Source organism: Glycomyces endophyticus, from assembly GCF_039531525.1.
Taxonomy (GTDB): Bacteria; Actinomycetota; Actinomycetes; order Mycobacteriales; family Micromonosporaceae; genus Glycomyces; species Glycomyces endophyticus.
The window spans coordinates 1-57465 of sequence record NZ_BAAAQF010000023.1 but is presented as its reverse complement, the minus strand read 5'-3'; the positions used below and the strand labels follow the sequence as shown (position 1 = coordinate 57465).

General features: G+C 68.1%; 47 protein-coding genes, 2 tRNA genes and 1 pseudogene (1 of these 50 only partly in view). 28 read left to right on the top strand and 22 right to left on the bottom strand.

The window, feature by feature from the left end; genetic code table 11:
• From ABD419_RS21995 to ABD419_RS21955, 9 genes are all read left to right on the top strand, one after another.
• On the top strand, positions 1-1418 hold the 3' end of the coding sequence (locus ABD419_RS21995) for an Eco57I restriction-modification methylase domain-containing protein (protein WP_344491232.1). It extends 2743 nt beyond the left edge of the window; 1418 of the gene's 4161 nt are visible here — the last part of the coding sequence; its start codon lies beyond the left edge, outside the window; its stop codon occupies positions 1416-1418.
• 152 nt (positions 1419-1570) lie between these two features.
• On the top strand, positions 1571-2392 hold the full coding sequence (locus ABD419_RS21990; protein WP_344491229.1) for a helix-turn-helix domain-containing protein: 822 nt from the start codon (positions 1571-1573) through the stop codon (positions 2390-2392).
• The gene (locus ABD419_RS21985) at positions 2389-2574 is read left to right on the top strand and encodes a DUF397 domain-containing protein (protein WP_344491227.1); all 186 of its coding nucleotides are present in this window, start codon (positions 2389-2391) and stop codon (positions 2572-2574) included. Before ABD419_RS21990 ends, ABD419_RS21985 begins: the two co-directional genes overlap by 4 nt.
• A gap of 504 nt (positions 2575-3078) precedes the next feature.
• Positions 3079-3354: a hypothetical protein gene (locus tag ABD419_RS21980; RefSeq protein WP_344491225.1), complete on the top strand. Its 276-nt coding sequence runs from the start codon at positions 3079-3081 to the stop codon at positions 3352-3354.
• The gene (locus ABD419_RS21975) at positions 3351-3728 is read left to right on the top strand and encodes a hypothetical protein (protein WP_344491223.1); all 378 of its coding nucleotides are present in this window, start codon (positions 3351-3353) and stop codon (positions 3726-3728) included. The genes ABD419_RS21980 and ABD419_RS21975 overlap by 4 nt, the downstream gene beginning before the upstream one ends.
• Positions 3729-3912: 184 nt before the next feature.
• Positions 3913-7575, top strand: coding sequence for a DISARM system helicase DrmA (gene drmA, locus ABD419_RS21970; protein ID WP_344491220.1), 3663 nt, complete (start codon positions 3913-3915; stop codon positions 7573-7575).
• Between the two features lie 3 nt (positions 7576-7578).
• Positions 7579-9423: a DrmB family protein gene (drmB, locus tag ABD419_RS21965; RefSeq protein WP_344491217.1), complete on the top strand. Its 1845-nt coding sequence runs from the start codon at positions 7579-7581 to the stop codon at positions 9421-9423.
• The gene (drmC, locus tag ABD419_RS21960; RefSeq protein WP_344491214.1) at positions 9420-10166 is read left to right on the top strand and encodes a DISARM system phospholipase D-like protein DrmC; all 747 of its coding nucleotides are present in this window, start codon (positions 9420-9422) and stop codon (positions 10164-10166) included. The genes drmB and drmC overlap by 4 nt, the downstream gene beginning before the upstream one ends.
• A gap of 117 nt (positions 10167-10283) precedes the next feature.
• Complete coding sequence (locus ABD419_RS21955) at positions 10284-12443, top strand: UvrD-helicase domain-containing protein (RefSeq protein ID WP_344491212.1); 2160 nt, start codon at positions 10284-10286, stop codon at positions 12441-12443.
• A gap of 32 nt (positions 12444-12475) precedes the next feature.
• On the opposite strand, the gene ABD419_RS21950 is transcribed toward ABD419_RS21955, so the two are convergent.
• The 4 genes from ABD419_RS21950 to ABD419_RS21935 form a co-directional block, all read right to left on the bottom strand.
• Positions 12476-14536 (bottom strand): GmrSD restriction endonuclease domain-containing protein, encoded by a 2061-nt coding sequence (locus tag ABD419_RS21950; RefSeq protein ID WP_344491209.1) that lies wholly within the window; start codon positions 14534-14536, stop codon positions 12476-12478.
• Between the two features lie 100 nt (positions 14537-14636).
• Positions 14637-15536, bottom strand: coding sequence for a restriction endonuclease (locus ABD419_RS21945; RefSeq protein ID WP_344491206.1), 900 nt, complete (start codon positions 15534-15536; stop codon positions 14637-14639).
• Between the two features lie 435 nt (positions 15537-15971).
• Entirely contained in the window at positions 15972-19100 is a 3129-nt protein-coding gene (locus ABD419_RS21940) for an ATP-binding protein (RefSeq protein WP_344491203.1), read from the bottom strand.
• Positions 19097-19885 carry a hypothetical protein gene (locus tag ABD419_RS21935; RefSeq protein WP_344491200.1) on the bottom strand — a complete coding sequence of 263 codons (789 nt, stop codon included), beginning with the start codon at positions 19883-19885 and terminating at the stop codon, positions 19097-19099. The genes ABD419_RS21940 and ABD419_RS21935 overlap by 4 nt, the downstream gene beginning before the upstream one ends.
• A 49-nt stretch (positions 19886-19934) precedes the next feature.
• Between ABD419_RS21935 and ABD419_RS21930 the strand changes: the two genes are divergently transcribed.
• Genes ABD419_RS21930 through ABD419_RS21920 form a run of 3 tightly spaced genes read left to right on the top strand, consistent with a single transcriptional unit; the run spans position 19935 to position 23953 of the window.
• Complete coding sequence (locus ABD419_RS21930; RefSeq protein WP_344491197.1) at positions 19935-21023, top strand: CBS domain-containing protein; 1089 nt, start codon at positions 19935-19937, stop codon at positions 21021-21023.
• Between the two features lie 14 nt (positions 21024-21037).
• On the top strand, positions 21038-22486 hold the full coding sequence (locus ABD419_RS21925) for a TIGR02710 family CRISPR-associated CARF protein (RefSeq protein ID WP_344491194.1): 1449 nt from the start codon (positions 21038-21040) through the stop codon (positions 22484-22486).
• A gap of 24 nt (positions 22487-22510) precedes the next feature.
• Positions 22511-23953 carry a phospholipase D-like domain-containing protein gene (locus ABD419_RS21920; RefSeq protein ID WP_344491191.1) on the top strand — a complete coding sequence of 481 codons (1443 nt, stop codon included), beginning with the start codon at positions 22511-22513 and terminating at the stop codon, positions 23951-23953.
• Between the two features lie 149 nt (positions 23954-24102).
• Here ABD419_RS21920 and ABD419_RS21915 read toward each other — a convergent pair.
• From ABD419_RS21915 to ABD419_RS21900, 4 genes and pseudogenes are all read right to left on the bottom strand, one after another.
• Positions 24103-24175: transfer RNA gene (locus tag ABD419_RS21915), tRNA-Trp, on the bottom strand.
• A gap of 88 nt (positions 24176-24263) precedes the next feature.
• Positions 24264-25100 carry a MetQ/NlpA family ABC transporter substrate-binding protein gene (locus ABD419_RS21910; RefSeq protein ID WP_344491188.1) on the bottom strand — a complete coding sequence of 279 codons (837 nt, stop codon included), beginning with the start codon at positions 25098-25100 and terminating at the stop codon, positions 24264-24266.
• A gap of 35 nt (positions 25101-25135) precedes the next feature.
• A complete protein-coding gene (locus ABD419_RS21905; RefSeq protein WP_344491185.1) occupies positions 25136-25792 on the bottom strand; it encodes a methionine ABC transporter permease in 657 nt (218 codons plus the stop codon).
• Positions 25793-25839: 47 nt separating this feature from the next.
• Positions 25840-26556, bottom strand: a pseudogene (locus ABD419_RS21900) (methionine ABC transporter ATP-binding protein); the annotation flags it as partial.
• 238 nt (positions 26557-26794) lie between these two features.
• Between ABD419_RS21900 and ABD419_RS21895 the strand changes: the two are divergent.
• From ABD419_RS21895 to nudC, 3 genes are read left to right on the top strand one after another with little or no spacing between them, the layout of a single operon-like run.
• On the top strand, positions 26795-28096 hold the full coding sequence (locus ABD419_RS21895) for a M16 family metallopeptidase (RefSeq protein ID WP_344491183.1): 1302 nt from the start codon (positions 26795-26797) through the stop codon (positions 28094-28096).
• On the top strand, positions 28093-29406 hold the full coding sequence (locus tag ABD419_RS21890; protein ID WP_344491180.1) for a M16 family metallopeptidase: 1314 nt from the start codon (positions 28093-28095) through the stop codon (positions 29404-29406). Before ABD419_RS21895 ends, ABD419_RS21890 begins: the two co-directional genes overlap by 4 nt.
• On the top strand, positions 29403-30311 hold the full coding sequence (gene nudC / locus ABD419_RS21885; RefSeq protein ID WP_344491177.1) for an NAD(+) diphosphatase: 909 nt from the start codon (positions 29403-29405) through the stop codon (positions 30309-30311). Before ABD419_RS21890 ends, nudC begins: the two co-directional genes overlap by 4 nt.
• Here the strand turns inward: nudC and ABD419_RS21880 are convergent.
• Both ABD419_RS21880 and ABD419_RS21875 read right to left on the bottom strand, forming a co-directional pair.
• Entirely contained in the window at positions 30308-31264 is a 957-nt protein-coding gene (locus ABD419_RS21880) for an EamA family transporter (RefSeq protein WP_344491174.1), read from the bottom strand. The two genes, nudC and ABD419_RS21880, sit on opposite strands and share 4 nt — an antisense overlap.
• Before the next feature lie 287 nt (positions 31265-31551).
• On the bottom strand, positions 31552-31785 hold the full coding sequence (locus ABD419_RS21875) for a mycoredoxin (RefSeq protein WP_344491171.1): 234 nt from the start codon (positions 31783-31785) through the stop codon (positions 31552-31554).
• A gap of 135 nt (positions 31786-31920) precedes the next feature.
• Here ABD419_RS21875 and ABD419_RS21870 point away from each other — a divergent pair, with 135 nt between their 5' ends.
• From ABD419_RS21870 to ABD419_RS21855, 4 genes are all read left to right on the top strand, one after another.
• Positions 31921-34068, top strand: a complete 2148-nt coding sequence (locus ABD419_RS21870) for an ATP-dependent DNA helicase UvrD2 (protein WP_344491168.1) — start codon at positions 31921-31923, stop codon at positions 34066-34068.
• Between the two features lie 174 nt (positions 34069-34242).
• Positions 34243-34557 carry a hypothetical protein gene (locus ABD419_RS21865; protein ID WP_344491165.1) on the top strand — a complete coding sequence of 105 codons (315 nt, stop codon included), beginning with the start codon at positions 34243-34245 and terminating at the stop codon, positions 34555-34557.
• A gap of 202 nt (positions 34558-34759) precedes the next feature.
• The gene (locus ABD419_RS21860; protein ID WP_344491385.1) at positions 34760-35119 is read left to right on the top strand and encodes a WhiB family transcriptional regulator; all 360 of its coding nucleotides are present in this window, start codon (positions 34760-34762) and stop codon (positions 35117-35119) included.
• Positions 35116-35325, top strand: a complete 210-nt coding sequence (locus tag ABD419_RS21855) for a hypothetical protein (protein WP_344491162.1) — start codon at positions 35116-35118, stop codon at positions 35323-35325. The genes ABD419_RS21860 and ABD419_RS21855 overlap by 4 nt, the downstream gene beginning before the upstream one ends.
• Before the next feature lie 178 nt (positions 35326-35503).
• Here ABD419_RS21855 and ABD419_RS21850 read toward each other — a convergent pair whose 3' ends face one another.
• Positions 35504-36808 (bottom strand): ABC1 kinase family protein, encoded by a 1305-nt coding sequence (locus tag ABD419_RS21850; protein ID WP_344491160.1) that lies wholly within the window; start codon positions 36806-36808, stop codon positions 35504-35506.
• 258 nt (positions 36809-37066) lie between these two features.
• Here ABD419_RS21850 and ABD419_RS21845 point away from each other — a divergent pair, with 258 nt between their 5' ends.
• Positions 37067-37231 (top strand): DUF5679 domain-containing protein, encoded by a 165-nt coding sequence (locus ABD419_RS21845; RefSeq protein WP_181245930.1) that lies wholly within the window; start codon positions 37067-37069, stop codon positions 37229-37231.
• Between the two features lie 142 nt (positions 37232-37373).
• A complete protein-coding gene (locus ABD419_RS21840) occupies positions 37374-37904 on the top strand; it encodes a M48 metallopeptidase family protein (protein WP_344491152.1) in 531 nt (176 codons plus the stop codon).
• Between the two features lie 50 nt (positions 37905-37954).
• Here the strand turns inward: ABD419_RS21840 and ABD419_RS21835 are convergent, their stop codons facing one another.
• Positions 37955-39220: a zinc-dependent metalloprotease gene (locus ABD419_RS21835; protein ID WP_344491149.1), complete on the bottom strand. Its 1266-nt coding sequence runs from the start codon at positions 39218-39220 to the stop codon at positions 37955-37957.
• 113 nt (positions 39221-39333) lie between these two features.
• Between ABD419_RS21835 and ABD419_RS21830 the strand changes: the two genes are divergently transcribed.
• Both ABD419_RS21830 and ABD419_RS21825 read left to right on the top strand, forming a co-directional pair.
• Positions 39334-40305, top strand: coding sequence for a YlbL family protein (locus tag ABD419_RS21830; RefSeq protein WP_344491146.1), 972 nt, complete (start codon positions 39334-39336; stop codon positions 40303-40305).
• Between the two features lie 67 nt (positions 40306-40372).
• Positions 40373-43336 (top strand): UPF0182 family membrane protein, encoded by a 2964-nt coding sequence (locus ABD419_RS21825; RefSeq protein WP_344491143.1) that lies wholly within the window; start codon positions 40373-40375, stop codon positions 43334-43336.
• Between the two features lie 48 nt (positions 43337-43384).
• Here ABD419_RS21825 and ABD419_RS21820 read toward each other — a convergent pair whose 3' ends face one another.
• The 3 genes from ABD419_RS21820 to ABD419_RS21810 form a co-directional block, all read right to left on the bottom strand.
• Positions 43385-44224 carry an NAD(P)H-binding protein gene (locus ABD419_RS21820; protein WP_344491140.1) on the bottom strand — a complete coding sequence of 280 codons (840 nt, stop codon included), beginning with the start codon at positions 44222-44224 and terminating at the stop codon, positions 43385-43387.
• A gap of 99 nt (positions 44225-44323) precedes the next feature.
• Entirely contained in the window at positions 44324-46012 is a 1689-nt protein-coding gene (locus ABD419_RS21815; protein ID WP_344491137.1) for a protein kinase domain-containing protein, read from the bottom strand.
• Between the two features lie 208 nt (positions 46013-46220).
• On the bottom strand, positions 46221-46550 hold the full coding sequence (locus ABD419_RS21810; RefSeq protein WP_344491135.1) for a hypothetical protein: 330 nt from the start codon (positions 46548-46550) through the stop codon (positions 46221-46223).
• Between the two features lie 295 nt (positions 46551-46845).
• Here ABD419_RS21810 and ABD419_RS21805 point away from each other — a divergent pair, with 295 nt between their 5' ends.
• Positions 46846-47784: a helix-turn-helix domain-containing protein gene (locus ABD419_RS21805; protein WP_344491132.1), complete on the top strand. Its 939-nt coding sequence runs from the start codon at positions 46846-46848 to the stop codon at positions 47782-47784.
• Positions 47785-47843: 59 nt separating this feature from the next.
• Here the strand turns inward: ABD419_RS21805 and ABD419_RS21800 are convergent, their stop codons facing one another.
• A complete protein-coding gene (locus ABD419_RS21800) occupies positions 47844-48017 on the bottom strand; it encodes a DUF397 domain-containing protein (protein ID WP_344491129.1) in 174 nt (57 codons plus the stop codon).
• Between the two features lie 562 nt (positions 48018-48579).
• Here ABD419_RS21800 and ABD419_RS21795 point away from each other — a divergent pair.
• Entirely contained in the window at positions 48580-49047 is a 468-nt protein-coding gene (locus ABD419_RS21795) for a hypothetical protein (protein ID WP_344491126.1), read from the top strand.
• 49 nt (positions 49048-49096) lie between these two features.
• On the opposite strand, the gene ABD419_RS21790 is transcribed toward ABD419_RS21795, so the two are convergent.
• Complete coding sequence (locus tag ABD419_RS21790; RefSeq protein ID WP_344491123.1) at positions 49097-49483, bottom strand: phage holin family protein; 387 nt, start codon at positions 49481-49483, stop codon at positions 49097-49099.
• A 174-nt stretch (positions 49484-49657) separates the two neighbouring features.
• Between ABD419_RS21790 and pstB the strand changes: the two genes are divergently transcribed.
• Positions 49658-50542: a phosphate ABC transporter ATP-binding protein PstB gene (gene pstB, locus ABD419_RS21785; RefSeq protein WP_344491120.1), complete on the top strand. Its 885-nt coding sequence runs from the start codon at positions 49658-49660 to the stop codon at positions 50540-50542.
• A gap of 74 nt (positions 50543-50616) precedes the next feature.
• On the opposite strand, the gene pstA is transcribed toward pstB, so the two are convergent.
• The 4 genes from pstA to phoU form a co-directional block, all read right to left on the bottom strand.
• Positions 50617-51513, bottom strand: a complete 897-nt coding sequence (gene pstA, locus ABD419_RS21780) for a phosphate ABC transporter permease PstA (protein WP_344491117.1) — start codon at positions 51511-51513, stop codon at positions 50617-50619.
• Positions 51510-52493 (bottom strand): phosphate ABC transporter permease subunit PstC, encoded by a 984-nt coding sequence (pstC, locus tag ABD419_RS21775; RefSeq protein WP_344491114.1) that lies wholly within the window; start codon positions 52491-52493, stop codon positions 51510-51512. Before pstC ends, pstA begins: the two co-directional genes overlap by 4 nt.
• Before the next feature lie 81 nt (positions 52494-52574).
• Complete coding sequence (gene pstS, locus ABD419_RS21770) at positions 52575-53630, bottom strand: phosphate ABC transporter substrate-binding protein PstS (protein WP_344491382.1); 1056 nt, start codon at positions 53628-53630, stop codon at positions 52575-52577.
• 216 nt (positions 53631-53846) lie between these two features.
• The gene (gene phoU, locus ABD419_RS21765) at positions 53847-54494 is read right to left on the bottom strand and encodes a phosphate signaling complex protein PhoU (protein ID WP_344491111.1); all 648 of its coding nucleotides are present in this window, start codon (positions 54492-54494) and stop codon (positions 53847-53849) included.
• Between the two features lie 181 nt (positions 54495-54675).
• Here phoU and ABD419_RS21760 point away from each other — a divergent pair, with 181 nt between their 5' ends.
• Positions 54676-55407, top strand: a complete 732-nt coding sequence (locus tag ABD419_RS21760; protein WP_344491108.1) for a hypothetical protein — start codon at positions 54676-54678, stop codon at positions 55405-55407.
• 88 nt (positions 55408-55495) lie between these two features.
• On the opposite strand, the gene ABD419_RS21755 is transcribed toward ABD419_RS21760, so the two are convergent.
• A tRNA-Lys gene (locus ABD419_RS21755) sits at positions 55496-55571 on the bottom strand.
• A 114-nt stretch (positions 55572-55685) separates the two neighbouring features.
• Here ABD419_RS21755 and obgE point away from each other — a divergent pair.
• Positions 55686-57149 carry a GTPase ObgE gene (gene obgE / locus ABD419_RS21750; RefSeq protein WP_344491105.1) on the top strand — a complete coding sequence of 488 codons (1464 nt, stop codon included), beginning with the start codon at positions 55686-55688 and terminating at the stop codon, positions 57147-57149.
• The last annotated feature ends 316 nt before the right edge of the window (positions 57150-57465 follow it).

Genomic DNA, 57465 nt, shown 5'->3' with positions numbered 1-57465 from the left:
AGATTAGTGGTACCAATGGGTCTGCATACCGTGATTTTCTGGTAAGACATGTCGGTGGCGGTATTAAGGGTAACGCAGACCTAGTGGCTTATTTTCTCTTGCGCGCGGCGAAGATCGTCAGCCAGTTTGGGCAGGTTGCTCTAATTGCCACTAACACCCTTGCGCAAGGTGATACTAGGGAGGTTGGACTTGATCAAATTGCAGAGCATGGGTATGTAATTCGATCTGGTATAAAGAGCGAATCTTGGCCGTCGAAGAGTGCCGCCCTTGAGTACTGTGCGGTTTGGGCATCGAGGGCCGCTCTGGGCGACGCTGCCGAAAGAAGGCTAGACAGAGTTCAGGTATTTGGGATCAATTCATCACTTGACGAAATATCTCGCGTTCAGGGAAAAGCAGAGAGACTGTTCTCGAACAAGGATCGAGTTTTTCAGGGTTCGGTTGTGCTTGGCCTAGGTTTTACAATGGATCCTCAGAGCGCATCGAACTTGATTTCGAATGATGGCAGGAATTCTGAAATTCTGTTTCCATACCTGAATGGTCAAGATCTAAATCAGCGCCCGGACTGTTCGGCGAGTCGCTGGGTTATTAACTTTCATGAGTTTAGTGAAGAACGTGCTCGGTCGTACAAGGATTGCTTCGATCGCGTCTTGAAGCTTGTAAAACCCGAAAGAGAGCGCAGTAATAGAAAGGTATATCGGGACCGCTGGTGGCAGTTTGCTGAGAGACAGCCAAGGCTTCAGAGGGCGATCTTTGGCCTGAATGATGTTATTGTGCTAACCCTTGTTAGTAAAGTGGTGATGCCTGCAATTGTTCCTTGTGGTCAGGTATTTGCTCACAGGCTTGCCGTCTTTGCATCCGATGATCGGGGTCTATTTGCGTTTATTTCGAGCTCGGTCCACTATTTGTGGGCGATTGTTAGAAGCTCAACCTTGGAGACTCGAACTAATTATGCTCCGAGTGATGCGTTTGAAACTCTCCCTTCTCCGGTGTTGAGTGAGGCTCTTCGAGGGCTTGGGGAGCGGCTTGATTTTGAGCGGCGGGAGCTCATGCTTGCTCGGCAGGCTGGACTCACCGACACCTACAACATGGTTCACGATCCCTCTAACTCTGATCCCGACATCCTCAACCTTCGGGAGATTCATCGGCTCATCGATGAGGAGGTCTGCCGGTGCTACGGCTGGAAGGACCTCATTCCTCAACTGGCTCATGACCACTACGAGACCCGGCAAGGTACCCGCTACACCATCGCCCCTGGGCCTCGGCAGGAGATCCTTGACCGGTTGCTTGAGGAGAACCACCGGCGTTACGCCATCGAGGTCGAGCAGGGGTTGCACTCCAAGGGCAAGGCCGCCAAGAAGACGACCTCCAAGGCCACCAAGGTGAAGCCTGAGACTCCTGGGCAGGATTCTCTGTTCTGATCGCGCTTCCGATTGGCGCCCGGCGGTAGTCATGCTGACTGTCGGATTCTTGACAGAACAGTGGTTACGTAGGCGTGTTACGTCTCTCCGCGTGGAGGAAACGGCGACCCGAGGGTTGTGTCCGATGTAGTGCTCCTGCCACTATGCGTGTCATGAGCGCGAAGGCTTTCCTCACCATCATCCAGATTGCACGGTTGCTCGTGCAGTACCGCAAGCGGGCCGGGCTGACCCACAAGGCGGTCGCCGACAAGGTTCAGATGAGCGTCACCAAGATCCGCGACCTCGAACACGCTCGCTGCAATCAGGTTCGGTGGGGCGACATGCTGACCTTCGCCCACATCTACAAGCTCAGCCCGGAGGAGACCAGCAACCTTGTCCGCCTCGCCGAGGAGTCTGAGAAGCCGGACCTGTTCCATACCTTCGACATTCCCTCGGCCTTCTACACCTTCCTCCAGATGGAGATGGTCGCCTCGAAGATCATGATCTACGAGACGGAGCTGATCACGGGGCTCTTCCAGATCGAGGCGTACATGTTGGCTCTCCGAGACGGTGTCGAACCCGAGTACCGCGGCCCGTCTGATGGGTCTGGGTTCCGACTCGATCGTCAGCGACAGTTCATGGAGCGCGACTGGCTCCCTGAGGTCGTCTACGTGACTTCTGAAGCGGCCCTGCGCCAACATATTGGTGGGCCCGAGATCATGGCCGCGCAGCTTGAGCACCTGAAACGGCTGGACCGTGAATTCTCGCTGTTCACCTTCAAGGTGGTGCCGTTCGCGGCGGGGAAGCATCGATCGCTGGGTCGTTCGTATCGGATCTTCGAGTTCGAGGGAGGGGAGTTCCCGAAGACGGTCTATCTAGAATCGTTGGAAGGAGCGCGCTACATCGAGCGGCCCGAGCGGGTCGTCTCGTTCCAGCACGCCCACGACGATTCCGCGAAGAAGGCCGATCCGATCAAGGACTACATACTGCTATGACAACTTCGAAGTGGCGCAAGTCGAGTCGTTCAGGAGCTGACCAGACGAGCAGTGACTGCGTTGAGGCTCGCGCCGCTGGGTCAGGGTTCGAGGTTCGCGATTCCAAGCTGTCCGAGGACTCCCCGGTCTTCGGGCTTACCCAGGGCGACTTCACCGCCCTGCTTGGGACCGCTCAGCGCTGAGCCACAGCGCCAAGCATCCGCGTTCAACCTCATGGCCCGACACCTCCCCGTGCTGACAACCCGTGCAGGTGCCACAAGGCCAGCCCGAGCGATTCGGGTATCCAGCGGCAGAAGCCAACAGCGCCAAGACACAGCATCAACCGCTACGAAGCCGGGACCCGCAATCGCGAGTCCCGGCTTCCTCGTCGCAGACGTCCTCCGGCCGAGGGATATTCGGATCAGGTGTCGCTCATCGACACCTATCCCGGCCGTCGTTCAACGTCGTCTTCCACCGCCTTCCGTGGGGTTGCACTGCTGAGCTGCACCGGATTAAATACCAGGTCAGAGGCTTGGAAACACTGCCTGGCTCCCGTACGTTCAACGAGTCGGCGCGCGGTGGGGCGCACCGGCTCGGCGAGGGGAGGCGGCATTGGCGCTGCCGATTGGTGGGCCTCCTCTCGCCGGTCCTTCCAGGATCGAACGGAGGCGGCCATGCCGCAACATCAGACCCTGAACGAATCACTCGTGGAGTTCCTCGGCGAGATCGACATCGCCGGAAGCCTGGCCACGGTCAGCTGGCCCTTGGGCGGAGACGCGGTCGGCCTCGACTTCACCGGCCAACGCGTCCGCTTCGGCATCGTGATCGATCTCGACACCGATCCGAGCCTGCGGGTCGAACCCGCCCATGCCGGCCTGCTCGACGTCGAGGGCCGCCTGCTCGTGATCGAACAGGTCGCCGCGCTCTGGTACGGGGCGGCACTCGTGCCCGACACCGTGCGTCGAGGGAGGAACCGCCGATGAGCCGCTTCGCCAACGAGGGGTCGCGGTTGCGAGCCGTTTCCACCGGGAAGCCGGAAGTCCGGGGCAGGACCGAGGAAGACCGGTTCTGCCACCGCCTCGGCGAGTTCAGGTTCGCGAAGACGCTGACCTTCACCGTGTTCGGGGATGATGAGCGCAACCCGAAAGCCGCGCGAGTGGTCCTCGACGACGGCATCCAAGACCCGTACCCGATCCTCACGATCGAAGGACTCGGCCGCCTCAGCCCGTCGCCCGAGGTCGAATGGCGCAAAGGCTGGATCGACGCCCGCGACCCGTGGGCCCGCGTCATCTACGGCAACACCATCGGGGTGGTCAGACAGGCGCGGTCGGCCCAGGACACGCCGCCCGTCTCCTGACCGGGCGTCATTCCACACGCGGGGTGCCCGATGTCGGCCACGGGCGCCCCGCGTGTCGGTGGGGTCGGGCAGAATGTTCAGATCCGCTATTCGCGGGATCAGGGCAGAACGGAGCGTCATGGTCACACCGTCCAGCCGCACAGGCCGCGCCTCGGGGGCACCCGAAGGACCGACCCCGGCCCAGTTGCTGCACGACCCCCAGGACTTCGAGGAAGCCACCTCCTACGAAGTCCGCGACGGCATGATCGAGTACCTCACCCGCGACCTCCTCGGGCCCTGGGGCGGCGAGACCGAGCAGCTCTCGCCCTACAGTCCGCGCGACCGCTACCTGGTCGGCCAGCTCGGGCCGAAGACACTTCGGCCCGTCGGGGAGCCCCGCGACGCCGAGGACCCCGAGAACGACCCGTCCGAACTCGACGACGGCACCGGCCCGATCGCCTCCACCGAGGACACCGAACTTCCCGAGCAGACGCCCCCTGTCGATGCCGGGCGCCTGTGGGCCTCCAGCATGGGACTGTCGTTCAAACTCGCGCCCGAGACCCAGACCATCCACGTCACCGCAGCCTGGGGCCGCTACCAGAAGGTCGTCCAGGAGAACGAGGACGGCAAGTCGATGCGGGTGTGGCAGCGCGAACCCGTCTCCTACCCGAAAGAGGTCCGGCTGCAGGCCGGAACCGAGCGCATCGCGCTCACCGGCTCCTCTCCCGACGAGGCGTGCGTGATCCTCCAGGTCGAGACCAAGGTCAAGACCGACTGCACCGTGGTCGACGTCAGCCTCGTCAACGGCCAGCGCGAACCGCGCTCCAACGGCGACGAGGCCTGGCTGTTCCAGCCGCAGCTGACGATCCGGGCCCTCGACGGGGCCGCCCCGATCTTCCTGCCGCTCGACGACCCGCTCACCGACGACATTCCCTCGACCTGGGTCGAGGACGCCGAGGACATGCGCCTGCGGCTGCTCTACCGCAACAAGCTCCAGTATGTGATGGGCCGCAACGTGGCCGTCGCCGCCGAGGAGGTCGACGGGACCAGGCGCGCGAACGTGCTGCGCACCGAATGGCTGCCCGCGACCGACGTGCCGGGCACGTCCGCGCCCACCCCGGAGGAGTCGCCCCGCCTGGCCGGTCTCGAACTGTCGATGGCCGCGCTGGCCCGGGTCGAGACTCCGGCGCTGCGCGCCGGTCTCGCGCCGCTCGCGGAGGGCTACGTCGACTGGCTCGATGAGCAGGGCGGCCGCCTCGCAGGGCTTCCCGCGCAGCTTCGCCCGTACGCCGAGTCGTCGTTGCAGGACGCCCGCCGGATTGCCGCTCGCATCGGGGACGGCGTGCGGCTGCTCACCGACGAGAGCGTGGAGCACCACGCCGATGCGTTGCGGGCGTTCAGGTTCGCTCAGGCGGCGATGAAGGAGCAGCGGCTCCACACCCAGATCGCCGCCCGTCGCTCCGCCACCGGCGAGGACTATCCGACCGCGAAGGCCGCGATCGAGGCGAAGGGCCCGGGTGCGGCGTTGTGGCGTCCGTTCCAGCTGGCGTTCCTGCTGCTCAACATCTCGAGCCTGGCCGACCCGGGGCACGAGGAGCGCAAGGCCAACCATGACGGCCTGGTGGACCTCCTGTTCTTCCCGACCGGCGGCGGCAAGACCGAGGCCTACCTCGGGCTGGCGGCGTTCACGCTCGCGATGCGACGCCTCCAGGGCGTCACCGGCACGGGGGAGGAGGCCCGGGACGCCGCCGCCGGAGTCGCCGTGTTCATGCGGTACACGTTGCGGCTGTTGACCTCGCAGCAGTTCCAGCGGGCCTCGGCGCTGGTGTGCGCCGCCGAGCTGCTGCGCCGGGCCGAACCTGCGGTGTTCGGCGAGGAGCCGTACCGGATCGGCCTGTGGGTGGGCCTGAAGGTCACGCCCAACTCCTTCCAGGACGCCGAAGACGACATCGCGGACATGCGCGAGTCCGGCAGGATCGCCGGATCGAAGGTCCTCCAGCTCCAGGCGTGCCCGTGGTGCGGCGAACCGTTCGACCCCAATGCGGTCGAGATCGACGGCGACCGCCAACGCGTGCTCGTCTACTGCCCGCGCAGCAACAGCGCGGAGGACCGCTGCCCGTTCTCGCGGCGGGAGTCCCCCGACGAGGGCGTGCCGATCGTGAGCGTGGACGAGGAGATCTACCGGCTCCTGCCCGCGTTCGTCATCGCCACCGTCGACAAGCTGGCGCAGCTGCCGCTGAAAGGCGAAGCGGGAATGCTGTTCGGCCGGGTGAGCGGCCGCTGCCCCCGACACGGCTACAAGCACCCCGACCTGGACGGGAAGGTCGACTGCACGGGCCAGCACAAGGCCAAGGGGCGCTGGCCCGCGGTCAAGGCGGTGCCCGTGGTCCGGCCGCGCCCGTGGGACCTCATCATCCAAGACGAGCTGCACCTGATCTCGGGTGCGCTCGGCACCAGTGTGGCCTTGTTCGAGTCGGCCGTGGACTACCTGCTCCAGTGGGAGCTCGACGACGGCCGCACCGTCGGCCCGAAGATCGTCGCCTCAACGGCCACGACCAAGCGCTCCGCGTCGCAGGTGCGGGGCATCTACGACCGGGGGGTGGCGCTGTTCCCGCCGCCGGTGCTCGACATCGAGGACACGTTCTTCTCCAAGCAGGATGCGGTCACGCAGCAGACGCCCGGCCGCCGCTACCTGGGCCTGTGCGCGCACGGGGTGCGGCTCAAGCAGGCCGAGATCCGCCTGTGGGACACGATGCTCCTGGTGGGGCAGGCCCTGTTCGACAAGCACGGGACGGCCGCCGACCCGTACATGACCCCGGTCGGCTACTTCAACGCCACCCGGGAGCTCGCCGGGATGCGACGCTACCTCGACGACGACGTCTCGATCAGGATCAGCCGGCCCCGAGACGGCTTCCCGCGCAGGCTGGTCGGCGGTGAGACGCTCAAGATCACCGAGCTGACCTCCCGCATCGCCTCCCGCGAGGTCGCGGCCACCCTCGCGGACCTCGAAGTCGGCTTCGACCCCGACTGCGACACGACGCAGCGCAAACGCGGCTGGCGCGGCGAGTACTCGGTGGCCAGGAAGCAGCGGCGCGAGGTCGACCCCCGGGCGAAGGAGATGAGCGAGCGCGACCCCCGCACGGGCGCGGTCCTCGCCACGTCGATGCTCCAAGTGGGTGTGGACGTCTCCCGGTTCGGGCTGATGGTCGTCACCGGGCAGCCGAAGAACACCGCGGAGTACATCCAGGCGTCCTCACGAGTCGGCCGCGATGCGAACCGCCCCGGCCTGGTTGTGGCCCTGTACAACTGGACCCGGCCCCGCGACCTCGGCCACTTCGAGGACTTCTACCACTACCACGCGAACTTCTACCGGCAGGTCGAAGCGCTGTCGGTGACGCCGTTCACCAGGCGCGCGCTCGACCGGGGCGCGACCGGCGCGCTGGTGGCGGCGATCCGGCAAGGCGACATCGCCTCATCGGCGAACCCCGCGGCGGCGGCGTTCGAGCGGACTTCGAGCTCGGTCCGGGACGTGGTCGACAGCTTCGCCGAGCGGGCCCAGGACGTCGCCGGTCAGGCCGGCGGCTACCTCCGCGAACGGGCCGAGGCCCTGTTCGACGCTTGGGAGAACGAACGGGCCGTCGGGAACCTGGTCTACCGTGCCGGCCAGAGCCAGACGAACCGCAACGGCCTCCTGGAGACCGCGGACGGCTCGGAGTGGGGAACGCGCACCGTCGCCAACTCGATGCGCGAGACCGAAGGCGAGGCCAAGCTCCTGTTCCCGTTGCAGGACGAGGTCTACGCCCGAGTGCCGGGCACACCGGACTGGGGAGTCAAGAAGCGGCCCGGCGATGCGAAGGACGGTGCGTGAGCGATGGCCCCGAAACAACCCATCAGGGCGGTCGGCTCGGCCCGGCCCAGCCACCTCATGTTCACCGGCGGGATCGGCGCGATCGTCGACCTGCCGAACATGGCCGCGCTCATCGGCGGACTCGACGACTGGGAGCCCCACTACCGCAACGACACCCGCGTCGTCCTCGAACCGCGCCTGCTCGACGAGGTGCGCCGGAAGGTCGGCCGCAAGGTCGGCGAACTGCGGCTCATCCCCTTGTCCGAAGAAGACGACAAGACGAACATCGGGGTGCCGGCCCGGCCCTTCCCCGCCTGGCTGCGATGCACCAAATGCAACCGGCTCGACTCGATCGAGAGCAAGAACTTCACCTACGTCAACGACAAGCGCAAGCGCCCCGACCTCGCCAGATTCGAGCACCGCAACTGCGGCGGCAAGAAGGACTACAAGGCGGTGCCGGCGCGGTTCCTCCTGGCCTGCCGCGCCGGCCACCTCGACGAGTTCCCCTACGCATGGTTCGTCCACCGCGCCGCGCCGTGCCCGAAAGCCGAGAAGCCGCGCTTGACGATGCTCGACCGGGCCGGGAACCGGGCCGTCAACGTGCTCATCAAATGCGAGGACTGCGGCTCCGACCGGAACCTCCGCGACGCCATGGGGGAACTCGGGAAGGCGAACCTGCCGGGCTGCCGCGGACGCCACCCCCACCTGAACACCTTCGACGACTGCCTCGAAGACCTCTCACCGCTCATCGTGGGCGCCTCCAACCTCTGGTTCCCGCAGACGGCGTCGGTGCTCTCCGTCCCGCCCGACAGCGCCGACAAGCTCGCCGCACTCGTCGCCGACCACTGGGAGACCCTCCAGATGGTCGCCACGCTCAGCGCGGAGCAGATGGCGCCGCTCATGCGGTCGCTGCCGCAGCTCAAGCCGTTCGCGGAGTTCGAAGCCGCCGAACTGCGAGCCGCCATGGACGCGTACACGCCGGGCGCGCAGGACACCGAGCGGCGGGACCTCCTCGAACCCGAATGGAAGGCCCTCACCGCGAAGACCCTCCCCGACGACGGCCGCAACTTCACCGCCGTACGAGACCCCGAAGGGGTCCCGGAACGGCTCAAGCCCTTCTTCACCGATGTGGTCCGCGCCGAACGCCTCCGCGAAGTCCGGGCCTTCTACGGCTTCACCCGGCTCGACGCCCCCGACCCCGAACAACCCGACCTGGTGCCGACCGCGCCTGTCAGCCGCCACGAACCCACCTGGGTGCCCACCAGCGAAGTCTTCGGCGAAGGACTCTTCCTCCGCATCGACGCCGACGCGTTGCGGCAGTGGACGGCGAAGGTCGAATCCAGCAGTGCCGTGCAGCGCCTCCAAAGCGCCTGGCTGAAGTTCCGGGAGAACCGCCACTCCAACCGGCTCACCGGGGGCTTCGACCCCATGGCCGGCTGGCCAGGCACCGGATACGTCGTCCTCCACACGCTCTCACACCTGCTCATCCGCTCGATCGCCCTCGAATGCGGCTACAACTCGGCGAGCCTCGCAGAACGCATCTACAGCAAGGGGGACCAGGCCGGCATCCTCATCTACACCGCCGTCCCCGACGCCGAAGGCACCCTCGGCGGCCTGGTCAGCCTCGCCGAACCGAACCAGCTCACACGGATCGTCGGCAAGGCGCTCACCGGAGCCGAACGATGCTCCGGCGACCCGGTGTGCGCCGACCACCTCCCCGCCGATCCCGCAGACTCGCTGCACGGGGCCGCCTGCCACTCCTGCCTGTTCGTCTCCGAGACCACCTGCGAACGCGGAAATCGATTCCTCGACCGCCGCTTCGTCACCGACCTCGGCGACGACCTCGCCTTCTTCCCGTCATGGGCGTGAACGGCAACGAGGTCCGCACCGCGGCACTGCGGCTGCTCGACCTCATCGGACCGACCGCGCTGGCGGCCAGTGCTCAGGAGATCGCGGCAGGGGGAGAACCGGCGATCATCGCCGACCGGCTCGGCAGACCCGACGCCGTCGAGAGCATCGCCCATCTCGTCCACTCCTGCCGCGAATGGGGCGCCGACCGCGCCGAGTCCTACCTGATCGGCCTCGCCGACGGCCGGACCGGCGACCGGGAGTCCGCCGAACTCATCTGGACCGGTCCGTCCGTCCACGGCGTACCAGTCCGCGCCACCGGCCCCACCCTCCTCGCCGTGGTCGATGCCAGCAGGCACGACCTCTGGCTCACCACCTACTCGGCCAAACCCCACGAGCCGCTGCTCCAAGCGATCAGACGCGCGATCGGCCGCGGCGTGGCCGTCGCGATCGCCGTCGAGACGCTCGCAGGCGCCGGGTCGGCCATCAGCGGTTCCGAACCGGCCCATGCATTCGCCGGCGTCGACGGACTGAAGCTGTACGGCTGGCCGCCCGCCAAGCGACCCGCCGACGCCAAACTCCACGCCAAGCTCGCCCTCGCCGACGCCACGACGCTCCTGGTGACCAGCGCGAATCTGACCGGCTCCGGACTGGGCCGCAACATCGAAGCAGGCGTGCTCGTCAAAGGGGGCCCGGCACCGCAGCGAGCCGCCGAGCACCTGCGTGCCCTCGTCGGCAACGGCACGCTCGAACGCATCGGATAACCGCGACCCGGACAGGGAGCGCGCAGAGCCGGTTCTCCTTGCAAGATGACGGACGGTAATATCTTCACCTCGTATTCGGTGCAGTAATCTGACCCGTCCCCCTCAGGGAGCGCATGCATGACCGAGTCCCAGGAAGCCGTGCTGTCGATGGACCGCGGCGCGACGCGGAAGCTCGCGAAGCTCGACCGCAACATCTACGCCCGCTTCGTGGAGTTCCAGAAGAAGTTCTGCGCGAACATGAACCAGCCCGGTCTCCGGCTCAAACGGCTCCAGGGCGACCGGCGGCTCTGGTCGGCGCGCGTCACGGACGACTACCGGGCGATCCTCTACGAGATCACCGGCGCCCAGTTCATGCTGCTCGACGTGGTGCCCCGGCAATCCGCCTACGACGGGATCGAGAGCCGATACGGCGCGGCCGTCAACGCCGTCACCGGCGCCTTCGAGATCACCGACTTCGAGGAACTGCGCGCCGCGGTCCGCGGGATGGACAAGGCAGAACCGGCTGCACCGCAAGCGTTCACCACCCACTCTGATCCGGTCGCCGACGACCGGTTCAAAGACCAACCGGATGAGGTGCTGATCAACCTGGGCGTACCGGCGCCGCTCCTGCCCCTGATCCGGGAGATCAGCACCCTCGACCAGCTGATGTCGTTCTGCGAGTGGGCGCCCCACCACACCGCTGAAGTGCTGCAAGCCCTCGACGAAGGGTTCTCCGCCAAAGAGGTCGAGGAGATCGTCACCGACCCGGTCAGGCCCGCCGAACCGGTCGACACCACCGACCTCGAGACCGCCGTGCAACGTCCCGCCAGCTACGTCACCAGCTCCGACGCAGCCGTCGCGGCCATGCTCGACGGCCGATTCCAAGAGTGGCGCCTGTGGCCCCACCCCACCCAGAAGCAGATCATCCAGCGCACCTACAACGGTCCCGCGCGCATCGGCGGTGGGCCGGGAACGGGCAAGACCGTCGTCGCGCTCCACCGCGCCGCGCGCCTCGCGAAGCGCCTCGATCCCGATGGCGACGACCGGGTCCTGCTGACCACCTTCACCCGCAACCTCGCCGTGGACCTCAAGAGCAAACTGGCCCTGCTGGTCGACGAGAAGACGATGGGACGCATCGATGTCGAACATCTCGACAGCGTCGTCTACCGGCTCGCCGCCGAGCAGTCCGGCGGGCTCGGCAGCGCGGTCGGCGACAACAACCTGATCGGGTGGTGGCGGCTCATCTGCCAGGAGCAGGGAGAAACCGAGTTCACTCCCGAGTTCCTGCTCGACGAGTGGACCGAGGTCATCTGCGCCCAATTGCTCACCCGGCGCTCCGACTATCTTCAGGCCAGACGAGTGAAGCGCCCCCGCCGTCTGAACCGGCTCCAGCGGGCCAGAGTGTGGGAGCTGTCCGAACGGTTCAGTGCCCGCTTGGTCGAGAAGCAGGCCTGGTGCTGGCCGCAGATGCGAGCGACCACCGCACTGACCGAACGACACCGCTCCGAACGCGGGTACCGCTACCGGCACATCGTCGTAGACGAGGCGCAGGACCTCACCTCCGCGCACTGGGTGCTGCTGCGGGCGCTCGCGCCGCAACGCAGCGACGACCTGTTCATCGCCGGCGACACCTTCCAGCGCATCTACGGCCAGCCCGTCACGCTCGGACAGCTCGGCATCGAGATCCGGGGCCGCTCGAAACGCCTGACCCTCAACTACCGCACCACCAAGGAGATCCTGAAGACCGCGCTCGCGATCGAGGCGGGCGCGGAGGCCGACAACCTCGACGGAGAAGCCGACAGCCTGGCCGGGTACCGGTCGGTGATGAGCGGTGCCACCCCCGAATTCCGGCCCCAGGCGGACGAAGACGCGGAACTCGCCGCGATCGCCGCCCAGGCGCGGGCCTGGACCGACGCGCACGGACCCGGCGGCATCGCCGTCGCGGTGCCGCAGAAGCGGCTGATCGGCAAGGTGCTCGGCGCACTTGACGCTGTGGGCATCGACGGCTTCCAGCTCGGGTCCGACCAGGAGCCCGAGGCGGAGACCGTCCACGTCGGCACCATGCACCGGCTGAAGGGACTGGAGTACCGGTTCATGCTGATCAGCTGCATCGGAGCCGAGTACTTTCCCTACGATTTCGTTCGGGAGCTGGCGGAGACCGATCCGCACCGTCACGAGCTGGAAATGGTCAAGGCCCGCAACCTGCTGTTCGTGGCCGTCACCCGAGCCCGGGACGAAGTCGTCTTCACCTGGGCCGGCGAACCAAGCCCGCTCCTGCGTCTCGAACGCGCGGCCTGATCACACCGGACCACGTCGCTCCGAAATGAGCCTCAGACACCCTGACGCAGCGAGTCGAGCGTCTGGACACCATCCCCCGGTGATTCGACCGACCAATACGTCCAGGCGTCACGCGCGGCGCCCGCGGCGACCCGCGCGGCATCATCCGGGCCGTCGTAGACTGCGCCGTCGAGATCGAGTCTGCCGTCGGCCAGCACCGTGACTTGGACCTGATCGGTCTCGTTGAGCAGCGATTCGCCAGGGACGACCAGCCCCTCGGCGATCAGGTCCGCGAGATCATCCGTGGTCTCCGGCACCGTTCCCGTCGGCTCGGGGTACACCGCGAGGTAGTCGTCCTTGGCGAGACGTTCGAAGGCGTCCTTCACGACCCCGGCCATCAATCGCCGGCGCTGCGCGAGGAAATCCCCGTACGGCATGTCGGTCCAGCCTTCGGGGAGCGCGTGCCAGTAGACGTGTCGGTCCAGGTCCGCTTGCGAAAGCCGGTTGGCCTGCACCTGCGTCGGCCAGTACTCGGCCGGGGGACGGTCCGAGACGGCGATGTTGTCGGCCCACTCGACCAGCGCCATGTTCGCGATCTGATTGATCTTGCGGGTCTCCTGAACCTTGAGGGTGCTCTTGAGGTAGTTCTGCGGAAAGAGGTGGTGGCGCTCGATGCCCTTGCGCGCCTTGATCGACGGATCCAGCCGAGAGCGGACTTTCACCTTCGACAGCAACGCGTCGGCGTCGAGGATGTTCAACGCTGCGATGTACGCGCTGAGCACGGGAGACCGGCTCGCAGAGGTCTCGAGGTCACCGGGCAGCGTCACCGTCCACCAGTCACTGGTCATCCGCTCGTCGATGAGTCGGCCGAGCAGGTTCTCGAAGCCCTCAGCATCTCCGGTCTTGAGCCCGGAGATCTGCGACAGGTCCCGCTCCACCTGCGTCTCGAACGACCCGGAATAGCGACTGGTGGTGTGGGCCATGAAGAACCAGCGGGCGACCAGGTGCCGCAACCGGTCGATCGGAAGCTTGAAATCGATACGCCCGATCAGCCACATCACATAGGCGAACACCACCGCGTTGTCGGAGGTGATCATCTTCTGGCCTCTGAAGCCGGCCAGTTCCAGGCATTGCAGGAACTCGTGCCAGTGCAGCAGGTTCAGGACCTTGTCCTGGGCTTCGGAGAGCCGGCGGAACTGCTCGTCGATACGCTTGGCCCGCTCAGGACCTTCGGGCATGTCCCGACCGCTCAGGAGGGTGTAGACGCTCTCGAGTCTGGCCCGACGGAACGCGAGGGCGAAGTCGGCGCGCAGCAGCGCGACCGGTTTCGGGTGTAGGTGCCAGTTGAACGGCGAAGGCTGCCCGTCGATGCGTGGAACGCGGGTGTCCGCGCAGAACCGTTCGAGGTCGCGTCGGCCCTCCTCCCAGTAGACGCTCATGAGCGTCAGCAGGAAGTCGGAGCGGTTGAGTTCGGTGCCGGCCGAGTTGATCCGGACGAAGATCTCCGAGACTTCCTCCACACCCGCAGAAGCCGAAAGCTCGATGACCTTGAAGTCAGCTTTCGCCAAGTCCTGCAACTGGTGCAACGCGCGGGCGATGCGGCCCTGCTCGTCGACGGAGACCTCGCGGTGCTCGACGAGGCGCGCGATGAACGCCGTCGTCTCCGAGAAGTGGTCGTAGCCCGGGGCGAAGACGCGCGAGATGTCGTTGACGAACTCGGGATCGTTCCTGGTGGCGGCGTTCGCGACCTCGAACGTGGCGTCGGTGGGTCGGAACGCGATCGTGATCCGTGTGCGCGTGTAGTCCTTCTTCAGCACCTCGCGGCCGGTGAGCACCGCGTAGATCGCGGTGGTCCGTTGCTGGCCGTCGATGATCAACTGGGCGGCCCGCTCAGCGTCGTTCTCGCCGATGCCGCGACGGGAGGAGTCGGCACCGGTGGCCCAGAACAGCAGGTACCCGACCGGGTAGCCGCGATACATGGAGTCGAACAGGTTTCGCACTTGCGTCGTGTTCCACACGAATGGCCGCTGCAGCTCCGGGAGCGCGAGACGCCCGTTGCGGATGTCCTCGACGAGGTGGTGAACTGAATACGTGGTGTCCTTGTACAGGCGCATATGCGGCGACTCCAGCATCGGGGGTTCGAATCGAGCCTCGCACATCGTATCGAAGCCGTTCGGGTCCCGCGGCTTCCACAGCGGCGCATCCCTGCGGGGATCAGTTGAAGTATTCGGGATCGGCTTGCTTGAACACGAACGAGTGAGATGCCACTGCGATGTCGCAGCGCAGCATCAGTTCGCTCAAGTACTGGCCGTCGATCAGGCTGATGTGCTTGGAACTCAGCTCGGCGGCCTGCCGGGCTTCGTCGGTGAACCTGCTGGTCGTGACGAAGACGCCCTCATGCCGTCGTTTGATGTCCAGCGCGCCGATGAAGTCTCGGATGTCGCCTGGCCCGATCGGGCGGGACTTCGCATAGCGCTTCGCCTGGCAGTAGAGCTTGCGCATGCCGAGCTGGTCCTCGATCACCACACCGTCCACACCGCCGTCGCTCCGGCCTCCCAGAGTCTTGGACCATCCGTCGCTACCGGAATACCCCATTGCTGACAACAGATCGACGATGACCCGTTCGAGGAACTCCGGCGGCTGCCGTAGCAATTGATCGAGCAGCGATTCACCGACCAGGCGATGCCACCGTGACAGATACTCGGCGAGCTGCTCGACGTTGTCGACGCTGTCATCGGGCACGGTCACGATCGACACCGATCGCCCCTTCTGAACCTCCTCCCCGCGTGATCGATCGGAGACCGCCTTCACGAGCTGGAGCATCTCATCGTTGCCGATCGCATTCCCCTTCTCAGTGACCGTCCATACTGCTCGTTCGGTGCTCTCCAGGAGCCCCGCCTTCTTGAGATAGCTCCGAGCCCAGGCCATTCGATATGGAATGAGTTCGCGACCGTTCGAACCGACCGTCTCAAGCTGCGCCTTGGAGTACCGCTCGGAGGCGATGACCGCCTCGTCGATCTGCGCGTTCGAGGCGGTGCCACCGAGCCGACGAACGGCATCGAGGACAGGGAACAGCAGGTCCCACATGGTGGGGACACGGGTCTCGGATTGCATCAGCGGCTCCAGGCGGACGGCATTGCAGGGGTGGTCGCGAATCAATGATATGAAACCGGCATGTGCCGAACAAACCGGTGAGCTGTGAACGTGACCGCGGTGCCCGCCGCCGACGCCGTATTGGCATCACCGCATGAGGGCTCAACAAATCCAGCTGCGCCAGATAGGATCTGACTACCTCTGCGAGCGCATATTCGGCCAACGTTCGGATTGGCTCCCCTCTGCAATGGCGGCCCGTCGATCCCGCCGGGCCCAGCTCATGAGGTCCGTTTTTGACCGCCTCCTTCCCAAAGTCTTCCAGCTGGTTGAGCATGGTCGAGGTCGCGCGCCGCGTTCCCTTGAAATTGCGACCACTTGAGGTCGAAACGCCGAAAACCGGGCTGTTCATCGCGACCCGGGTTACAGGAATGATCGAGGCGTACGGGCAGAGCACGGTTATGTTCGCTGAGCTGCGCGGCGCAGAACCTCCTGCTCGCTGAGCGCGCTACCAGGGTGGTGGCTCAGGCACATCGGGACCACGGCCTTGCGGAACGCCACCCCTTCGCTGGCGATGTAGAACTCGCCTGCACGCAGCCTCGAGATGTCAGGAACGCCGCCGGCCTTGGCTCGAGCGAGCTCCCGCACCGCCTCGATGTGAGCCACTGTGTTGAGGAACCCATAGAACTGCGTGGCGCAGTTGCCGACGAGGTGCGAGTGGATGCCTCGGGGCGACTGCGTCGCGAACACAAGCCCCAAGCCGTACTTCCTTGCCTGCGAGGCCAATGCGATCGTCGAGTAGGTGCACGGCGTCGACCTTCCCGAGGGAGCGAAAGTCTGCGCCTCGTCCATCACGTAGAGGCCGCCGAGCGGGCGGTCACCGGAGGGACGGCGTTTCACCCAGGAGAACAGCGCCATCTGGAGTTGGTTCACGAACCCTTGGCGGTCTTCCTCATCCGGCAGCCCGACGAAGTTGATCACGGAGATACGCGCCCGCTTTCCCTTCCCCGGGGTGAGCAGCGTTGCCGGGTCGAGTGGTTCGCCATCGCCTCCGAAGAGCGGGTCGTTGACGCGTACCGCCTCGAGTGTTTGGGCCATCTCGTGTGCGAGCGTGTCCGCCTTGGCGATCGCGCTTGCCTCGGCGGGAAGGTCGTTGAGGAGACGCAGGTAATCCTCGATGCCTCCGGTGGGTGTGCGCTCGGCGAAGAGCCGGAGCGTCGAACGCAGGATGGCCCGGCGCTGTTCATCCTTCGGGGTCTTGCCGTCGACCTTCGCCCGTGGGGCGAGAACGGCCACTGTCGAGTCGACGGCGAGACGGAATTCGTCGGGATCGTCTGCTACCGCGCTGAAATCCGGAAGGGGACGGAAAGACAGCGGACGGCCGGTCTGTCGGCCAGGCGTCCATACCACGACCTCGGTGCCTGCGAGGTATTGTCTTGCGGCGGTATCGTCGTCTTCGTCCCAGCTCGAAGGACGTTCCGGCCATGGATCGCTCAGACGGGCAAGGTCATTGTTCGGATCGAGCACGATCACCGAGATCCCGCGCAGTGCGCACTGCTCCATCAGCCGCCGAAGCATCGCAGTCTTTCCCGATCCGGATCCGGCGAACACGGCAGTGTGCTTGGCGAGGGCGGTGACCCCGAGTTCGATGGCGATATTGGACTCGGCATCGCGGCCGAGCTTGAGAGCCATGCGCGGATCCGGCGGGTCGGGGCCTTCATCTCCGGCGCCAGCGACCCGGTTCTGCTCAGTGGAGAGCACGGTCCGGACAATCGAGGTGCCGGAAGCCGGCTTTCTAGCGCGCAGCCACGCGTCGAAGTGACGGTCGCTCTCTTTCCGCATGTCGCGCAACGCCGTGAAGATCCGAAGCTCCTTGAGCAGATCAGCGGTAAGAATCGTACCGCCGTTCTGATGAAACGTGCCCTCTGTCGCGATGATCGTCGGGGTTCGGTTCCACTTCTGTGGCCGCAGCAGGACTGCATGTCTCTTGCCGTTCTGGAAGGCGAGCTCCGCATCGCCCGCGAGCTTGCGGGCCCGGCTCTGGATCGCCTTCCAATGGCTTGCAGTCACTGTGCGGACGGTGAACTTCTCGACGGTCTCACTGTCCTCGTCGACTTCGCGAACGAGCCGCACATGCCAGCCGAGGTAATCGCTCGAACCCGGTTCGAAATGCTCGTTCTTGACCACCTGCCAGTCGTGTTCGACCTCGAGCTCGGTGATTGCGCAGGAAAAACCCGCGAAGAGCAGATCGGGGACGGTCGAATCCTCTCCAACCTTGCTGAAGACGTCGTCGACTTCGGCAGTCGCGAGCAGTTCGTCGAAGCGGGCATCGAGTGAGGCGAGCGCCTTCGGCGCGATCGGAGCCGGCCTGGTGATCGGTTGGTCCGAGGGCTCGAAAGTCTCAAGTTCGAAGACCGAACCTCGGTTGATGCATTCTTCGACGTGGTCGCGAATCTGTTGAAGGAGGCGCCGGGGGCGAAAGTGGCCCGGCGCCTCCTCGAATGCCTCAGGTCTGATCGGCCAAGTCGGATATGGCGGTGAGAATCCGACCCGGTCGAAGGCGATCAGGAGCCGTTCCGCCGCCAGGTCCCGCGCTGCTTCCGCAGAGGAGAGGTCCTTGAACGCGATCTTCGGATGGAACCGGTCTTGCGCGGTACCCGAGGCCCAGGCATCGAATCGCTCCCAGGCGAGGGGCTGGCACGCCAGCACGAGGGCTGCACGTCGGAGATTTTGGCGGAGGTCCATGAGCCCTTCGCCGAGGTCGGTGATGAGGTCGCCGTGCATGGCGATCCCGGCGGACTCCTGCTGATGTGTCTTATGGATTGCCTGATTGACCAGCTCATCCACTTGATCGACGCTCACGAGCATCCCCGATACGGTTGCGATGAGCTGTGAGATGCCGATTGCGACTCGCTGCGGGTCGGGCTCCGATGCACCGAGATGCCACTCACGTCGCAGCTCAAGGTCGGAATCGCCGTTTGCATTGAGATAATCCACGCCGATGTCGGCGGTACCGGCGTCCTGGGCGTTCGAGATCGCGAGGGCGACGGCGGTGCGGCGTGCATCGGTGCTGAGGTGGCTGTGGCGATCACGGAGTGCCTGGTTGAACGCATTGGTGTCGATCGGGGCGATCGCCTTGCCGTTCATCAGTCGTTCCCTGCCTTTGTCGGGAAGGCCGGCGTCTGCGATGAGCCGATCGAGCAGGAACAGGCGTTGGTTCGGTGCGTTGACATGGGGCCTGCCGAGCGCGTCGACGATGCGAAGGCAAAGGGTCGGCCAGAAGCCGCGCTCGCGTGAAGGCTCGAAGGGCACGAAGACTCCGCCGGATTTCTGGACGTATCGTCCTCCCCAGCTGAGAGTGTGCGTCTTACCCGATCCCTTGAGGCCGACAATGGGGAGAATCTCGGTGCTGAGCCCGCCCCTCTCGACGACGGTATCGATGGTCGAGCGCAGCACATCGACGACATGGCGGTTGACGGCGTCGGTATGGCCGGGAATGCCGTCCCAGAGCTGGTCGGTGGTGGGAGCGAGGGTGGAGGAGAGTATGGCCCTCAGCTCCTTGAGGACGATGATCGGGTCTGTTGTCACAAAGGCCGTCCTATCGATATGAGATGGCGGTCCTCGCCGCCGATGCGGACGGCGGCGGCCCGATCGTCCGCAGTGATGCTGCGTCGGTTCTCCTCTGGGATGAGCGTGACCTCCTCGGCGACATGGAGATCGTGAAGGAGTCGATCGAGTGATTCACGTTCGACACTCGCCAACTTCGCGCGGAGATCCGTGAGCGATACCCATGCGCCGGGCTTGGAGGCGAGCATGAAATACACCGTGCTGAGCCCCTCTCTGGTGGCTGCCTCAAGTTCGGCTTGCGAGGTGAGGCTGTCGAAGATGTCCAGTCCGTTAGCCGCCAGCAGCTTTGTAAGGTGTTCGAACATGCCTTGGTCGATGCGATGCCCCAGGCTCGCCTCTGGATCGGGACCGCTTCGAAGTGCATTCCGGCACAGGTCTTTTCCCTTTTTTGTCAGTTCGTGCAGGAAAGGGTCACGGCCGCTCTTGCGGGTACTGGAGATATAGCCGGATTCCTCGAGTGCAGTTCGCTTCTTGCCGGTGAGTGTGAATCGATAGCGTTGCCCGAGTTGCGTATTTGATGCTGATCCACCGAAGCTGGACAGGGCGATGAGCTTGTCAAGTTGATCTTGTGAGAGTTCGGACGGCATGGGGAGTCCAATGATCGGAGGGGTGAGGAGGGCATTGAGGATCCGACGGCCACCCATCATACCTACGTTCGCGGCATGGTGGAAGAGCTGTTTCGGATGGTCTTCAAGATCATTTTCGTTGGCATGAAAGGAAGGTTGCGAACCCGCCCCGGTTGTCATACAGTGATTGGTCGACCCTTTTCGTATGCAGTCGTGCATGGAGCCCCTCATGATTCGTCGACAGGTGAAGCGGTTGTCGACCTTGGACGATGCCGCTCGACGCCCAGTGAATACGCGAGCTGAAAGCGATCTTGATCCGAAAGAAGGGCCTGATTGGCTCTTGGACCAAGCTGCGCGGCGTGGTCCGGAGCGTCCCTTGAGCATTAAAATCGAACATCTGATCGCATTCTGGCAAGCGCGGATGCTCTCCAACACGGTTATCATGCGAATCCAGGAAGAACTCGAGAAGCGCGGGTTGATCCTGGAGCCCGATCTGCGCGGGCTCGAACTCTCCGCAGTCGTCGAAATCCGCCCTGTTGGCGCGGTCCAGACCGGCGAGACCGCCAAATTCGGGTACAGCATCGGGGACATTCCTTCGGCGAGAGGAGGACTGTACTGCGTGAACTGGAACGATCCTGTGACCGCGATGTTCGACGAGATGCTGCGTAGCAAGCGTGACCATGTCGGTGTCGCCGATGAGGAGGGTCTTCTGGTCGGCTGTGCGAACTGGATCGAGGTGAGCAGTGCGATGCAGGCCTCGCCGGAGACCCCCGCGGAGTTGGTCGCAACCAGGCAATTCGTGGAAGTGCACGCCTCTGAGAAGCTCTTCGCCTGGACGAGCCAGATAATCAAGCGCGGCTTCGTCTGCGTGGTCGATGAATCCGGTGCTGTCACCGGCACCGTGAACTGCGCCGACATCACCGCAGAGCACGAGCGTCGCATGCTCCCGCTGTCGTTGATCGAAGAGATTGAAGTGCGACTGCGCAAGAACATCCCGGAACGCATCGAGGTGCAGTACCGCCGAGGCAAGAAAGTCTTCAAACAGTGGAAAAGCCCTGGTCAGCTCACATACGGTGACTACGTCTCATTGCTGAGCGAAGTCGAATCCTTCCGAAAGATGGGCTGGGGCGTTCCCGGCTCCAGGCTCAGCAAGGCGGTCAATCGCGTCCGGATCATCCGCAACGCGGTGTTCCACCACAAGCCCGGGCGACCGAACCAGGACGATGTGGCGGAACTCGAAGCCCTCCTCAGAACCCTTGAGGTCTTCGACAACTCCTCGACCCTGCACCGCCGCCGCGCTGAATCACGCCCTGAATGACAGGACCAGAGCCATTGGCCAGTGAGATCCGAACGAAGTACCTGCAGCTCAAGCGCATCCTCGCGAACGAGGAAATGTACGGAGTCGACCGGACGGCGATCGACCGGGCCCGTCGATTCCGTGTCGAACAAGTCCTTCCCGTGGTGGTCCGAAACATCCGGGAGAACTGGAAGCAGCAGACCAAGGATCCGGTCGACCTGCTGGTGAGTCTTTCGGGCCATTCACCGGAGACGACCGTCGTCGCGTTCGAGATGCTCCGTCCCGATCGGCTTCTGGTCCTCCAGTCCGAGGCCGCGTTCCAGAGCCTCGACGTCATATCGAAGTACGCCAACGTGCAGGCTTCCCGGATCGAGCCCCGTCTCGTCGACCCGAACGATCCGTTGTCGATCTACGCGCAGGTCAAAGATGAAGTTGACCGAATCCGCAGGTCTACCGGGCGCCAGGCGAACGTCGTCATCGACATCACCGGGGGCAAGAAGATCATGAGCGCAGCGGCTGCCCTCGCCGCTTCGCAACTCGACCTTCAGATGTGTTACATCGACGGACGCCGCTATGACCCGTCATTGCGGCAGCCTGTGCCGGGGTCCGAGAAGCTGGTCCTCCTGCCGAACCCGACTGAGATATTCATGGAACGGGAGATGGAGAAAGCGAGCATCCTGCTCGCACACGGCGATTTCTTCGCAAGCTACCGACGTTTCGGTGAGATCGCCGAGAAGACCGATCGTTCCTCCCACGCCCGCTTCGGTCGCGACCTCGCCCGTTGCTACGCGGCGTGGTGCAACTTCGACTTTGCGAACGTTCGTGATCGAACCCGCGTGCTCCGTGAACGGATCGATGACCCCAGATACCGGCCTCAGCAGGAGGTTCTCGACCGAATCCGTATACAGGTCGAGTTTCTCGAGATGCTCGCCGATGATCCTGGAGGCGTCGAACTGACGTTGAACTACTTCCTGATCGCCAGCCACTATCGCAAGCGTGACCAGCATGAATTCGCCGTCCTGCTGTACTACCGGACCCTAGAACACCTCCTGTGCCGTCAACTCGAGCTGCGTGCTGAAGGTTTCAAGTGCAAGTCCCCGAACTGGTCATTGTTGATGGATGACACCGACGACCTTGAGGTCCGCTTTCGGGAGATCGGCGCTCGGATCTACCGGACCAAGAATGTCGTGCTGCCCTACCGCGTCGGCATGATGGACGCAGCGTTGCTGCTCCACGCGCTCGAAGACCCGTTCCTGCCCGCGGTCGGACTCGCCGATGATGCCGCTCTCCTCGCATTGATGCGACAGGCGGAGCATCGCAACCGCAGTGTGCTCGCCCACGGCTCGCAGTGTGTCGAGGCGCAGGCGAGCCAGCAGTTCGAGAACTATGTCTTGGATCTACTGCTCGGTTTCTGGTCACTCCAGGGTGACCGCCCGAAGCTCGACAAGTACCTCGCCGCCCTCCGCTTCGTCGAGCACATCTGACTGGTTGTGGAAAGGGGCGCGGCCATGACCGATCTGATCGACACGGGTGGTCTGCCCGTTCGCGGGGGCTTCTTCGTGACCCGGTCACCTGGGACTGCTCGGACGCCGTTCGTTCCTGCAGTGGCGTCCACCCATGACTACCAGCACAGTCACTCGTATGTTGCCGGAGGCTCCACCACCAGAGCCGACCTCGTTGGTCTTGTTGACAGCGCGTCGGAACGGATCTTCATCGCCAGTTACTTGATTGGCGATGGGGCCTTGAGTGATGCGCTTGAACGCGCCGCAATGAGGCTGCGCGGCGGCGTGCGTGTCATCGTCAATCTGGAAGGCAGCGCATTCGGTGACAACGTTCAGGAAGCGGTGGAACGACGACGTTTCGAAGAGCTCTCCGCGCGCGGAGTGATGATTCGCAGTTATCCCGGCTGTCATGCCAAGTTCGCCGTCATCGATGAAGAAGCCGTCCTCATTCACAGCGCCAACTTCATGACCAGGGCGTTTGAGACGACAGGCGAGAACGGCGTTATCATCTTCGCACGTCAAGAGGTCGCGGAAGCGGCTCGATTCTTCGAGCGGCTCTGGCGCGGCGCCACCTGGGAGATGGACACCACCGGTAAACGCGTTGTATCGAGGCGTCGGCCCGACTCCTTACGGCACCATCTACGTGCCGCTTCGTCAAAGGTCGGCCTGATCTGGACGTTCCACGACGAGCACCTGATCCTGGGCGCCATCACTGATCTCATCTCGACTGCTGAGCGCGAATTGGTCATGGCGACCTTCAACGTCAGTGAGATGTCTCGGCGTCCGGAGCTGCTCCATGATCATCTTCGCGGTGCAGTCGCGCGAGGTGTCGATGTACGGCTCCTGATGCGGGCGCGAAGCGGGCCGGAAGCCGGTGAGGAGGCAGCGGCGCTCCAAGACCTCGGCGTCAAGCTCTACCCGTGCTCGCTGAATCATGCGAAAGGTGTGGTGGCCGATCGGGTTCGCGGAGCGTTGTTCTCAGCGAACCTCGACTCCCGCTTCGGCCTCGACAACGGCGTCGAGCTCGGAGTCCGCCTCGATGGGACCCCGGCTCTGGATGCGGCGCTCCGGTTCCTCGAACACTCGATGGCGGAGCACGACCGCGACTTCGTCCGCGACCCAGAAGCCAGAACCTTGGCGTCGGGATGGAACTATCCACTCCTGTCGGCCACTGAGCCGATCGAGGTGACCGCCTCTATCGGAAACTGGAAGCGTCTCAGCGACTTGCGTTCCGGTCCTGTGGTCTTCGAACGGCACCCCGAACGACTGGAGCTCTATGCTGAAGGCCATTCCTGGCATCTCTACCCCGATCACGCTGGAAGGGGGTATCGCCTCGAACCAGGACGGCCGCAGGAGCACCACGCCATGAGCCGCCTTCTGCAGGGAGACGCCCGGACCGGCGAACCCACAGCGGGTATTTGCACGGCCTTCCTCCGCTTGCATTCCTGACCCTAGACGCAGCCTGTCTCAGCTGTAGAAGTCGCTCCAAGCAGTCTTGGCCGGTCGCCGACACTCCGGTGCCTGTCAAGAACCTGAGCAGGTTCTTGCTGGGCAAGACTAGAGCCCGGATCCTTGGATCCGGGCTCTAGCTCAATCTGCAGGAGTGACAGGACTCGAACCTGCAACCCTCGGTTTTGGAGACCGATGCGCTACCAATTGCGCCACACTCCTTCGCCAGCCCGTTGCCTGGCTGGCCGCAACTATCTTACGTGTCGCGGTTCAGCCGGTGCAACCGGGTTGGCGGTGATGGAATGGCTGGTCAGGAGGCCGGGACGACGGAGCCGTCGGCCCAGGTGTCGAGGATGAACTGCTTGACCTCGTCGGACTGGAGGAGCTCGGCGAGCTTCTGGACGTCCTCGTTGTCCTTGTTGGCCTCGGTGGTGACCAGGTAGTTGGCGTACGGGTTGCCGTCGGGGGACTCGCTGTAGAGGGCGTCCTCGGCGGGGCGGAGGTCGGCCTCGAGGGCGTAGTTGCCGTTGATGACGGCGGCGTCGACGTCCTCCAGGGAGAGGGCCAGCTGGGCCGCCTCGAGGGGGACGAACTCGATGTTCTTCGGGTTCTCGGCGATGTCGTCCTCGGTGGCGAGCGTCGCGTCGACTCCGTCGGCGAGGGTGATCAGGCCCGTGTCGGCGAGGAGGGCGAGGGCGCGGCCGCCGTTGGAGCCGTCGCCGGGGATGGCGACCTGGGCGCCGTCGGGGATCTCCTCGACCGAGGCGACGGAGGAGGAGTACAGGCCCAGCGGCTCGATGTGCACCGCGGCGACGGTGACCAGGTCGGTGCCGTTGGCGGCGTTGTACTCGTCCAGGTAGGGCTCGGTCTGGAAGAAGTTCGCGTCCACGGAGCCGTCGGAGGTCGCCACGTTCGGCTGCACGTAGTCGGTGAACTCCTCCACCTCGATCGTCAGGCCGGCGTCGTCGGCCAGGTTCTCGGCGATGTAGTTCAGGATGTCGGCGTGGGGGACCGGGGTCGCGGCGACGACCACGGTGCCGTTGGTCTCCGTGGCTTCGGACTCACCGGAGTCGTTGCCGCAGGCGGTCAGGGCCAGGGCGGCAGCGGCGGCGACGGAGCCGCCGATCAGGGCACGGCGATTGAACATAGTCTTCTCCTAAAGGAAGGTGCGGGTGTACTGGTTTATCGGCGGTCGAGGGTGCGGGCGCACCGGTCGCCGAGGATCTGGAAGAGCTGGACGAGCACGACGAGGATGACGAGCGGCCAGATCATGTACTCGGTCTCGAAGCGCTGGTAGCCGTAGCGGTACGCGAGGTCGCCCAGGCCCCCGCCGCCCACGATCCCGGCCATCGCCGAGTACGAGACGACGGCCACGAGGGTGACGGTGAAGCCGCGGATCAGGCCCGGCGTCGCCTCGGGGAGGACCACCCGCCAGACCAGGCCGGGCGTCGAGGCGCCCATGGAGCGGGCCGCCTCGATGAGGCCCGGCTGGACTTCGAGGAGCGCGCCTTCGACGAGGCGCGCGAAGAACGGGATCGACGCCACCGTGAGCGGGACGATCGCGGCCTCCGTGCCGATGCTCGTCCCCGTGAGCAGGCGCGTCAGCGGTACGACCGCGACCATGAGCAGCACGAACGGCGCACTGCGGCCGATGTTCACGATGAGGCCGAGCGGCGCGTTGACCACCGGGATCGGCTTCGGGCCCGTCTTCGACGTGATGTAGAGGACGGTGCCGAGCAGCAGCCCGCCCACAAGCGTCCACAGGCCGGCGACCGAGACGATGTGCAGGGTCTCCCAGAACGCTTCCGTCAGGAGTTCGACCAGGCGATCGGAGTTCATCGCGACACCTCCTCGCCGAGGAGGCGCGCGGCCAGGCGGCGGGCCTGCGAGCCCAGGCGCGAGTCGGGGTCGGCCAGGAGCTCGGGGACGTTCCCGATCTCCACGAAGCGGCCCTCCTCCATCACCGCGGCGCGGTGGCAGATCCGGGTGATGACCTCGAGCTCGTGCGTGATGAGCAGGACCGTCAGCCCGAGCTCGCGGTTCAGGCGCGCGAGCAGGTCGAGGATCTCGTCGGTGGTGTCGGTGTCGAGGGCGCTGGTGGCCTCGTCGGAGAGCAGCACCGCCGGATCGGACGCGAGGGCGCGGGCGATCGCCAGGCGCTGGCGCTGGCCGCCGGAGAGCTGGCCCGGGTAGGCCTTCGCCTTGTCGGACAGACCGACCAGGTCGAGCAGCTCGAGGGCGCGCTCGCGGCGGACGGCGCGCTTCACGCCGCGGAACCGCAGCGGCAGGGCCACGTTGGATGCCGCGTTGCGGTTCGACAGCAGGTTGAAGTGCTGGAAGATCATCGCGGTGTGCGACCGGGCGGCGCGCAGTTCGCGGCCGCCGAGCGCGGTCAGGTCGCGGCCGTCGACCTCCACGGTGCCCGCGTCGGGGCGAGTGAGGAGGTTCGCGGTGCGCAGGAGGGTGGACTTGCCGGCGCCGGAGCGGCCGAGGATGCCGAAGATCTCGCCGGGGGCGACTTCGAGCGAGACGTCGTCGAGCGCGGTGAGGTCACCGAACCGCTTGGTCACGCCGGTCAGGCGGATGCTGGGACTGGAGTCCATGAGGAAGGAAGGTCGCTTTCGCTGTGGGTGATCGCCGCTTCGGGGCGCGGCGGTGCAGGAGCCCTCAGCAGGCGCACATTCGGCAGCACGACGCGGCGGCGCGGTCGGCGTCGCTGAGGCGTTCGGTGTGCTGCGAGTTCATAGCCTAGGAGTCAAGCAGGAATTCGTGCCGAATCCAAGCGGTTGTGACGAACGCCGCGTCCAGCCGGGAGAGCCCAGGCTGAGATAGGGTTCGCCCATGACTGTTGCGACGATTCCCGCCCCGGCGTTCGCGATCGAGCGGTTCAGACTCGCGAACGGACTGCGGGTGGTCCTCTCGCCGGACCCGGGCGCGCCCGTGGTCGGCGTCGCCGTCGTGTACGACGTGGGGATGCGGTCCGAGCCCGAAGGGCGCACCGGATTCGCCCACCTGTTCGAGCACATGATGTTCCAGGGCTCCCACAACGTCGGCAAGGCCGAGCACATGCGCCACGTCCAGTCCGCGGGCGGCACCTTCAACGGCTCCACCCACATCGACTACACCGACTACTTCAACCTCCTCCCCTCCAACGGCCTCGAACTGGCCCTGTTCCTGGAGGCCGACCGCATGCGCGGCCCCGCGATCACCGAGGAGAACCTCGCCAACCAGGTGAGCGTCGTCAAGGAGGAGATCCGGGTCAACGTCCTCAACCGCCCCTACGGCGGCTTCCCGTGGATCAAGCTCCCGCCGGTCATGTTCGACACCTTCGCGAACTCCCACGACGGCTACGGGTCCTTCGTCGACCTCGACGCCGCCACCGTCGACGACGCCCGCTCCTTCTTCGACGCCTACTACCCGGCCTCGAACGCGGTCCTGTCCGTCGCCGGCGACTTCGACCTCGAACAGGCCCGCGACCTCGTCGAACGGCACTTCGGGAACGTCGAGGCGCGCCCCGCGCCCGTGCACCCGTCGTTCGAGGAGCCCGACCTGACCGACGAGCGCCGCCTCGCCTACACCGACGAGCGCGCGACCCTCCCGGCCGTCGCGGCCGCCTGGCGCGTGCCCGACCCGGTCACCGAGCTCGACGCGTTCCTGCCGTACGTCGTCCTCGGCGAACTGCTCACCGACGGCGACGCCTCCCGCCTGGTCGAACGCCTCGTCCACGCCGACCGCTCGGCCACCGCCGTGGCCGCGCACTGCACCTTCATGTCCGAGCCGTTCGCGTCCCGCGGCCCCACGGTGATGCTCGTGCAGGCGTTCCTGCCGCCGGGCACCTCGGTCGACGGCGTGCTCGGCACCGTGGACGAGGAGCTCGCCCGCGTCGCCGACGGCGTCGCGGAAGAGGAGCTCGACCGCGTCAAGGCACGCGTCGCCGCCCAGCTGCTGCGCGGCGACGACTCGGTCATGGGCCGCTCGCGCCGCCTCGCGACCGCCGAGATCTTCCACGGCGACGCCGCCATGTCGACCCGGTTCGCCGGGCTGCTCGGCGAGGTCACCGCCGAATCCGTCGCACAGGCGGCCGCCGCGCTCACGCCGCGGCGCCGCGCCGTCCTCGAAGTCGTCCCCGGAGGCGCCCAGTGACCAGCATTCCCGTCCCCGGACTCGCACCCGAGGTCCCGCTGTCCCTGCCGGTCCCCGTCGAGCGGACCCTTCCGAACGGCCTCCGGGTCCTGCTCACGCGCCGGCCCGGCGTCCCGCTCGCCGAGGTCCGCCTGTCGATCCCGGCCGCGCACACCGACCTCGCCGCCGCCGACCTGCTCGCCTCGACCCTGTTCTCGGGCACCGAGACCGCGTCGATGACCGACATCGCCCGCCGCCTCCAGAGCGTCGGCGGCGCGCTCGGCGCCGGCGCCGACCCGGACCGGATCGCCGTGTCCGGCAACAGCCTCGCCACGGGCCTGCCCGAACTCCTGGAGACCCTCGGCGACGTCCTCAAGGCCGCCGAGTACCCCGAGGCCCCCTTCGACGTCGAGCGCTCCCGGATCATCGACGGCCTCTCGGTCGCCGAGCAGCAGCCCGACTTCCAGGTCGGCCGCGTCCTCGACGCGCGCCTGTGGGGCGACCACCCTTACGGCCACCAGCAGCCCACCGCCGCCGAGGTCGCCGCCGTGGAGCGCCAGGCCGTGCTCGCACTGCACGCCGCGCGCCTCCACCCGGCCGGCGCCCGCCTCGTCATTGTCGGCGACATCGACCCCGACGCGACGTTCGCCGCCGTCGAGAAGGCCCTCGGCGACTGGAACGGCGCGGGCGAGCACCGCGCCATGGAGCCGCTGCCCGGCATCGTCCCGGGACCGCTGGTCCTGGTCGACCGGCCCGGCTCGGTGCAGTCCGCGATCCGCGTCGCCTACCCGGCGGTCGAGCGCACGCACCCCGACAACGCGGCCCAGCACCTCACCAACCTCGTCTTCGGCGGCTACTTCACCTCGCGCCTGGTCATGAACCTGCGCGAGACGAAGGGCTACGGGTACTCGCCGCGCTCGCGCGTCGACCACGCGCCCGCCGGCTCGACCCAGCTCGCGGCCGTCGACGTCGCCACCGAGGTCACCGCGCTCGCGCTCGCCGAGGTCCGCGCCGAGCTGCGCGGCATGGCCGAGAAGCCGCCCGCCGCGGAGGAGCTCGACCTGGCCCGCCGGTACGCACTCGGCTCCATCAAGCTCGCCACCGCCACCCAGGCGGGCGTCGCGAACTACATCTCGGTGCTCGCGGCCGCGGGGCTCCCGCTGTCGTGGCTCGCCGAGCACTCCGAACGCCTGCGCGAGGTGACGACCGCCGACATCCAGCGCGTCGCCGCCGAGGAGCTCGACCCCGACCGGGCGGTCACCGTCGTCCTGGGCGACGGCGGCGAGATCCGCGAGTCGCTCGCCGAGCTGGGGGAGATCGCGGCCCCATGATGCACCCGCCCCTGTCGATCGACGAGGTCGACCGGTACGCCGCGCACCGCGGCGACGACGAATGGCTCGGCGACGCGTGGCAGCAGGCCCAGGTCGTCGTCTGCGACCCCGAGCGCGAGCGCATCGACGCCGACGAGGACGGCCTCCGCTACTACGACGCCGGCACCGCCCCCGAAGGCGAGCGCGTCTACCTCGGCGGCGAGGACCCGCCGGTGTTCGCGGTGTTCGCGGACCTCCCCGAGGGGCTCCCCGGGCGCTGGATCAAGCCGACGTGGGACCGCCGCGACCTCGCGATCGCCGTGGAGGCCATCGGGATCGGGCACTGGCACGCCACCTACCGGTTCCACCCGACGACCGGCGAGCCGCTCCGTGCGCGCATGGCCGGCTGGGAGCTCGCGGGCGCCAACGGCCGCCCGGTCTTCCCGCGCACCGACCCGGCCGTCATCGTCCTCATCGACGACGGCGCCGACCGGGTCCTCCTCGCGCAGCACCAGCGGTACGGTGGCCAGCCGAAGCCCGCGGTCGCGCAGAACACGATCGGCGCGTCGGCGCAGTCGACCCGGCACGGCCGGTACGCCTGCATCGCCGGGTTCGTGGAGCCGGGCGAGTCCGCCGAGGCCGCGGTCCACCGCGAGGTCGCCGAGGAGGTCGGCATCCGGCTCGACCGCCTCGACTACGTCTCCAGCCAGCCGTGGCCCTACCCGCGCTCGCTCATGCTCGCGTACCGGGCCACCGCCGACGCGTCGCAGCCGCTCGCGCTCCAGGCCGAGGAGATCGCGGACGCCCGCTGGTTCACCGCCGACGAGGTCCGCCGGATGTGGGTCGACACGGAGGACTCGACGCCGAGCGCCGTGCGGATCTCCGTGGCGCGCTTCCTCATCGAGAACTGGCTCGACGGGATCTAGACCTTCGTGACGGCGGCCGCCTCGGCCTCCTCGGTGTCCGGCCGCTTGGCCGCGACCGCGCGCTGCGCGGTGAAGACGCCGGCGATGACGACGAGGCCGCCGATCACCTGCGGCACCGTCAGCGCCTCGCCGAGCATGGCCCACGCCGCGAGCGAGGCCACCACGACCTCGGTGTACCCGAGGCCGCCCGCGACCGGCGCGGACACGAACCGCAGCCCGCTGAGGCCGAGCCCGTAGGCCACGGCCGTGCACAGCACCAGCGCGCCGACGCTCGCCCCGCCGGTCATCTCGACGCCGCCGAGGACGACCTGCGAGGACAGGACGCTCCAGTCCAGCGCCCACGGGGCCGCGAACGGGGCGAGGAGCACCGCGCCGACGGTGAAGCCGATCGCCAGGAGCACGCGCACGTCGACCTTCGCGGTCAGCCGCTCGCCGGAGAGGAAGTACGTCGCCTGGCAGGCCGCGGCCGCCGCGCCCGCGACGAGGCCGACCGCGTCGAGGCGCAGCCCCGACCAGACCTCGACGACGATGCACAGGCCGACGATGCTGAGCAGCACGCCGATGACGGCCGCGCGCGGCAGGATCGTGCGCCGCACGAACCGCACCCAGGCGACGACCACGACCGGGCCCATGAACTCCAGGAGCAGCGCGATGCCGACCGGCAGCCGCTCGACGGCGATGAAGTAGAAGGCCTGCACCGCGGCGATCGCGGTGAGGCCGAAGAGCGCCAGGGCGCCCCACGGCAGGCGCGTGCCGCCGCGGAGGGTCCGCACCAGCGGGACGGCCGCGACGATGAGGGCGAGGACGCCGACGCCGCAGATCCGCAGCCACGTCACCTGGATCGGGGTGAGCCCGGCCTGGATGACCACTTTGCCGAAGGGGCCGCACACGCCGAAGAACAGCGAGGCGGCGAGGACGAGCGAGACGCCGAGGGCGGCACGGGGTGAGGTCATTGGCAGGGCTCCACGGATCGGCCGGCGGACGGGGCGCGGCGATGCCGGGGGAACGGGCCCGGGACCAGGGGTTCCGGGCCGCGGCCGACGCGCGGGATCGGTTGAGGGGGCGCCCGAACGGTACCTCGTTCAGGGGACAGAGAAAAGGCCCGGGACGGATCCATCCCGGGCCTGAATGCTTAGCGACCACCCCTCGAAGTCGCTAAGCAAGCTTGACGAGTCAACTATAGAGCATCGTACCGGCTTTGTGTCCTAAACGTGACCATAGTCTCGGTATGTGGCACAGGTCAAGCTGCGAGCTTCGCTTTCACTTGCGCCAGAGAGGGATTCGTGAGCGCGGAGCCGTCCGCGAACCGCACCGTCGGCACCGTCGCGTTCCCGCCGTTGACCCCCATGACGAAGTCCGCCGCCGCCGGGTCCTCCTCGATGTTGACCTCTTCGTAGTGGAGGCCCTCCCGGTCGAGCGCCGACTTCAGCCGCCGGCAGTAGCCGCACCAGGTGGTGCTGTACATGGTGATCATCGATCCTCCTTCTCCATCGAGCGTAACGCGATACCGCCCCCGGGCATTCCTCCGATCGTGGTCCTCCTCACGTTGTGCCCCAGACGAGTGAGCGGTCCCCGAGTTCTCGTCGGACGCCTCTGGGAGACTGTCCGGATGAGCACGCGCGACGAGGCCATCCACCTGCTCCTCTCCGGACTCGACCCTGAGCAGCGCGAGGCGGTGACCGCCGACCCCGGGCCCGTCTGCGTCCTCGCCGGCGCCGGCACCGGCAAGACCCGCGCCGTCACCCACCGCATCGCCTACCGGGTGCTGCGCGGCGACATCCGCGGCCAGCACGTCACCGCCGTCACCTTCACCGCGCGCGCCGCCGGCGAGATGCGCGACCGCCTCCGCGGCCTCGGCGTCGCCGGCGTCAACGCCCGCACCTTCCACTCCGCGGCGCTGCGCCAGCTCCGCTACTTTGGCACCAAGCGCTTCGGCGGCCAGCTCCCCGAGCTCGTCGACTCCACGCTCAAGTTCACGGCGATCGCCGCCGCCCGCGCCGGGCTCCAGACCTCCCGCGCCAAGAACTACGACCTCACCACCGAGATCGAGTGGGCCGCGTCGTCCCTCATCGGCCCCGACGACTACGTCAGCGCCATCGCCGCACTCGGCCGCGACGCGCCCGCCGCCCCCGAGGACGTCGCGAAGGTCTACGCCGCCTACATCGAGGCCAAGCGCCGCGCCGGGGTCATGGACTTCGCCGACGTCCTCGCGTACACCGCCGACCTCATCACCGACGTCGAGGCCGCGGCCGACCAGATCCGTAACCAGTACCGCTTCTTCGTCGTCGACGAGTACCAGGACGTCACCCCGCTCCAGCAGCGCCTCCTCGACGCCTGGCTCGGCGACCGCGACGACGTCACCGTCGTCGGCGACGCCAGCCAGACCATCTACTCCTTCACCGGCGCCACCTCGAAGTACCTCCTCGACTTCACCCGCAAGCACCCCGGCGCCGCGCTCGTGCGCCTCGTGCGCGACTACCGCTCCACCCCGCAGGTCGTCGGCCTCGCCAACCAGATCATCGGCGAGTCCAAGGGCCGCGAGGCGAAGATGCGCCTCGAGCTCGTCGGCCAGCGGCCCGACGGCCCGGCCGTCACCGCCGAGGTCTTCGCCGACGAGGCGGAGGAGGCCGACATGATCGCCCGCCGCTGCCGCCAGCTCATCGCCGACGGCACGAGCGCCTCCGAGATCGCGGTCCTCTACCGCACCAACGCCCAGTCCCAGGCGTACGAGGAGGCGCTCGCCTCCTACGGCGTCCCGACCGTGGTCACCGGCGCGGCCCGCTTCTTCGACCGGCCCGAGGTCCGCCAGGCCGTGATCGCGCTCCGCTCGGCCGCCAAGACCGACATCGGCGCCATGCCGCTCGCCGAGGCCGTCCCGGCCGCGCTCGACGCGGTCGGCTGGCGCGCCGACGCCGCCCCCTCCGGCGGCGCGCAGCGCGAGGCCTGGGAGGCGGTCGCCGCGCTCGCGGCCCTCGCCGAGCAGTTCCTCGACCACCATCGCGCCGACCCCGACAAGGACGGCCCCGACCCGGACCTCGACGCGTTCTGCGCCGAGCTCGGCCGCCGCGCCGCCGAGCAGCACGCCCCGGCCGTCGAGGGCGTCACCCTCGCGAGCCTCCACGCCGCCAAGGGCCTCGAATGGGACGCGGTGTTCCTCGTCGGCCTCGCCGACGGCACCCTCCCGACCACGTTCGCCCGCACCGAGACCGCACTCGAGGAGGAGCGGCGGCTGCTGTACGTCGGCATCACCCGCGCCCGCGAGCGGCTCCAGCTCTCCTACGGCCTCGCCCGGAACTCGGGCGGGCGCGAACGGCGCCTCTCGCGCTTCCTCGCGCCGCTCGGCCTCGGCGGGTTCCCCAAGACCCCGGAGCCGGCCCCCGGCAAGCCGCGCTCCTCGTCGAAGAAGACCGCGAAGGTCCTCGACTGCTCGGGCTGCGGCAAGACGCTGACCGACGCGCGCGACCGCAAGCTGGGCCATTGCGCCGACTGCCCGGCCACTATGGACGAGGAGCTGTTCGAGCGGCTCCGCGAGTGGCGCGTCACCGTCGCCAAGGCCGACGCCAAGCCCGCCTTCACCGTCTTCACAGATGTGACCTTGATCGCCATCGCGGAGCGCTGTCCGTCATCCGACACCCAGCTCGCGGAGCTCCACGGCATCGGGAAGTCGAAGCTCGACAAGTACGGTCCGGCGGTGTTGCACCTGGTCAACGGCGGTGCGGTCGAGGACGCGGTGGCACTGTCCACGGAGGCGTCGTGACTTCCCGAACCGACCGCAAAAACTTTCTTTCAAAACCCCGGAAAAATACGTTGCGCTCCCGAGGAGGACGGGCGTAGCGTTGCTCAAGCCGGGAGAGGTGTGCGCCTCAGACCTCGGCAATGTAGGAGATGAAGACCAATGACGACCATGGAACCCGGAAAGGAGGGGTAGACGATGTTGCTGCTCAGCGAACCTCAGCACACTGTGCTCGGCGCGACCACGCGTGAGTCGGCCGTTGCCGTGTATCGGAACATCGCGCCCGTCTTCGCCCAGTTCCGTGGCACCACTCTGCCCGTTGCCGTCCTGACCACCACGGCTCCGAGCACCGTCAATGCGATTGACGACACCACCGATATGGGCGCCCTGACCCTTCGCGGACGTGGCACGGCAGTCGCCGGCCTCGGTTGGCAGCCGGTTCTCTCCGGCTCCAAGAAGCGTCACGGCGTCACCCGCGGGAGACCGCCTCGAGATCAACACCGGTTGGGCTGACTGAAGCAGCCCGGCTCGGAACTCTCGAGGCCGCGAATCCCGCACCAGGGATCGCGGCCTTTTTGTTTGGCGTGAAACGCCAGGTCGCGGCCCGTCAGTAAGAGAACAGACGAGACAGATTGCGAAGCAATTGAGTCCTCAGACAGCACTGATGCGACCGACCGTCGACCCGACCATCGACACGAGAGAGGAGACCGAGCCCATGACCGACACCCTCATCGGACCCGAGCTGCGGGAGCAGGCTCGCGAGACCGGTAGCGACCTCGCCTGCCGCGAGTACGACGCGGACCTGTGGTTCTCGGAGCAGCCGACCGAACTGGAGTTCGCCAAGTCCCTGTGCGCCGACTGCCCCGTGCGGCTGGAGTGCCTGAGCGGCGCCCTCGACCGCCACGAGCCGTGGGGCGTGTGGGGCGGCGAGATCTTCGAGAAGGGGAACGTCGTGGCCCGCAAGCGGCCCCGCGGCCGGCCCCGGAAGGACGCCGCGCTCATCGAGCAGGCCGCGCAGGCGGAGCTCGCCGCGCGCACGAAGGAACTGGCGCTCGCGGGGGTGGCGGTGTCATGACCGTCGACTATCTGAGCCGGCACCTGAAGCGGGACGTCGGCATGCGCGACCTCGGACCCTCCCTGACGGAGGAGGTCGAGGCGGTCCGGCCGCTGGCGCCGTCGACCGCGATGTTCGGACGGCTCCGCATGCGGAGCCTCTGGACCGAAGCCGGTTACAAGCGAGTCGTGCTCAAGGGCGGGAAGCACCGCCGCCGCAGGCATTGACCGCGCGATAACCGCGTTGGCTGAGAGGGCCCGTCCCCGGGAGGGGGCGGGCCCTCTCTGTTGCCATGGCGGCGAACGTGAAACGGGTGTGTTCCGGAGTGTCGTCGCGAAACGGACATCCGCAGGCTCCCCCGGATCAACAGTGCCACCGGGGTCCGACGGCAGCCGCAGGTGCGGTTCAGGCCCGCCGGTTCGGGTCGGTCCCCTCGGGGTCGGCGAAGCCCGGCAGCCACTCCAGCAGGATCTCGCGCCAGTTCGCGGTCGCGCCGAGCTGGCACAGCACCCCGATCGAGCCCATCGTCACGCGGTGGATGAGCAGGTACGCGGGCGGGAAGCTCAGCTGCTTGTTCAGCTTCGCGGCCTCCGAGCCCTGGCCGGTCAGGCGCGTGCTCTCCTTGCGCAGCCACTCACGCGAGAACCGGAACTCCTCGCCCGCGATCGGCTCGAGCATCGGCACGAGCAGTTCGAGCATCGCCTTCGCGTCGATGTCGAGGTTCGGCGGCACGAAGCCCTCGCCGCGCAGGCCCGCGACGACCTCCTCGGCCCGGCTGTCGAGCGTCAGCCGCGTGAGCCGCCCGACCTGCACGGGCATCCCGCCGGGGAGCCGCGCTGCCGCGCCGAAGTCGTAGACCACGAGCCGCCCGTCCTCGCCGATCGCGAAGTTCCCCGGGTGCGGGTCGGCGTGCAGGAGCCCGGCGCGCGCGGGCGCGGAGAAGTGCAGCGTGCACAGGCGCAGCCCGGCCGCGTCCCGCTCCTCCTGGGTGCCGGTGGCGATGACGTCGGCGAGGGGCCTCCCGGGGATCCACTCGGTGACGAGCACCTCGGGGCTCGCGTGTACGACCGCCGGGACCGAGATGAGCGGGTCGTCGGCGAACGCGTCGGCGAACTGCTGCTGGGTCGCGGCCTCGAGCTCGTAGTCGAGCTCCTCCAGGAGCCGCTCGCGCAGCTCCACGGTGATCCGCTTGACGTCGAAGTTCGGCTGCAGCACCTTGAACATCGGGGCGATGCGCGAGAGGTGGCGCAGGTCGGAGCGGAGCGCGTCGCCCGCGCCCGGGTACTGGATCTTGACGGCGACGGGCCGCCCGTCCTTCCACACCGCGCGGTGCACCTGGCCGATGCTCGCGGCCGCGGCGGGGGCGTCGTCGAACTCGGCGAACCGGTCGCGCCAGTCGGGGCCCATCTGGCGTTCGAGGACGCCGTGGACGCTCGCCGCCGGCAGCGGGGGAGCGGCGTTCTGGAGCTTCGTCAAAGCCTGCCGGTACGGCGCGGCGAGGTGCTCGGGGAGGGCCGCCTCGAAGATCGACAGCGCCTGGCCGAGCTTCATCGCACCGCCCTTGAGCTGGCCGAGCACGCTGAACACGTGTTCGGCGGTGCGCCGCTGCGCCTGCTCGCTGAGGATCTCGTCGGCCAGCCCGGTCACGCGCTTGCCGAGCCCCACCGTCGCCCGGCCCGCCAGCCCCAGGGGGAGGGAGGCGAGCTTCATGCCCCGCACGATCGCCCGGCGCGGGAGGTCATCACCCGAATGGGCCGGTCCATGCCTGTCGCTCACGTTCCCAATGCTCTCACGGACGGGGCCGATGACGGAGGCCGAGCGCGTTCGCGGCGTCACCGGGGGCCTGAACAGGCGCGGTGGGTCACCCTCCCGGGTGAAGCGGCGCGGCGGGGCTTACAGGCGTGAAATCTGTGGCATTCTGAGGCTGAACGGTCGCACAGCGTGACCGCCGCTACATGGGGGGTACCAGTGGCTACTGCTACGGAGACTTACAACGGGTACTGCGTCAAGTGTCGCGAGAAGCGCGACTTCGAGGGCACCGTCGTCGTCTCGGACTCGGGCCGCCGGATGGCCAAGGGCACGTGCCCGGTGTGCGGCACGAAGATGAATCGGATCCTCGGCAAGGCCTCGTGATCGCTGACCGGAAGGTCGACCCCTCGCTTGATCCCACGATGCGGGAGATCAGCGGGGGGATTTTTATGGCATAGCACCATGCACGCCGCAATCGAGACATCTGCGTTAGGCGATTGTCACCCCCGCGGATTAGTGTGCGTTCATGGCGCGCAAAGTGCATCCCCCCGTAGAAGTACGGCGCTCTCCCCGGCGCCGTGCCACCGTAGCGGCCTATGAAGAACGAGGCCGCGTGGTCGTCATGATCCCCGACGCCTTCTCGGAGACCGAGGAGCGCGAATGGATCGACCACATGCTCGCGAGGCTCCAGAAGAGGGAGGCCCGAGACGGCCGCGCCTCGGACGAGGCCCTGCGGGCGCGGGCCGTCAGGCTCGCCCGCCGCTACTACCCCGAACACCCCGAGTGCGCCGTCCCCAAGAGCGTCCGCTGGGTCGACAACCAGCACCACCGCTGGGGCTCGTGCACCCCCTCCGACGGCTCGATCCGGCTCTCGCGCCGGCTCACCATGATGCCGTCCTGGGTCATCGACTACGTCCTGCTCCACGAACTGGCGCACCTGGTCCACCACGACCACTCGCGGCCGTTCTGGGACATGGTCGCGCGGTACTCCAAGGCCGAGCGCGCCCGCGGCTACCTCGAGGGCATCGCCGACGCCGAGGCCAGCGACCCGCGCTGACGGGGGCCCGCCGGACCGACCGCCGAGGCGGCCGGACGCCCGGCCCTGCCTTACTTCTCCCCGGACTCGTCCTCGTCGTCCTTCGGGTCGTTGACCGCGAGCTGGTCGAACATCGACAGGTCCAGGTCCTCCAGGGCCTCGGAGACCGTCGTGAACGACTCCGGGCGCTCCAGGTCGGCCGCGCTCGGCATCAGGTCCGGGTGCGCCCAGACCGCCTCGCGCCCCTCGATCCCGCGCGCCTCGGTGAGCGAGCGCCACAGCCGCTCGGCCGCGCGGACCTTCGCCTGGTCGAGCTGCAGGCCCACCAGGGCCTCGAACGTCTGCTCCACCGGGCCGCCGGAGGCGCGGCGCCGCCGCGCGGACTCCATGAGCCGGTCCATCGTCGGCAGCCGCTCGCCGACCGCGTCGGCCACGACCGTGTTGATCCACCCGGCGATGAGCGCCAGGGACGTCGCCAGCCGCGCCAGCGCGGCCTTCTGCTGCTCGGTGTCCTCGGGCTTGAACACCTCGCTGAGGTCGAGCGTCGCCGCGACCTCGGGGTCGGTCGGGTCGATGTCCGACATGGCCTCCTCGATGGCGGCCTCGTCGATGCGGATCTCCCGCGCGTACGCCTCGAGCGCGCCCAGCAGGTGCGAGCGCAGCCACGGCGCGTGCGTGAACAGGCGGTGGGCCGCGGCCTCGCGCAGCGCCACGAACAGCCGCACCTCCTCCACCGGGAGCTCCAGCCCCTCGGCGTAGGCGCCGATGTTCCCCGGCAGGAGCGCGGCGACGCCGGTCCGCCCCAGCGGCAGGCCGACCTCCGTGGAGGACAGCACCTCCCCGGCGAGCTTGGCGAGGGCCTGGCCCATCTGCGCGCCGAACAGCGCCGAGCCGACCCCCTTCATGAGGTCGGCCATCGGGCCGAGCATCCCGGCCATCTCCTCGGGGACGAGCGTCTGCATCGCCTCGCCCATCTGGGCCGCGAGGGGCTCGGCGAGCTGCTTCCAGGAGTCCTCGGTGCGCGCGATCCACTGCTTGCGCGTCCACGCGTCGGTCGCGGTGACCCCGGAGGGCCAGTTCACGACGGAGTCGAGCCACAGGTCGGCGAGGCGCACCGCCTCGGCGACGTGCGCCTGGTCGGCCGGGCCGACGACGTTCTCGCTCTCCAGCTCCGACTCGGCGAGCTGGCGGGCGAGCTGCCAGTTGACCGGACCGGACGAGAGCGACTGCGCCATCATCTGCTGGAGTTGCTGCATCATCTGCTGCACCCGCGGGTCGTTCGGGTCCGGCAGGTCGCCGCCCAAGTTGCCGAAGCCGAATGGAATATCGGAGCCCATGGGCCAACCGTACGTCAGAGTAGGGGGGCCGGGCCATGGCTGGCCGATCTGGGACCCCCGCGTTCGCTGCGGGCCGAAAGCGCGCCCGGGGCTGCGCATGTAGGCTTCCCCGCATGCGAAGGCGTGGAATGACCGTCCTGTTGGGGGCCGTACTGGTGGCGCTGCTGACCTGGCAGGCGCTCTCGATGGACGTCGCCTACGTCGTGTTCAGCCCCGGCCCCACCGAGGACGTCCTCGGCTCCGAGGAGATCGACGGGGTCGAGCACCAGATCATCAGCGCGGGCACCGAGTTCGAGTCCGAGGGCGAGCTGCGACTCACGACCGTCCGCGTCATGCAGTCGGTGACCCTCGCCGAGGCGCTCCGCTTCTGGACGTCCAATGAGTACGCGATCATCCCGCGCGACCTGGTCTACCCGCCCGGGGAGTCGGAGGAGGACATCGCCGAGGAGCAGCAGGCCGACTGGGTCGAGTCCCAGTCGAACGCCGAGCAGGCCGCCCTCGCCCACCTCGGCGAGCCCGCCGTCATCTCCGTCGTCGCCGACTCCGCCGGGCTCCTCGCCGGCGACGTCGTCACCGCGGTCGACGGCGCCCCCGTCACCTCCCTGACCGCCCTCGCCGATTACGCCGACAGCGAAACCACCGTGACCGTCACGCGCGCCGGCGCGGCCGTCGCCGTCCCCGGCGTGGTCCTCGGAGAGGCCGACCTCCAGTCCGTCCACGACGACCCGTACGGCATCGAGATCGACACCGACGCGCTCGACATCGGCGGCCCCTCCGCCGGCCTGATCTTCGCGCTCGGCATCGTCGACCGGGTCACCGAGGGCGACCTCACCGGCGGCATGGTCGTCGCCGGGACCGGCGAGATCGATCCTGAAGGGAACGTCGGCGCGATCGGCGGCATCCAGCAGAAGATCACCGCGTCGGTCGACCTCGGCGCCGAGGTCTTCCTCGCGCCGGCTGCGAACTGTTCGGACGCCGTCACCGTTCCGCACGACGGCATGACTATTGTCAAAGTCGAGACGCTCGAAGACGCTGTCCTGGCGCTTGAGTCCCTAGCGGCCGACGGGGAAGTCACGACCTGCTGACCCCGCCCGCGCCGCGAGACGTGAAGGAGTTGCTTCAGTGGCGAACCGGACGCCCACCCCACCACGGATGAGCCGACGAGGACGCTACGTCCTGATCCTCCTCGTGGGCGCCATAGTCCTGCTCTCGGTGCTCGGCTGGCTCGTCAGCCTGCGCACCGACTACCTCTGGTACGACTCGGTCGGGTACACCGCGGTGTTCTCGACCATGATGTGGACCCGCCTGGGCATGTTCGGCGTCTTCACACTCGCCATGGCCGCCTGGTGCGGCCTCAACCTCTACCTCGCCTACCGGTTCCGGCCCGACACGTGGCCGGCGACCAGCGAGCAGGAGGGCCTGGAGCGGTACCGCGAGCTCATCTCCCCGCGGGCCGGCTGGTGGATCGGCGGCGTCGCCGTCGTCGTCGGCGTCTTCGCCGGCATGTCCGCCCAGAGCCGCTGGGAGACCTGGCTGCTGTTCCGCGAGGGCGGGCGGTTCGACTGGACCGACCCCGTCCTGGGCATGAACGCCGGCTTCTACGTCTTCCGCCTCCCGTTCTGGCAGTTCCTCATCGGCTTCGGGTTCGCCGCGATCGTCGTCGGCCTCCTCGCCTCCCTGAGCGCCTACTACCTCTACGGGGCGCTGCGCTTCTCCGGCCAGGGCGACCGCATGACCAACGTCGCGCGCATCCACCTCTCGGTCCTCGTCGCGCTCTTCCTGGGCCTCAAAGCCGTCGCGTACTACTTCGACCGCTTCGACTTCACCACCCAGGAGAACCAGGTCACCGACATCGTCGGCGGCGGCTACACCGAGATGACCGCCCTCATGAACGCCAAGAACGCGCTCATCTGGGTCTCCGTCATCGCGGCCGTCGTCATCCTGGTGTTCTCGTGGGGCTTCACCCGCTCCCTCGCCCTCCCGGCCGCGGCCCTCGGCCTCGTCGTCGTCACCGCGATCGCCGCCGGCGGCATCTACCCCGCCGTCGTCCGCAACTTCCAGGTCGAGCCCAACCGCCCCCAGCGCGAAGGCGAGTACGCCCAGCACACCATCGACGGCACCAGGTACGCCTACGGCATGGAGGACCTGGAGACCACCACCTACAGCGTCGCCTCCCAGCCGAACGCCGAGACCATGTCGGCCGACCAGTCCACCGTCCCGTTCGTGCGCCTCATCGACCCGTTCGTGGTCTCCGACGCGTTCACCCAGGCGCAGCAGCCGCGCAGCTTCTACGACTTCAACGAGAAGCTCGACATCGACCGCTACACCTACACCGACGAGAACGGCCAGGAGGTCACCCAGGACTTCGTCGTCGGCCTGCGCGAGCTCAACCCGGGCCAGCTCACCGACGAGCAGCAGGACTGGACCGTCGCCCACACCGTGTACACGCACGGCTGGGGCTTCGTCTCCGCCTCGACCACCGAGAGCGACAACGGCGCCCCCTGCTTCACCTCCGGCGTCCTCTCCGACGACCCCGGCAACTGCCAGATCGGCAACGACATCATCGACGTCGAGAAGCCGCAGATCTACTACGGCCTCCTCAACAACGAGTACGCGATCGTCGGCGTCCCCGAGGACGAGACGCCCCGCGAGTACGACCGCCCCACCGACGTGGCCGTGGTCGACGAGGACTCCACCGAGGACCCGGCCGAGGAGATCGGCGACGACCGCTACACCACCTACGAGGGCGACGGCGGCGTCGACATCGGCTCGATCGGCAACCGACTCCTCTACGCGTGGGAGTTCCAGGAGCCCCGCTTCCTGCTCTCCAGCCAGATCAACGAGGAGTCGCAGCTCCTCTACAACCGCAACATCCGCGAGCGCGTCCAGATGGTCGCCCCGTTCCTGACCGTCGAGGCCGACCCGTACCCGGCCGTCGTCGACGGCGAGATCGTGTGGATCGTCGACGGCTACACCACGACGAACGAGTTCCCCTACGCCGACCGGGTCAACCTGGCCGACGCCACGAACGACACGTACTCGGGCCAGGGCGTCGCCAACCAGGCGTCCGAAGAGGTCAACTACATCCGCTCCTCCGTCAAGGCCGTCGTGAACGCCTACGACGGCTCGGTGAAGCTGTACGAGTTCGACGAGGAGGACCCGATCCTCAAGGCGTGGAACGAGATCTACGGCGGCGACCTGGTCATCCCCAAGGAGGAGACCCCCGAGTCCCTGGTCGCGCACTTCCGGTACCCGCAGGACCTGTTCAAGATCCAGCGGAGCCTCCTCCAGCGCTACCACGTCGACGAGTCGCGCACCTTCATCGAGGGCGGCGAGGCGTGGGCGACCACGAACGACCCGTCGCAGGCGCAGTCGGTGACCCAGCCCGCGTACTACGTGTACGCGACCTACCCGGAGCAGGACCAGCCGTACTTCCAGCTGACCAGCACCTTCACGCCGAGGAACCGGGAGAACGCGCTGGCGTCGCTCATGTCGGGCTACTACGACGAGGACGGGAACCCGCGGCTGACGGTGTACGACGTCGTCGGCGGCGACGACCAGTCGGTGCGGCAGATCCACCAGATCATCACCTCCACCTCGGAGGTGGTGACGACGCTCCGCGACGCCACGCAGGCCGGCACCACGGTCGAGTGGGGCAACCTGCTCGCGCTGCCGGTCGGCGACGGCATCCTCTACCTGGAGCCGATGTACCTGCGGCGGCAGGCGGGCGGCCAGGGCGAGGACCTGCCGCGGCTGACGAACGTCGCCATCAGCTACGGCGGGTACGTCGGCTTCGCGCCGACGTTCGAGGAGGCCGTGGCGATGGTGGTCGAGAAGTACGTCTCGGGCGCCCCGAGCGAGGCCGAGCAGACCGAGGGCGAGGAGGGCGAGACCGAGTCGCCGTCGGAGACGCCGACCGAGGCGCCCACCACCGAGGCACCGGCGACCGCCGATCCGCCGGAGGTCGAGGCCGCGATCGACAACGTGATCGCCGCCCAGACCGCGTACGAGGAGGCCCAGGCCTCGGGCACGAACGAGGAGGAGGGCCGCGCGCTCGACGACCTCCTCGCCGCGCTCGACCAGCTGGCGGCCGCCCGCGAGGCCGCGGGGCAGTAGCAGGGCANCCCGGGGACCGAACGGTCCCCGGGCCCCGTCGCGTCCGGACTAGGCGGCGAACGCGGCCTTGTGCTCGATCGCCCACTGCGCGAACGTCGCGGCCGGGCGGCCGAGGAGCCGTTCGACGGTGTCGGTGGCGGGCCCGGGTTCGCGCGCGAAGTCCGCGAGCGACCCGAGCAGCCGCGCCGGGACCTCTGCGGGCAGGCCCTGGGCGATCATCCCGGCCCGCACCTGCTCGGGCGCGAGCTCGACGAACGGGACGCTCCGGCCGACGGCCTCGCCGATGAGCTGCGCCTTGCGCGCCTGGGTGAGCGACTCCGGCCCGGTGAGCACGTAGGCGCGGCCCTCGTGGCCCGGCTCGGTGAGGGCCCGCACCGCGACCGCGGCGACGTCGTGCTCGTGGATCGAGGACGAGGCGGCACCAGGGTAGGCGCCGCGCACCGCGCCGCCGCGGACCTGCGGCGCCCACGCGAGCGCGTTCGCGTCGAAGTCGGCGCACCGCAGGTGGGTCCACGCCAGGCCCGACTCCTCGGCGGCCCGCTCGGCCGCCCGGAACCCCGCCGCGAAGCGGGGCTCCCCGGCGGGGTGGACGACGGTGGCGGAGGAGATGACGGCGACGCGGCGGACCCCGGCCGCGGCGGCGGCCGCGAGGAGTCCGGCGGAGGCGGGCCCGGCCGCGCGGGGGCTGAGGAGGACGCCGTCGACGCCCGCCCAGTGCGCGTCGAGCGCGCCGGGGGCGGACGGGTCGGCGGCGATGACGCGCGCGCCGTCGGGGAGGCGCGCGGCGGCGGGGTCGCGGGTCACGGCGGCGACGGCGCGTCCGGCGGCGGCGAGGAGGCGGACGGCTTCGCGCCCCACGGCGCCGGTGGCGCCGATGACGACGATCATGGTGGTGTCCCTTCGGATCGGTCGGTGTCCACTCCTAGAGCGACCGGCCCTCCGATTCGTGACAGCCCCGCACTGTGTCCCCGCTCTCGCCCGCGGGCGCTAGCCTTCGCCGCCGGGGGGCTCGGACTCCTCCGACTCGGGCTTGCACGCCTCGGCGTCGGCGGCCCGGCGGACCGTGATCTGCACGGTGGTCCCGGGGTCGACCTCGGTGCCGGCGCTGGGGGACTGGCGCACGACGCTGCACTTGGTCTCGCCCTCGCCCTCGTAGTCGACGGCGGGGCTCAGGCCCGACTCCTCGACGCGCGCCCGCGCGTCGGCCTCGGACAGGCCGGCGACGCCGGGGACGGTCGACTTCGCGGGCGGGGACGGGGAGGCGCTCTCGGACGCGCTCGCGGTGCCGGTCGGGCTCAGCGTCGGCCCCGGCGAGGCCGGGTCGCCCGACGGGTCGGCGTCGCCGCTGGCGGAGGCGGAGTCGCTCGGATCGGGCGTGGCGTCCTGCTCCTCCTCGCCGTCGTCGCCGGCCCAGAAGCCGTCGTCGCCGTCCTGGCCCTGCACGCCCGCGTCCTCGGCCCCGGACTCGTCGGCGAGCGTCGCGCCCGGGTCGCGCTCCCCGCCCCACGGCAGGCCCGCGGCGGCGACGACGCCGACGGTGGCGATCGCCGCGAGCGTCACGGTGAGGGTGACCCACAGGCGGTGCTTGCGTCGCGGCTCCCCGGGCGCCGCCGGCGCCGGGCCGGCGGGCGGCGACTGCGTCGGCGGCTGCGACACGGCGCGGTGCGCGCCGGTGACCGGCGGCAGCGAGTGGCCCCCGGTCAGGTGGTGCTGTCCGCTGTCGTCGCGGCGGTGCGCGCCGGTGTGGGAGCCGGTGGGCGGCACGGAAGGCTGCTCGTTCATGTCGCGCTGGTCCATGACGCGGGTGCGCGCGGGCGCGTTCCGCTGGGATAGCAGCGCGCCGCGGGTGTCGCGGCAGGCCGCGGCGAGCGCGGCGGCGTCGGGCCAGCGCGCGGACGGCTCCTTCTGGAGGGTCCGCCGCACGATCTCGGTGACCTCGTACGGGACGTCGGTCGGCAGGGGCGGTGGGGCGTTGCGCAGGTGGGCCGAAAGCACCCCGAGCGGGGTGTCGGCGCGGAACGGCGGCGCCCCGGCGAGGCACTGGTGGGCGACGACGCCGAGCGAGTACAGGTCGGAGGCGGCGGTGAGGTTCTCGCCGGCGGCCTGCTCGGGGGACATGTACGTGACGGTGCCGAGGACGACGCCGGTGGTGGTGAGCGTGAGGTTGTGGCTGGCGCGGGCGATCCCGAAGTCCACCAGGACGACCGAGCCGTCGCCGCGCACGAGGATGTTACCGGGCTTGATATCGCGGTGCACGATCCCGGCGGCGTGGGCCACCTGGAGCGCCTCGGCGACGCCGCCGACGATCTGGAGCGTCTCGGCGGTGGGGAGCTTGCCCCACAGGCCGAGCAGCTTCGAGAGCGGCTTGCCGTCGACGTACTCCATGATGAGGTACGCGAGCTGGGCGTCCTCGTCCTCGATCTCGCCGTAGTCGTAGACCTCGACGACGCCGGGGCCCTGCATGACGGCGATCGCGCGGGCCTCGCGGCGGAAGCGCTCGCGGAAGCCGCGGTCGTCGACGAGGTCGGCGAGGAGGACCTTCACCGCGACGGTCCGCCACAGGATGGTGTCGGTGCCCTCCCAGACGTCGCCCATGCCGCCGCCGCCGATGCGGCGTTCGAGCCGATAGCGCCCGTCCAGGACATCGCCGGCCTTGAGGTTGCGCGTGCTCAGCATCGGGCCGCTTTCCCCTTCTCGGCGAAGCCTGCCAACCGCGCTCCACCCCTCGGACGCTCGCGAGCGGTGCAGGCGAGGCGTCGGATGATCTCTCGGGGGGTCTAACGACCGGAGGCCGCGGAAGCTACGCGCTGAATCGGGCGATCTTCGGATTCGTCGCGTTTTCCGGGGACGGCGGGGCGGCGCCGCTGATCTGCGGCGGCGCGGGTCAGGTCGGGGCGAGGCCGGCGGTGAGCGCGGCCCCGAGGGGGACGGCGCGGGTCGGCGGCGCGGGGTTCACGCGGGTCTCGCCGGCGTCCGGCTCCGGGGCCTGGGACTGGTGCACGGCCTGGCCGAGCTGGCCGTCCCAGCACGCCCAGGAGTGGCACGGCCAGGACTGGCCGCAGTGTCTGCACACGGGGTGCTTGGCGCTCTGCTGGTCGAGCGCCGGGGTGTGGCGCTTCCACCAGCGCGCCTGCACGCGCCAGAGGCTCGGCACCAGCACTTCGCTGGGCGGCTCGTCCGGCGGCGGATTGTCGAGTGTGTACGGACTGCGCAACGCAGGCTGCCTTTCAGGTCTTCGTCATGAGGCGGATCCCTTGCGGCCCTGCGTGATCGGGCCCAGGAACCGCAGTGTGCCCTGGTCGTCGCCGAGGTGCGGTGTCGAATCGGTACAGTCGGGGGAGGCGGGTAGCCCCTCCGTACAGTAGAATTGCACATGCAGATTTTGGATGCAAGAGGTATAACCGGATCGGGTGGCGATTCCTCCACCAGCATGACGGCACCGGACGAGCGGCCAGAAGTCCTCCCCAGCCGGTGCGTCCTCACCGAATCCGGAGAGATCAGGGTGTCAAATGGGAACATCGAACGACAACGCTGAGAGCGATCTGCCGAAGAAGTTGGGAGGCAAGGCGATGCCTTCGAGCGGCAGCCCCACCGTCCGTCGCCGCCGCGCGGGCCGGATCCTGCGCGACCTGCGGGAGAAGTCCGGCAAGGGCGCCGACGACGCCGCCTCCGCGCTGGAGGTCACCAGCTCCACGATCTACCGCATGGAGCTCGGCCGCGTCGGCATCAAGCCCCGCGACGTGCAGGCCCTCGTCGAGGTCTACGGCGTCCAGGACGCCGAACTCGTCGACGAGCTGGTGCGCCTCGCCCGCGACGGCCGCAAGCGCGGCTGGTGGGCCCGGTACTCCGACACGATCTCCCCGCCCTACGCGACCTATGTGGGCCTCGAGCAGGACGCCTCGAGCCTGAACGTCTACGACGGCCTCATCATCAACGGGCTGCTCCAGACCCGCGAGTACGCCCGGCACACGTTCAGCATGGTCCCCGAGCGCTCGCTGCGGTACATGGACCAGCGGATCGACCTCCGCATGGAGCGCCAGCAGCGCCTGCGCGGCGACCTGAAGATCTGGAACGTCATCGACGAGGCGGCGATCCGCCGCGTCCTCGGCGGCCCCAAGGTCATGATCGACCAGCTCCAGAACCTCCTCGAGCTCGGCTCGCTCCCGAACGTGCACCTCCAGGTGCTCCCGTTCGAGGGCGGGGCCTACCCGGGGATGCTGTCCTCGTTCACGATCCTCGGCTTCGGGGAGCTCGACGGCGAGGTCGACCCCGGCTACCGCCACCCCGACGTGGTCTACATCGAGGGCCACAACGGCGACGTCTACGAGGAGGGCGAGGACGTGGAGCCGTTCCACGAGATCTTCGGCTTCCTCCGCTCGGCCGCGCTCGACCCCGGCCGCAGCCTCGAGTTCATCGAGCGCCAGGCCCACCACCTGAAGTCGCTCTAGCGGACCCGCGACGCGAGGGGGCGGCCCCCTGAACCGGTGGCCGCCCCCTCGCTCCGTCCCTACCTGCCGGATGTCCGCAGCAGCGAGGCCCAGTCGGCTCGACTGGCGTGCAGGATCGGGCTCACCGTCAGCTTGGTGTCCCTGATCTCCACGCCCTCATCGGCGAGCCTGGCCTCGACACAGGCCCCGTTAGGGCCTGACCTGCTGCTCTTCCTCCATGTGTGGGTCAACATGGATCTCCTCCTTCCAAGGAGCATTCGAGTCCCCAGGACGGCCTTTACCATAGCCGCCGCATGGCAAGCGAAACGTCGACTATCCGTCACTATCAGGTTTTGGACAGTCCGGTGTCCGCCTTCGCCATTGCGGCGCTTCGCGGCCGCCCTCGGCCTTCCCCCGCTCGATTAGGACCGTCGCTCGCCCGATCCCGGACCGTCGGCCCAGCGTCCGTCGCGCGTCATTCGACACCGCAACGGGATCGGCGCCGGATCGCCGGTACGGGGTGGACGGTCGCGGCCCCATACCCGAAGCCACAGTGAACATACGAAGCCCGTGAGCCTCGTTCACTCAAACGAGTGCGGCGATCCCGGCGGCGCCGCCCCGGAACCCTCCCGGCGCGACCCCGCTCCCCGAGGGTTACCCCGACCGGCCCGGGGGAAGCCCCCGAGGAACCCCGGTTCCGCGGCATTTTTCCGAGGATTCACGAAATCGCCGAACCAGGGGGACTTTCACAATTGCAGGGCGGGAATGGAATAATATTCAGACCAACACCACAATCACTGGTCACGGGGGGTGACGATGAAAGACGCCATTGAAACCTCGACCGTCGCGTTCGCCGCAATCGTCGCGATCGTCCTCATCTTCGCAGCGGTCCTCGGACTGCGGTCCTTCATCGAGACCAAGCGCCGCCGAAAAACCCGGGCCAAGACCGACGCCGAGGCCTGGACGGAACTCCTCGGGAAGCAGCTCCAGATCGCGCCGGCTTCGGTCGGCGACACCGAGGCCGCAGCGGCCCTGGACCGCGCCCGCAAGCTCCACTACGGCGCCGTCCAGCGACTGAAGACCGCCAAGAAGCGAAAGCAGTTCGAGCGCGTCCGAACCTACGCGCTCGCCGGACTGCACAACCTCAACATCATGCGCCGCCGCCTCGGCAAGGCCCCCGGACCGCAGGGGCCGATCCCGTTCAACGCGGGAGCCAAAGCGGCCAAGCGCGACGACAACACCCGCGACGTCGCGACAGGGCCGTCCACCGGACTGCCCTTCTGAGCGACCGAGCGGACGCGACAGGGGCGGCCTCCCGGCCGCCCCTGTCGCGCTACGCCTCCACCTCGCGCCGCGGCGTCAGCAGGTCCATGACCCACATCGCCAGCCACACGATGATCGCGCCCCAGAACGCCGGCCAGAAACCGTCCACATAGAACCCCAGTGACAGCTTCTCCGACACCCAGCCCGTCAGCCAGAACATCAGCGCGTTCACCACCAGGCCGAACAACCCCAGCGTCAGCACGTACAACGCGCAGCCGACCATCATCACGATCGGCTTCACCAGCGTGTTCACCAGCGTGAAGATCAACGCCACCAGCAGCAGCGACAGGAACCGCGCCCCCGCCGTGTCGCCGTACAGGTTGATCCCGTCGACGATCGCCGCCGCGAGCCACAGCGCCAGCGCCGTCAGGACCAAGCGCACCAGAAAGCGGAACATAGCTGCCAGTATCGCCGCCGACACGCGCCGCCGTCCACTTTCCGCCGATTCGAATCCGGGCCCGCGCGTTCACCACCGGTTCACCGAAGCGCGAGCCCGCCGCTACCGGCCCGGCCTATCCTCGGCGCAGCCCTGCCTGACATCCCGACCTGCGTCCCAGCAGAAGGAGCGATCATGAGCGACCCGGCACTGCCCGCGGCCCGCCCCACCGTCGACCCCCGGCGCCTCAGCGCGGCCCCCCAGCCGGCGCACCTGCGGGCCCCCGGCGGCACGGACGGCGCCACCGTCTTCGACATCAAGGACGTCGACGTCTACTACGGCTCGTTCCGCGCCGTCAAAGGCGTCGAATTCACCGTCGCCAAGAACGAGATCACCGCCCTCATCGGCCCCTCCGGCTGCGGCAAGTCCACCCTCCTGCGCTCCCTCAACCGCATGAACGACCTCGTCCCCGGCGCCCGCGTCGAGGGCACCGTCGCCTACCGCGGCAAGAACATCTACGACAGCGGCGTCGACGCCGTCGAGGTCCGCCGCCGCATCGGCATGGTCTTCCAGAAGGCCAACCCCTTCCCGAAGTCCATCTTCGACAACGTCGCCTACGGCCCCCGCATCCACGGCGTCAAGCGCTCCGAGCTCGCCGGCATCGTCGAGGACTCCCTCCGCAAGGCCGCCCTCTGGGACGAGGTCAAGGACAAGCTCAAGCAGTCCGCGCTGGCCCTCTCCGGCGGCCAGCAGCAGCGCCTGTGCATCGCCCGCACCATCGCGCTGGCGCCCGAGGTGGTCCTCATGGACGAGCCGTGCTCGGCCCTCGACCCGATCGCGACCGCCCGCATCGAGGAGCTCATGGTCGACCTGGCCCGCCAGTTCACCATCGTCATCGTCACCCACAACATGCAGCAGGCCGCCCGCGTCTCCGACAAGACCGCGTTCTTCTCGACCGAGGTCAACGAGCTCAGCGACACCCGCACCGGCGTCCTCGTCGAGTTCGACGACACCCAGCGGATCTTCACCACGCCCTCCGACGAGCGCACCGAGAACTACGTGACCGGCCGCTTCGGCTAGCGTCCCGAGCACGAGGAAGGGCCCCGCCTCTCGGCGGGGCCCTTCCTGTTCGTGCGAGACCAGGCTCGCGGGCGCTAGCGCTTGTCGATGGCGAAGCGCGCCGCGATGATGCGGGACAGGACGGTGAACACGAAGACGATGGCGATCAGGGTCAGGGCCGCGCCCCAGGCGCGCTCCTGCGACGCCGCGAACGGCTGGCTCGCGTTGCGGAAGATCTGCGCCGCGAGCGTGGTGTTCGCCCCGTCGAACAGGTCGGGCTTGTACACGTAGGTCAGGCCCACCGTGACGATGATCGGCGCGGTCTCGCCCGCGGCGCGCGCCACGGCCAGCAGCGCGCCCGAGGTGATGCCCGACGAGGCCGCCGGGAGCACCACGCCCATCGTCGTGCGCCACTTCCGGGCGCCCAGACCCGAGGACGCCTGCCGCAGCTCGTCGGGGACCAGCCGCAGCATCTCCTCGGTCGAGCGGATCACGATCGGCAGCATCAGGCACGCCAGCGCGAGCGCCCCGGCGAAACCGGTCCGCTCGTCGATCACCGTCACGTACCCGACGTAGATGAACAGGCCCATCATGATCGACGGGACGCCGGTCATGACGTCGGCCATGGTGCGGATGAACCGCGCCAGCGGCTTGTTCTTGCCGTACTCGTTCAGGTACACCGCGCCGAGCACGCCGACCGGGATCGACAGCAGCGACGCCATGCCCGTGATCGCGAGCGTGCCCACGATCGCCGGGCCCATGCCCGGGCCCTCGGTGCGGTAGTTCCGCGGGATCTCCTCGATGAACCAGTCCAGGCTCCATGCCGAGGCGCCCTTGGAGACGACCTGGTACGCCACGAGCGCCAGCGGCAGCGCCGCCAGCAGCACGCACAGGCCGATGAGGACCGTCGCGGTCCGGTTGGCGAAGGCCCGCCGCAGCGACAGGTTGCGGCCGGACAGGTCCGGCGGGGTCTGCCCTTGGAGGGTCGTCATGAGTGGGCACCCTTCATCTTGATCTCCGCCCGGCGGACCACGACGCGGGCGAGGAAGTTGATCAGCACGGTGATCGCGAACAGCAGCACGCCGATGCCGATCAGCGCGTCGGTGTGGAGGCCGCTCGCCTCGCCCCACTGCTGGGCGATGACCGCGGCCATGGTGTTGCCGGGGGCGAACACGTTGGCGTTCATGCCGACCGCGCCGCCGATGACCAGCGACACGGCGATCGTCTCGCCCATCGCCCGGCCCAGACCCAGCATCGAGGCGCCGACCAGGCCGCCGAAGGAGTGGGGCAGGATCGCGCCCTTGATCATCTCCCAGCGGGTCGCGCCGAGCGCGTACGCGCCCTGCTTGTCGATGTCGGGGACCGTCGCGAACACCTCGCGGGAGATCGACGTGATGATCGGGATGCACATGACGGCCAGGATCAGGCCGGCCGTGAAGTAGTTCCGCCCCGTCTGCGTGTGCGCGAACACCGACGACAGGCCCGGGATCGGCTCCATGAGGCCGGCCCACCACTGGTACGCCGGGGTGATCCACGGCACCAGCACCAGGCTGCCGACCAGGCCGAACACCACCGACGGGACGGTGGCGAGCAGGTCCACGATGGTGACGATGTACTTGCGCGAGCGGCGGTGGGCGACCTCGGTGATGAACAGCGCGATCCCGATCGACACCGGCACCGCGATGATCATGCCGATCAGCGAGGTCACCAGGGTGCCGTACAGGAACGGGAACGTCCCGAAGACCTCGTCGCTGGGGGACCAGCGGATGCCGGTCAGGAACTGGATCGGGTCCAGCACGATCGCCGGCCACGCCTGCACCGACGTCGTGACCAGGATCAGGCCCAGCACGATGAGCACGGTCAGGCCGGCGAACGTCACCAGGCCGGTGAAGCCCTTGTCGGTCCGGCGGGAGCGGGCCTCCCCGCCGAGGTCCACCTGCGGGGGCGATTCAGGAGATGCCGTAGTGGTCAAGAGAGTCTCTCCGGTTTCGTGAGCGGAACGGCCGAAAACCCCAGCGGCGTCGCGGCCGTTGGGGTCATCGGAACCGTGGTCCTAGGCAATCGTCTCGTTCAGGGCGTCGATCGCCTGCTGACGGAGCTCGTCGGGCAGGGCGGCGTAGTTGTTCTCGGCCGCGATTTCCTGGCCGTCCGTGAGCAGGTAGTTCACGAACTCCTTGACGCCGGCGGCGATGGTCTCGTCGTCGTAGTCGGTGCGGATGAGGATGTAGGTCGGCGCGGTGATCGGGTAGGACTCGGCACCGGCCGCGTTCAGCGGGCTGTACGACAGGTCCTCGGCCACCTCGGCCCCGGCCAGGGCGGCGGTCGCGCCGTCCAGGGTCGGCTGCACGAAGGCGCCGTCGGCGTTCTCGATCGACGCGGTCACGAGGCCCAGCTCGGCGGCGTCGGCGAGGTCGACGTAGCCGATCGCGCCCTCGGTCTGGGTGATGATCTGGGCGACACCGGTGTTCTTCTCACCGCCGACGGAGGTGGCGGGCCACTCGAGCTCGTCGGAGGCGCCGAGGGTCCACGCGTCGGTGGCCTCGTCGAGGAAGGTGGAGAAGTTCTTCGTGGTGCCCGAGCCGTCCGAGCGGCGCGCGATCGTGATCGCGGTGTCGGGCAGCGTCGCGTCGGGGTTCGTCGCGGCGATCGCCGGGTCGTTCCAGGCGGTGATCGTGCCCTGGAAGATGTTGGCCAGCGTCTCCTGGTCGATCTGGAGACCGTCGACACCCGGCAGGTTGTAGGAGATCGTGATCGGGGCCGCAACGGTCGGGATGTACTGGAAGGAGTCGGCCTCGGGGCCGTCGCCGTCCTTGACCAGGGAGTCCGTCCCGGCGAAGTCGTTCAGGTTCTGACCGAACGCCTCCTTGCCGGCGGAAGAGCCGTCGGCGCTGTAGGTGACGATGAGGTCGGGGTTCACCTCGGCGTAGGCCTCGATGGCCGCGGCGTAGAACGCGTCCGGGAAGCTGGCGCCCGAGCCGGTGATCTCACCGGAGACGAGCTCGCCGTCGCCGGAGCCCTCGTCATCGCTGCCGCCGCCGCAGGCCGCCATGCTCATGGCCAGGGCACCCGCGGTGATCGTGCCGAAAATGGTCCGGCGGTTCAGTTTCATGTTCACAGCTGGTCTCTACTCCGTCTCCCGGACCTGGCCCGGGTCGTCATTCACTGTCCGCAGCCATCAAACCCAGAGCCGGTGTTCACCTGCTGACTTGGAGTTGAATTCAAAGTGAACGACTGAGCGCGATTCGCAACAGCGTCGCAGAGCCCGCAAACCCGAGCCTCTGACCAGGCAGTTTAACCCGGCCTCGGCCCGGCTGTGACCGGACCGTTATGAACGGTCGAGGTGCACGTCCCCTGTGACGGCGTACACCACCTGGTGCGAGACGCGCACCGCGTGATCCCCGAACCGCTCGAAGAACCGCGCCAGCAGCGCCGCGTCCACCGCCGTCTGCGGCCCGTACCCCAAGGTCGGCAGCTGCGCGTGGATGCGCTCCTGGATCGCGTCCAGCTCGTCGTCGTCCAGGCCCATCTGCGCCGCCCGCAGCTGGTCCTGCTCCGCCAGGATCACCACCAGCTTCTCCGCGATCCGCACCGCCGCGGCCCCCATCGCCGCGAAGTCCCCCCGCAGCGACTCCGGGACCACCGGCACCGGCGCCCGCAGCAGCACCGACTTCGCCACGTGCTTCGCCAGGTCGCCCATCCGCTCGAGATCCACCGAGATCCGCACCGCCCCCAGCACGAACCGCAGGTCCGCCGCGACCGCGTCGTACTGCGTCATCAGCTCGATGATCCGGTCGTCGATCTGGAACTGGAGCGCGTTGACCTGCTCGTCCTCGGCGACCACGGCCTCGGCGGCCGCGGTGTCGCCCTCCTGGAGGGCCGCGCTGGCCCGATCGATCGCGACGACGACGCGGCGCGCCATGTCGACCAGGAGTTCGTTGAGCTCGTCCAGGTGCTGGTGGAACGGGTTCGCCATGATCGACCAATCGCGGTTCGGAAGGGTTGACGCGAGCCGCGTCGCAGACCACCTCAGTCTAGTGGGAGACCAGTACGCGCGCGGCGAGCGGCGTCGCGCGGCAAACGCCGGGCGAACGCGCTTGGACGCCCGGCGTTAGAGTGAGGGCGAAGCACGAACGATCCCCCAGGGAGTGGACCCGATGACCTACCCCTCACAGCCCGGCTACCCGAGCCCCTACGGCCAGCAGCCGCCGCCCGGCGGCCAGCAGCAGAACAGCCTGTGGCTCATCGGCGGGTCGATCGTCCTCGTGCTGGTCATCCTCATGACGGTGGTCCTGCTCGTGGTCCAGCAGTCGCAGAACGACGACTCCGCCGACGGCGGGAGCGACGGCGGCAGCGAGGGCACCGACGGCGGTGGTGACGAGGGCGGCGACGAGGGCACCGACCACTCGGGCATGGGGACCGTCGAGATCAACGCCGACGCCTGCGCCGCGTTCGACCTGAGCACCTTCGAGGCCGAGTACGGCTCCTACTCGCCCGACGACACCTACACCTCCTCCTCCACCACCGGCGGCCTGGCGTCCGTGACCTGCCAGTACTACAACGAGGACTACACCTCGGTGTACATCACCGTCACCGACTGGGAGGACGCCTCTGACGTGGTCGACTGGGTCAACTCCGACGCCGACTACTACAACGAGGAGAACGGGTACACGATGTCCGAGTACACCGACTTCGGCGACGCGGGCACCCTCTACTCGACCGACTACGGCGACAGCGGGACGACGACCCTGCACGTCGCCCTCGGCAGCCTCGACGTCTCGACCTACACGACCCTCTACGAGGCGGAGTCCATCTCCAACGAGTCCGGCGTGGCGGTCCTGGAGGACTTCGTGAGGCAGGCCGACGTCCTCTTCGCCGACTACAAGTAACGCGAAGGGCCCGGCCGACCAGGTCGGCCGGGCCCCGCGAAGCCGTGCCGTACAAACCAAAAGAGGCCCTGTGACCAGGACCTCTGTGTGGTGCGCCGCCAGGGACTCGAACCCCGAACCCGCTGATTAAGAGTCAGCTGCTCTGCCAGTTGAGCTAGCGGCGCTTGATGATTGAGTTCCCACGGCGCTCTCCGCCGGTGTCCCCCGCACGAGGAGAAACTTTAGCATGTGCTTCGGGCTCCGTCTCCAGGGGTCCCCGGGGTGGCTACCCTTGAGCGGTGACAAGTTTCGTAGACCGCGTGAATCTCCAGGTCATTGCCGGTAAAGGTGGCAACGGCTGCGTGTCGGTCCACCGTGAGAAGTTCAAGCCGCTCGGCGGCCCCGACGGCGGCAACGGCGGCCACGGGGGTGATGTGGTCTTCGTCGTGGACCCCAACGTGCACACGCTGCTGGACTTCCACTTCCAGACGCGCCTCCAGGGAGGCAACGGCAAGCACGGCCAGGGCTCCAACCGCGACGGCGCCACGGGCGAGTCCATCAAGGTGTCCGTCCCCAACGGCACCGTCATCTACTCCGGCGGCGAGATCCTCGCCGACCTCACCGGTGACGGGACCGAGGTCACGGTGGCCCAGGGCGGCCGCGGCGGCCGCGGCAACCGCGCCCTCGTCAGCTCCAAGCGGAAGGTCCCCGGCTTCGCCGAACTCGGCGAGTCCGGCGACGAGCTCGAGGTCGTCCTCGAGCTCAAGAGCGTCGCCGACGTCGGCCTGGTGGGCTTCCCCTCCGCCGGCAAGTCCTCCCTCATCGCCGCGATGTCGGCCGCCCGGCCGAAGATCGCCGACTACCCGTTCACCACGCTGACCCCGAACCTCGGCGTCGTCTCCGCGGGTGAGACCACCTACACGATCGCGGACGTCCCGGGCCTCATCCCGGGCGCCGCCGCCGGCAAGGGCCTCGGGCTCGAGTTCCTCCGCCACATCGAGCGCTGCGCGGTCCTCGCCCACGTGGTCGACTGCGCCAACCTCGAGTCCGAGCGCGACCCGGTCTCCGACATCGACGCCCTGGAGCACGAGCTCGCCGAGTACGGCGGCCTCGCCGACCGCCCGCGGATCATCGTCCTCAACAAGGTCGACGTCCCCGACGGGCGCGAGCTCGCCGAGTACGTCCGCGGCGACCTCGAGAAGTACGGGTGGCCGGTCTACCTCGTCAGCGCCGTCAGCCGCGAGGGCCTCAAGGAGCTCAACTTCGCCTTCGCAAGAGAGGTGCAGGACTTCCGCTCCGCGCAGCCTCCGGTCGAGGCGACCCGCATGGTCATCCGCCCTGCCGCGATCGACGACTCCGGCTTCAAGATCAAGAAGCTCGTGCCCGCCTTCGAAGGCGACGTCGAATTCCTCGTCACCGGTGCCAAGCCCGAGCGCTGGATCAACCAGACCAGTTTCGAGAACGAAGAGGCGGTCGGCTACCTCGCCGACCGGCTCGCCAATCTCGGCGTCGAGGACGAACTCGTCAAGCAGGGCGCGATCCCCGGCTCGATCGTCAAGATCGCCGACCACGAATTCGAGTGGCAGCCGACCGACCCGAACATCATCGCGACCGTCGGCCCCCGCGGCACCGACGCGCGCTTCGAAGTGAGCGACCGGAAGGGCGCCGACGAGCGCCTCGCCGAACGCAAGGAGCGCCGCTCCGAACTGCTCGAGCGAGTCGCCAAAGAGAAGGAAGCGAGGGGCAAGAGCCGCCGCGGCTAAGCCCCATTTGCGGACTGACCTGCAAGAACACGGGGTTTGCAAGGGTGTGGCGCCGAGCACGCACCCCCCTTGCAAACCCCGGTTCTCCATCGCGTAAATTTGTCTTTGCCCGAGGGGGAAACGGACAGGAAAGCCGAAAGGACCTGGACGAAAACCAAAAGGGCAAAACTCCGAACGAATCGATCGGGGGCCAAAACGGCCCGAAAACCGGTCTGGTAAGTTACTGGAGCCGCTCCGGTCGGAGAGGAACTTCCAAGAAGTTTCAGATCTGATTAGTGCGTGTTGTTTGAGAACTCAACAGGGTGTTTGGATGGTC

Bases quoted from the DNA above. Each gene is read 5' to 3' on its own strand.
- ABD419_RS21990 (WP_344491229.1), top strand. From the start codon at position 1,571: ATGAGCGCGAAGGCTTTCCTCACCATCATCCAGATTGCACGGTTGCTC.
- ABD419_RS21985 (WP_344491227.1), top strand. From the start codon at position 2,389: ATGACAACTTCGAAGTGGCGCAAGTCGAGTCGTTCAGGAGCTGACCAG.
- ABD419_RS21975 (WP_344491223.1), top strand. From the start codon at position 3,351: ATGAGCCGCTTCGCCAACGAGGGGTCGCGGTTGCGAGCCGTTTCCACC.
- drmB (WP_344491217.1), top strand. From the start codon at position 7,579: ATGGCCCCGAAACAACCCATCAGGGCGGTCGGCTCGGCCCGGCCCAGC.
- ABD419_RS21955 (WP_344491212.1), top strand. From the start codon at position 10,284: ATGACCGAGTCCCAGGAAGCCGTGCTGTCGATGGACCGCGGCGCGACG.
- ABD419_RS21950 (WP_344491209.1), bottom strand. From the start codon at position 14,536: ATGCGCCTGTACAAGGACACCACGTATTCAGTTCACCACCTCGTCGAG.
- ABD419_RS21945 (WP_344491206.1), bottom strand. From the start codon at position 15,536: ATGCAATCCGAGACCCGTGTCCCCACCATGTGGGACCTGCTGTTCCCT.
- ABD419_RS21935 (WP_344491200.1), bottom strand. From the start codon at position 19,885: ATGACAACCGGGGCGGGTTCGCAACCTTCCTTTCATGCCAACGAAAAT.
- ABD419_RS21930 (WP_344491197.1), top strand. From the start codon at position 19,935: ATGATTCGTCGACAGGTGAAGCGGTTGTCGACCTTGGACGATGCCGCT.
- ABD419_RS21920 (WP_344491191.1), top strand. From the start codon at position 22,511: ATGACCGATCTGATCGACACGGGTGGTCTGCCCGTTCGCGGGGGCTTC.
- ABD419_RS21910 (WP_344491188.1), bottom strand. From the start codon at position 25,100: ATGTTCAATCGCCGTGCCCTGATCGGCGGCTCCGTCGCCGCCGCTGCC.
- ABD419_RS21905 (WP_344491185.1), bottom strand. From the start codon at position 25,792: ATGAACTCCGATCGCCTGGTCGAACTCCTGACGGAAGCGTTCTGGGAG.
- ABD419_RS21895 (WP_344491183.1), top strand. From the start codon at position 26,795: ATGACTGTTGCGACGATTCCCGCCCCGGCGTTCGCGATCGAGCGGTTC.
- nudC (WP_344491177.1), top strand. From the start codon at position 29,403: ATGATGCACCCGCCCCTGTCGATCGACGAGGTCGACCGGTACGCCGCG.
- ABD419_RS21880 (WP_344491174.1), bottom strand. From the start codon at position 31,264: ATGACCTCACCCCGTGCCGCCCTCGGCGTCTCGCTCGTCCTCGCCGCC.
- ABD419_RS21875 (WP_344491171.1), bottom strand. From the start codon at position 31,785: ATGATCACCATGTACAGCACCACCTGGTGCGGCTACTGCCGGCGGCTG.
- ABD419_RS21870 (WP_344491168.1), top strand. From the start codon at position 31,921: ATGAGCACGCGCGACGAGGCCATCCACCTGCTCCTCTCCGGACTCGAC.
- ABD419_RS21865 (WP_344491165.1), top strand. From the start codon at position 34,243: ATGTTGCTGCTCAGCGAACCTCAGCACACTGTGCTCGGCGCGACCACG.
- ABD419_RS21860 (WP_344491385.1), top strand. From the start codon at position 34,760: ATGACCGACACCCTCATCGGACCCGAGCTGCGGGAGCAGGCTCGCGAG.
- ABD419_RS21855 (WP_344491162.1), top strand. From the start codon at position 35,116: ATGACCGTCGACTATCTGAGCCGGCACCTGAAGCGGGACGTCGGCATG.
- ABD419_RS21850 (WP_344491160.1), bottom strand. From the start codon at position 36,808: ATGAAGCTCGCCTCCCTCCCCCTGGGGCTGGCGGGCCGGGCGACGGTG.
- ABD419_RS21840 (WP_344491152.1), top strand. From the start codon at position 37,374: ATGGCGCGCAAAGTGCATCCCCCCGTAGAAGTACGGCGCTCTCCCCGG.
- ABD419_RS21835 (WP_344491149.1), bottom strand. From the start codon at position 39,220: ATGGGCTCCGATATTCCATTCGGCTTCGGCAACTTGGGCGGCGACCTG.
- ABD419_RS21830 (WP_344491146.1), top strand. From the start codon at position 39,334: ATGCGAAGGCGTGGAATGACCGTCCTGTTGGGGGCCGTACTGGTGGCG.
- ABD419_RS21825 (WP_344491143.1), top strand. From the start codon at position 40,373: ATGAGCCGACGAGGACGCTACGTCCTGATCCTCCTCGTGGGCGCCATA.
- ABD419_RS21820 (WP_344491140.1), bottom strand. From the start codon at position 44,224: ATGATCGTCGTCATCGGCGCCACCGGCGCCGTGGGGCGCGAAGCCGTC.
- ABD419_RS21815 (WP_344491137.1), bottom strand. From the start codon at position 46,012: ATGCTGAGCACGCGCAACCTCAAGGCCGGCGATGTCCTGGACGGGCGC.
- ABD419_RS21805 (WP_344491132.1), top strand. From the start codon at position 46,846: ATGGGAACATCGAACGACAACGCTGAGAGCGATCTGCCGAAGAAGTTG.
- ABD419_RS21800 (WP_344491129.1), bottom strand. From the start codon at position 48,017: ATGTTGACCCACACATGGAGGAAGAGCAGCAGGTCAGGCCCTAACGGG.
- ABD419_RS21795 (WP_344491126.1), top strand. From the start codon at position 48,580: ATGAAAGACGCCATTGAAACCTCGACCGTCGCGTTCGCCGCAATCGTC.
- ABD419_RS21790 (WP_344491123.1), bottom strand. From the start codon at position 49,483: ATGTTCCGCTTTCTGGTGCGCTTGGTCCTGACGGCGCTGGCGCTGTGG.
- pstB (WP_344491120.1), top strand. From the start codon at position 49,658: ATGAGCGACCCGGCACTGCCCGCGGCCCGCCCCACCGTCGACCCCCGG.
- pstA (WP_344491117.1), bottom strand. From the start codon at position 51,513: ATGACGACCCTCCAAGGGCAGACCCCGCCGGACCTGTCCGGCCGCAAC.
- pstS (WP_344491382.1), bottom strand. From the start codon at position 53,630: ATGAAACTGAACCGCCGGACCATTTTCGGCACGATCACCGCGGGTGCC.
- phoU (WP_344491111.1), bottom strand. From the start codon at position 54,494: ATGGCGAACCCGTTCCACCAGCACCTGGACGAGCTCAACGAACTCCTG.
- ABD419_RS21760 (WP_344491108.1), top strand. From the start codon at position 54,676: ATGACCTACCCCTCACAGCCCGGCTACCCGAGCCCCTACGGCCAGCAG.